At 70.1% G+C, this 55,689-nt stretch carries 56 protein-coding genes and 1 tRNA gene (2 of these 57 cut by a window edge); 26 read left to right on the top strand and 31 right to left on the bottom strand.

Translation table 11 applies throughout. The features are described from left to right. Positions 1-599, bottom strand: the 5' portion of a protein-coding gene (locus tag ACFFR3_RS35480) for a sugar phosphate isomerase/epimerase family protein (RefSeq protein ID WP_364368211.1). 145 nt of this gene lie to the left of the window's left edge; the window shows 599 of its 744 coding nt (coding positions 1-599); the start codon lies at positions 597-599; the stop codon falls past the left edge of the window. Beyond that, complete coding sequence (gene xylA / locus ACFFR3_RS35475; protein WP_355415287.1) at positions 596-1,750, bottom strand: xylose isomerase; 1,155 nt, start codon at positions 1,748-1,750, stop codon at positions 596-598. The genes ACFFR3_RS35480 and xylA overlap by 4 nt, the downstream gene beginning before the upstream one ends. A gap of 89 nt (positions 1,751-1,839) precedes the next feature. Between xylA and ACFFR3_RS35470 the strand changes: the two genes are divergently transcribed. After that, positions 1,840-2,952 carry an ROK family transcriptional regulator gene (locus ACFFR3_RS35470; RefSeq protein ID WP_379484573.1) on the top strand — a complete coding sequence of 371 codons (1,113 nt, stop codon included), beginning with the start codon at positions 1,840-1,842 and terminating at the stop codon, positions 2,950-2,952. Positions 2,953-3,170: 218 nt separating this feature from the next. Here ACFFR3_RS35470 and ACFFR3_RS35465 read toward each other — a convergent pair whose 3' ends face one another. Then, a complete protein-coding gene (locus ACFFR3_RS35465; protein WP_345393886.1) occupies positions 3,171-4,229 on the bottom strand; it encodes an AraC family transcriptional regulator in 1,059 nt (352 codons plus the stop codon). An 86-nt stretch (positions 4,230-4,315) separates the two neighbouring features. Between ACFFR3_RS35465 and ACFFR3_RS35460 the strand changes: the two genes are divergently transcribed. Beyond that, entirely contained in the window at positions 4,316-5,359 is a 1,044-nt protein-coding gene (locus tag ACFFR3_RS35460; protein ID WP_379484572.1) for an acyl-CoA dehydrogenase family protein, read from the top strand. On the opposite strand, the gene ACFFR3_RS35455 is transcribed toward ACFFR3_RS35460, so the two are convergent. Beyond that, a complete protein-coding gene (locus tag ACFFR3_RS35455; RefSeq protein ID WP_379484571.1) occupies positions 5,356-7,272 on the bottom strand; it encodes a WD40 repeat domain-containing serine/threonine protein kinase in 1,917 nt (638 codons plus the stop codon). The genes ACFFR3_RS35460 and ACFFR3_RS35455 overlap by 4 nt on opposite strands. Positions 7,273-7,380: 108 nt before the next feature. After that, entirely contained in the window at positions 7,381-7,755 is a 375-nt protein-coding gene (locus tag ACFFR3_RS35450; protein WP_345393894.1) for a metalloregulator ArsR/SmtB family transcription factor, read from the bottom strand. A gap of 243 nt (positions 7,756-7,998) precedes the next feature. Between ACFFR3_RS35450 and ACFFR3_RS35445 the strand changes: the two genes are divergently transcribed. Together ACFFR3_RS35445 and ACFFR3_RS35440 are read left to right on the top strand one after the other, a co-directional pair. Continuing rightward, entirely contained in the window at positions 7,999-9,237 is a 1,239-nt protein-coding gene (locus ACFFR3_RS35445) for a sensor histidine kinase (RefSeq protein WP_345393897.1), read from the top strand. Between the two features lie 8 nt (positions 9,238-9,245). Then, positions 9,246-9,974, top strand: a complete 729-nt coding sequence (locus ACFFR3_RS35440; RefSeq protein WP_379484656.1) for a response regulator — start codon at positions 9,246-9,248, stop codon at positions 9,972-9,974. Here the strand turns inward: ACFFR3_RS35440 and ACFFR3_RS35435 are convergent. The 8 genes from ACFFR3_RS35435 to lanKC form a co-directional block, all read right to left on the bottom strand. Further along, positions 9,950-11,635, bottom strand: coding sequence for an ABC transporter ATP-binding protein (locus ACFFR3_RS35435; protein WP_345393900.1), 1,686 nt, complete (start codon positions 11,633-11,635; stop codon positions 9,950-9,952). The genes ACFFR3_RS35440 and ACFFR3_RS35435 overlap by 25 nt on opposite strands. Further along, positions 11,628-13,340, bottom strand: coding sequence for an ABC transporter ATP-binding protein (locus ACFFR3_RS35430; protein WP_345393903.1), 1,713 nt, complete (start codon positions 13,338-13,340; stop codon positions 11,628-11,630). Before ACFFR3_RS35430 ends, ACFFR3_RS35435 begins: the two co-directional genes overlap by 8 nt. Positions 13,341-13,415: 75 nt before the next feature. Beyond that, the gene (locus ACFFR3_RS35425; RefSeq protein ID WP_345393906.1) at positions 13,416-13,583 is read right to left on the bottom strand and encodes a hypothetical protein; all 168 of its coding nucleotides are present in this window, start codon (positions 13,581-13,583) and stop codon (positions 13,416-13,418) included. A gap of 36 nt (positions 13,584-13,619) precedes the next feature. Next, positions 13,620-13,751: a hypothetical protein gene (locus ACFFR3_RS35420; RefSeq protein ID WP_345393909.1), complete on the bottom strand. Its 132-nt coding sequence runs from the start codon at positions 13,749-13,751 to the stop codon at positions 13,620-13,622. Positions 13,752-13,788: 37 nt separating this feature from the next. Then, complete coding sequence (locus ACFFR3_RS35415; RefSeq protein ID WP_345393912.1) at positions 13,789-13,926, bottom strand: hypothetical protein; 138 nt, start codon at positions 13,924-13,926, stop codon at positions 13,789-13,791. 31 nt (positions 13,927-13,957) lie between these two features. Then, positions 13,958-14,080: a SapB/AmfS family lanthipeptide gene (locus tag ACFFR3_RS35410; RefSeq protein WP_345393915.1), complete on the bottom strand. Its 123-nt coding sequence runs from the start codon at positions 14,078-14,080 to the stop codon at positions 13,958-13,960. Positions 14,081-14,107: 27 nt separating this feature from the next. Then, positions 14,108-14,239 carry a hypothetical protein gene (locus tag ACFFR3_RS35405; RefSeq protein WP_345393918.1) on the bottom strand — a complete coding sequence of 44 codons (132 nt, stop codon included), beginning with the start codon at positions 14,237-14,239 and terminating at the stop codon, positions 14,108-14,110. An 81-nt stretch (positions 14,240-14,320) separates the two neighbouring features. Then, complete coding sequence (gene lanKC / locus ACFFR3_RS35400; RefSeq protein ID WP_379484570.1) at positions 14,321-16,933, bottom strand: class III lanthionine synthetase LanKC; 2,613 nt, start codon at positions 16,931-16,933, stop codon at positions 14,321-14,323. A gap of 470 nt (positions 16,934-17,403) precedes the next feature. On the opposite strand from lanKC, the gene ACFFR3_RS35395 reads away from it, so the two are divergent. Then, positions 17,404-18,111: an SdpI family protein gene (locus tag ACFFR3_RS35395; protein ID WP_379484569.1), complete on the top strand. Its 708-nt coding sequence runs from the start codon at positions 17,404-17,406 to the stop codon at positions 18,109-18,111. Positions 18,112-18,202: 91 nt separating this feature from the next. Here the strand turns inward: ACFFR3_RS35395 and ACFFR3_RS35390 are convergent, their stop codons facing one another. Continuing rightward, positions 18,203-19,159 carry a hypothetical protein gene (locus tag ACFFR3_RS35390; protein WP_364368176.1) on the bottom strand — a complete coding sequence of 319 codons (957 nt, stop codon included), beginning with the start codon at positions 19,157-19,159 and terminating at the stop codon, positions 18,203-18,205. Between the two features lie 86 nt (positions 19,160-19,245). Here ACFFR3_RS35390 and ACFFR3_RS35385 point away from each other — a divergent pair, with 86 nt between their 5' ends. Next, entirely contained in the window at positions 19,246-21,213 is a 1,968-nt protein-coding gene (locus ACFFR3_RS35385; RefSeq protein WP_364368173.1) for a sensor histidine kinase, read from the top strand. On the opposite strand, the gene ACFFR3_RS35380 is transcribed toward ACFFR3_RS35385, so the two are convergent. Further along, positions 21,210-21,818 carry a response regulator transcription factor gene (locus ACFFR3_RS35380; RefSeq protein WP_364368170.1) on the bottom strand — a complete coding sequence of 203 codons (609 nt, stop codon included), beginning with the start codon at positions 21,816-21,818 and terminating at the stop codon, positions 21,210-21,212. The genes ACFFR3_RS35385 and ACFFR3_RS35380 overlap by 4 nt on opposite strands. Positions 21,819-21,908: 90 nt before the next feature. On the opposite strand from ACFFR3_RS35380, the gene ACFFR3_RS35375 reads away from it, so the two are divergent. Next, a complete protein-coding gene (locus ACFFR3_RS35375) occupies positions 21,909-22,643 on the top strand; it encodes an ABC transporter ATP-binding protein (RefSeq protein ID WP_345393942.1) in 735 nt (244 codons plus the stop codon). Next, complete coding sequence (locus ACFFR3_RS35370; protein ID WP_379484568.1) at positions 22,640-25,030, top strand: FtsX-like permease family protein; 2,391 nt, start codon at positions 22,640-22,642, stop codon at positions 25,028-25,030. The genes ACFFR3_RS35375 and ACFFR3_RS35370 overlap by 4 nt, the downstream gene beginning before the upstream one ends. A gap of 3 nt (positions 25,031-25,033) precedes the next feature. On the opposite strand, the gene ACFFR3_RS35365 is transcribed toward ACFFR3_RS35370, so the two are convergent. The 4 genes from ACFFR3_RS35365 to ACFFR3_RS35350 all read right to left on the bottom strand — a co-directional run bounded on the left by ACFFR3_RS35365 (position 25,034) and on the right by ACFFR3_RS35350 (position 27,494). Then, the gene (locus tag ACFFR3_RS35365) at positions 25,034-25,504 is read right to left on the bottom strand and encodes a lamin tail domain-containing protein (protein WP_379484567.1); all 471 of its coding nucleotides are present in this window, start codon (positions 25,502-25,504) and stop codon (positions 25,034-25,036) included. Between the two features lie 267 nt (positions 25,505-25,771). Beyond that, entirely contained in the window at positions 25,772-26,092 is a 321-nt protein-coding gene (locus ACFFR3_RS35360; RefSeq protein ID WP_379484566.1) for a hypothetical protein, read from the bottom strand. A 368-nt stretch (positions 26,093-26,460) separates the two neighbouring features. Continuing rightward, positions 26,461-26,534: transfer RNA gene (locus ACFFR3_RS35355), tRNA-Pro, on the bottom strand. Positions 26,535-26,600: 66 nt separating this feature from the next. Further along, positions 26,601-27,494, bottom strand: a complete 894-nt coding sequence (locus ACFFR3_RS35350) for a metallophosphoesterase (RefSeq protein ID WP_355415335.1) — start codon at positions 27,492-27,494, stop codon at positions 26,601-26,603. A 79-nt stretch (positions 27,495-27,573) separates the two neighbouring features. On the opposite strand from ACFFR3_RS35350, the gene ACFFR3_RS35345 reads away from it, so the two are divergent. Then, a complete protein-coding gene (locus ACFFR3_RS35345; RefSeq protein ID WP_345393954.1) occupies positions 27,574-28,032 on the top strand; it encodes a GatB/YqeY domain-containing protein in 459 nt (152 codons plus the stop codon). Positions 28,033-28,150: 118 nt separating this feature from the next. Here the strand turns inward: ACFFR3_RS35345 and ACFFR3_RS35340 are convergent, their stop codons facing one another. Next, the gene (locus ACFFR3_RS35340) at positions 28,151-30,433 is read right to left on the bottom strand and encodes a transglycosylase domain-containing protein (RefSeq protein WP_379484565.1); all 2,283 of its coding nucleotides are present in this window, start codon (positions 30,431-30,433) and stop codon (positions 28,151-28,153) included. Between the two features lie 242 nt (positions 30,434-30,675). On the opposite strand from ACFFR3_RS35340, the gene ACFFR3_RS35335 reads away from it, so the two are divergent. Then, a complete protein-coding gene (locus ACFFR3_RS35335; RefSeq protein ID WP_020542548.1) occupies positions 30,676-30,972 on the top strand; it encodes a WhiB family transcriptional regulator in 297 nt (98 codons plus the stop codon). A 48-nt stretch (positions 30,973-31,020) separates the two neighbouring features. Here ACFFR3_RS35335 and bagB read toward each other — a convergent pair whose 3' ends face one another. Together bagB and bagA are read right to left on the bottom strand one after the other, a co-directional pair. Further along, complete coding sequence (bagB, locus tag ACFFR3_RS35330; RefSeq protein WP_345409476.1) at positions 31,021-32,148, bottom strand: ATPase BagB; 1,128 nt, start codon at positions 32,146-32,148, stop codon at positions 31,021-31,023. Beyond that, entirely contained in the window at positions 32,145-33,146 is a 1,002-nt protein-coding gene (bagA, locus tag ACFFR3_RS35325) for an ATPase BagA (RefSeq protein WP_364368152.1), read from the bottom strand. Before bagA ends, bagB begins: the two co-directional genes overlap by 4 nt. A 76-nt stretch (positions 33,147-33,222) precedes the next feature. On the opposite strand from bagA, the gene sp36 reads away from it, so the two are divergent. From sp36 to ACFFR3_RS35305, 4 genes are read left to right on the top strand one after another with little or no spacing between them, the layout of a single operon-like run. Beyond that, complete coding sequence (gene sp36 / locus ACFFR3_RS35320; RefSeq protein ID WP_345393967.1) at positions 33,223-33,378, top strand: Sp36 family protein; 156 nt, start codon at positions 33,223-33,225, stop codon at positions 33,376-33,378. Further along, on the top strand, positions 33,375-33,833 hold the full coding sequence (locus ACFFR3_RS35315) for a RidA family protein (protein WP_345393970.1): 459 nt from the start codon (positions 33,375-33,377) through the stop codon (positions 33,831-33,833). The genes sp36 and ACFFR3_RS35315 overlap by 4 nt, the downstream gene beginning before the upstream one ends. Positions 33,834-33,879: 46 nt before the next feature. Next, positions 33,880-34,683, top strand: coding sequence for an NUDIX hydrolase (locus ACFFR3_RS35310; RefSeq protein ID WP_379484564.1), 804 nt, complete (start codon positions 33,880-33,882; stop codon positions 34,681-34,683). Next, complete coding sequence (locus tag ACFFR3_RS35305) at positions 34,680-35,471, top strand: MBL fold metallo-hydrolase (protein WP_345393973.1); 792 nt, start codon at positions 34,680-34,682, stop codon at positions 35,469-35,471. The genes ACFFR3_RS35310 and ACFFR3_RS35305 overlap by 4 nt, the downstream gene beginning before the upstream one ends. On the opposite strand, the gene ACFFR3_RS35300 is transcribed toward ACFFR3_RS35305, so the two are convergent. Together ACFFR3_RS35300 and ACFFR3_RS35295 are read right to left on the bottom strand one after the other, a co-directional pair. Further along, complete coding sequence (locus ACFFR3_RS35300; RefSeq protein WP_364368145.1) at positions 35,453-36,133, bottom strand: Crp/Fnr family transcriptional regulator; 681 nt, start codon at positions 36,131-36,133, stop codon at positions 35,453-35,455. The genes ACFFR3_RS35305 and ACFFR3_RS35300 overlap by 19 nt on opposite strands. Positions 36,134-36,304: 171 nt before the next feature. After that, positions 36,305-36,748: a hypothetical protein gene (locus tag ACFFR3_RS35295; RefSeq protein ID WP_345393976.1), complete on the bottom strand. Its 444-nt coding sequence runs from the start codon at positions 36,746-36,748 to the stop codon at positions 36,305-36,307. Between the two features lie 87 nt (positions 36,749-36,835). Here ACFFR3_RS35295 and nth point away from each other — a divergent pair, with 87 nt between their 5' ends. Together nth and ACFFR3_RS35285 are read left to right on the top strand one after the other, a co-directional pair. Then, the gene (gene nth / locus ACFFR3_RS35290; RefSeq protein WP_364368140.1) at positions 36,836-37,555 is read left to right on the top strand and encodes an endonuclease III; all 720 of its coding nucleotides are present in this window, start codon (positions 36,836-36,838) and stop codon (positions 37,553-37,555) included. Positions 37,556-37,594: 39 nt separating this feature from the next. Next, entirely contained in the window at positions 37,595-38,242 is a 648-nt protein-coding gene (locus ACFFR3_RS35285) for an NUDIX hydrolase (protein WP_364368137.1), read from the top strand. A 71-nt stretch (positions 38,243-38,313) separates the two neighbouring features. Here the strand turns inward: ACFFR3_RS35285 and ACFFR3_RS35280 are convergent, their stop codons facing one another. Next, on the bottom strand, positions 38,314-38,826 hold the full coding sequence (locus ACFFR3_RS35280; RefSeq protein ID WP_345393982.1) for a HEAT repeat domain-containing protein: 513 nt from the start codon (positions 38,824-38,826) through the stop codon (positions 38,314-38,316). 82 nt (positions 38,827-38,908) lie between these two features. On the opposite strand from ACFFR3_RS35280, the gene ACFFR3_RS35275 reads away from it, so the two are divergent. Beyond that, positions 38,909-40,099: a MarP family serine protease gene (locus tag ACFFR3_RS35275; protein WP_364368134.1), complete on the top strand. Its 1,191-nt coding sequence runs from the start codon at positions 38,909-38,911 to the stop codon at positions 40,097-40,099. On the opposite strand, the gene ACFFR3_RS35270 is transcribed toward ACFFR3_RS35275, so the two are convergent. The 4 genes from ACFFR3_RS35270 to acs form a co-directional block, all read right to left on the bottom strand. Next, positions 40,096-40,539: a DUF309 domain-containing protein gene (locus tag ACFFR3_RS35270; protein WP_379484563.1), complete on the bottom strand. Its 444-nt coding sequence runs from the start codon at positions 40,537-40,539 to the stop codon at positions 40,096-40,098. The genes ACFFR3_RS35275 and ACFFR3_RS35270 overlap by 4 nt on opposite strands. After that, entirely contained in the window at positions 40,536-41,456 is a 921-nt protein-coding gene (locus ACFFR3_RS35265; RefSeq protein ID WP_364368128.1) for an alpha/beta fold hydrolase, read from the bottom strand. Before ACFFR3_RS35265 ends, ACFFR3_RS35270 begins: the two co-directional genes overlap by 4 nt. Continuing rightward, on the bottom strand, positions 41,446-41,889 hold the full coding sequence (locus ACFFR3_RS35260) for a phage holin family protein (protein WP_345393991.1): 444 nt from the start codon (positions 41,887-41,889) through the stop codon (positions 41,446-41,448). Before ACFFR3_RS35260 ends, ACFFR3_RS35265 begins: the two co-directional genes overlap by 11 nt. 247 nt (positions 41,890-42,136) lie before the next feature. Further along, the gene (gene acs, locus ACFFR3_RS35255; RefSeq protein WP_345393994.1) at positions 42,137-44,110 is read right to left on the bottom strand and encodes an acetate--CoA ligase; all 1,974 of its coding nucleotides are present in this window, start codon (positions 44,108-44,110) and stop codon (positions 42,137-42,139) included. 417 nt (positions 44,111-44,527) lie between these two features. Here acs and ACFFR3_RS35250 point away from each other — a divergent pair, with 417 nt between their 5' ends. The 5 genes from ACFFR3_RS35250 (at position 44,528) to ACFFR3_RS35230 (ending at position 49,955) form a co-directional block, all read left to right on the top strand. Beyond that, positions 44,528-45,307 (top strand): Fic family protein, encoded by a 780-nt coding sequence (locus ACFFR3_RS35250; RefSeq protein ID WP_345393997.1) that lies wholly within the window; start codon positions 44,528-44,530, stop codon positions 45,305-45,307. Positions 45,308-46,165: 858 nt separating this feature from the next. Continuing rightward, complete coding sequence (ssd, locus tag ACFFR3_RS35245; protein ID WP_379484562.1) at positions 46,166-47,209, top strand: septum site-determining protein Ssd; 1,044 nt, start codon at positions 46,166-46,168, stop codon at positions 47,207-47,209. After that, the gene (locus ACFFR3_RS35240; RefSeq protein WP_379484561.1) at positions 47,206-48,435 is read left to right on the top strand and encodes a TadA family conjugal transfer-associated ATPase; all 1,230 of its coding nucleotides are present in this window, start codon (positions 47,206-47,208) and stop codon (positions 48,433-48,435) included. Before ssd ends, ACFFR3_RS35240 begins: the two co-directional genes overlap by 4 nt. Beyond that, positions 48,432-49,145 (top strand): type II secretion system F family protein, encoded by a 714-nt coding sequence (locus ACFFR3_RS35235; protein ID WP_379484560.1) that lies wholly within the window; start codon positions 48,432-48,434, stop codon positions 49,143-49,145. The genes ACFFR3_RS35240 and ACFFR3_RS35235 overlap by 4 nt, the downstream gene beginning before the upstream one ends. A gap of 24 nt (positions 49,146-49,169) precedes the next feature. Continuing rightward, positions 49,170-49,955, top strand: a complete 786-nt coding sequence (locus ACFFR3_RS35230; protein WP_379484559.1) for a type II secretion system F family protein — start codon at positions 49,170-49,172, stop codon at positions 49,953-49,955. An 88-nt stretch (positions 49,956-50,043) separates the two neighbouring features. Here ACFFR3_RS35230 and ACFFR3_RS35225 read toward each other — a convergent pair whose 3' ends face one another. Then, positions 50,044-50,781, bottom strand: coding sequence for a tyrosine-protein phosphatase (locus tag ACFFR3_RS35225; RefSeq protein WP_345394009.1), 738 nt, complete (start codon positions 50,779-50,781; stop codon positions 50,044-50,046). A gap of 79 nt (positions 50,782-50,860) precedes the next feature. After that, a complete protein-coding gene (locus tag ACFFR3_RS35220) occupies positions 50,861-51,232 on the bottom strand; it encodes a VOC family protein (RefSeq protein WP_345394012.1) in 372 nt (123 codons plus the stop codon). 731 nt (positions 51,233-51,963) lie between these two features. Here ACFFR3_RS35220 and ACFFR3_RS35215 point away from each other — a divergent pair. From ACFFR3_RS35215 to ACFFR3_RS35200, 4 genes are all read left to right on the top strand, one after another. Further along, positions 51,964-52,500 (top strand): hypothetical protein, encoded by a 537-nt coding sequence (locus ACFFR3_RS35215; RefSeq protein ID WP_345394015.1) that lies wholly within the window; start codon positions 51,964-51,966, stop codon positions 52,498-52,500. Positions 52,501-52,657: 157 nt separating this feature from the next. After that, a complete protein-coding gene (locus ACFFR3_RS35210; RefSeq protein ID WP_345394018.1) occupies positions 52,658-52,948 on the top strand; it encodes a hypothetical protein in 291 nt (96 codons plus the stop codon). Between the two features lie 590 nt (positions 52,949-53,538). Further along, positions 53,539-54,687, top strand: coding sequence for a hypothetical protein (locus ACFFR3_RS35205; RefSeq protein WP_379484558.1), 1,149 nt, complete (start codon positions 53,539-53,541; stop codon positions 54,685-54,687). A 150-nt stretch (positions 54,688-54,837) separates the two neighbouring features. After that, positions 54,838-55,689: the 5' portion of a Shedu anti-phage system protein SduA domain-containing protein gene (locus ACFFR3_RS35200; RefSeq protein ID WP_379484557.1), read on the top strand. Its footprint extends 87 nt past the window's final position; the window shows 852 of its 939 coding nt (coding positions 1-852); the start codon lies at positions 54,838-54,840; the stop codon falls past the right edge of the window.

The following is a 55,689-nucleotide window of genomic DNA, read 5'->3' as shown; positions in this document are numbered from 1 at the left end:
ACCGCCGTGTGCGGCTCGCCCTTGACCACCGGGCCGTCCTTGACGTGCAGCGCGATCACGCGGTCCGCCAGGCGGCCGAGCAGCGCGGGCACGTCGGCGCCGCCCACGGCCGCCCAGTAGGTGTCGATCTCCAGGAACACCTCGGGCGCCAGCAGGTCGGCCAGCACCTCGATGGCGTGCCGGCCGTCCACCTCGGGTTCCAGCTCCCACCAGTGGTTGTGGTAGCCGATCCGCATGCCGTGCCGCGCGGCCTGCACGGCCAGATCGTTGAGCAGGTCGGCGGCCCTGGCGATGCCGTCGCGGGTGGTGAACTCCTCCGGCGCGATGCCGGCCGGCACGATCACCTTGTCCGTGCCGAGGGTGGCGACCGCCTCGAACACCTCGGCGGGCTCACGCTGGAGCACCGCGCCCGCGTGCGTGCCCGACACGCTCAGCCCCAGGTCGTCGGCGACGGCGCGGAAGCCCTTCGGGTCGTTCAGCGGGTCGTACGGCTCGACGGCCCGGTAGCCGGCCTCGGCGACCCGGCGCAGCGTGCCGTCGCGGTCGTCGGCCAGCGCCTGCCTGACCGTGTAGAGCTGGACGCTGATCGGTCCGCTCATCCGCGTACCCCCAGGAGGTGCTCGAGCGCGAGCTGGTTGAGCCGGGTGAAGTGGAAGCCGCGGGCGGCCGCCTCCTCCACGTCGAAGTCGTCCTTGGCGAGGTCCTGCCAGGTCTCGCCCTCGGCGAGCGTGGGCTTGGCCAGCTCGTCCACGCGCGAGGCCCTGATCGCCTCCTGGACCTCGGGGTCGGCGCGGAAGGCGCGCGACTTCTCCTTGAGGATCAGGTACGTGCGCATGTTCGCCGCCGCCGAGTCCCACACGTCCTGCGGGTCCTCGGTGCGCAGCGGCTTGTAGTCGAAGTGGCGGGGGCCGTCGTAGCCGCCGTTCTCCAGCAGGTCGACCAGGAAGAACGCGCTCTTCAGGTCACCGTGGCCGAAGATCAGGTCCTGGTCGTACTTGGGACCGTGCTGGCCGTTGAGGTCGATGTGGAAGAGCTTGCCGTGCCACAGCGCCTGGCTGATGCCGTGCACGAAGTTGAGCCCGGCCATCTGCTCGTGGCCGACCTCCGGGTTGAGGCCCACCATCTCGGGGTGCTCCAGCTCGTTGATCAGCGCCAGGGCGTGGCCGATCGTGGGCAGGAGGATGTCGCCGCGCGGCTCGTTCGGCTTCGGCTCCAGGGCGAAGCGGATGTCGTAGCCCTTGTCGATGACGTACTGGCAGAGGAGGTCCAGGCCCTCCTTGTAGCGGTCCATGGCGGCCTTGACGTCCTTGGCGGCGTCGGACTCGGCGCCCTCGCGCCCGCCCCAGCACACGTACGTCTTCGCGCCCAGCGAGGCGGCGAGGTCGAGGTTGCGCATGACCTTGCGCAGCGCGTAGCGGCGGACGTCGCGGTCGTTGCTGGTGAAGGCGCCGTCCTTGAAGACCGGGTGGGTGAAGAGGTTCGTGGTCGCCATCGGGACCTTCATGCCGGTCTCGTCGATGGCCTTCCTGAACGCGGCGACGGCCTTGTCGCGGTCGGACTCGACGGCGAGCAGGTCGTCGTCGTGGAACGTGACGCCGTACGCGCCGAGCTCGTGGAGGCGGTGGACGCTCTCCACCGGGTCGAGCGCGGGCCGGGAGGCGTCGCCGAACGGGTCGCGGGCCTGCCAGCCCACGGTCCACAGGCCGAAGGTGAAGCGGTCGTCGGGAGTCGGCGTGAAGGATGCGGTCATTTTCGGGCCCCTGTAACTTTTAGTCCATAATCTGTACTTATCCTGAGGAGGTGGATGCCATGTCGTCAAGAGGGGTCAGGCATGATTCCATGCGCGCCCGTAACCTGGCCGTAGTGCTGGCGACCATTCACCGATCAGGACCTCACACCCGGGCATCGCTCGCTGAGCGGACCGGGCTCACGAAGACCACCGTATCCAGCCTGGTCGCCGACCTCCTTGAGGCGGGCGCGGTGACCGAGAGCGGCGCCGTGCGGGCGGGCGAGCGGGGGCGTCCCGGCGTGGCGGTCAGCCTCAGCGGGCACCGGGTGGCCGCGCTCGGGCTGGAGATCAACATCGACTACCTCGCCGCCTGCGTGGTCGACCTCACCCGTACGGTCCGGCTGCGGCGCATCATCCCCGCCGACAACCGCAACTCCGACCCCGCCGCCATCCTGGAGAGCCTGCGCGCCCTGGCCAAGGAGACCACCGCCGAGGCGGCCGCCGCAGGGCTGCGCGTCATCGGCGCCGCGCTCGCCGTCCCCGGCCTGGTCGAGGGCGGCATGCTGCGCAGCGCCCCGCACCTCGGCTGGCGCGACGTCCGCGTGTCGGACCTCGTGGACATGCCGTTCGAGGTCGACAACGAGGCCAACCTGGCGGCGCTCGGCGAGCTGTGGTTCGGGCCCAGGGAGAGCGACTTCCTCTACGTCTCCGGCGAGATCGGCATCGGCGCCGGCCTCGTGGTGCAGGGCGGCGTGTTCAAGGGTACGTACGGGCTGGCCGGCGAACTGGGCCACGTCGTGGTCGTGCCCGACGGGCCCGGCTGCCGCTGCGGCGGGCGGGGCTGCCTGGAGGTGTACGCCGGCCAGGACGCCCTCCTCGGCGACCTCGGCTCGGTGCGCGAGCTGGTGAGCCGCCTGGAGTCGGGCGACCAGGCGGCCCTGGAGGCGTGCCGGCGGGCCGGGCACGCGCTCGGCGTCGCGCTCACCTCGGCCGTGCACCTGCTCGACCCCGGCACGATCGTGCTCGGCGGCATCTTCGCGCCGCTGTTCCCCTGGCTGGCGGCGCCGGTCTCCGGCGGCCTGGGCACGCGGCTCGCGCAGATGCGCGGGGCACCCCCCGACCTCGTGGTCTCGGCCACCGGCTCCGACGCCGCCGTGCTCGGCGCGGCCGGGCTGGTCATCCAGCAGATCATCGCCGAGCCCGCCAAGCTGCTCGGCCTCTAGCGCCCGGCCCGAGACCGTGAACGGGCTGGTAAGGGCCGGAGAGATCTTCCTCCTGGACGCTTAGATCCGCATTACGCGCCGCCTTTTATGGTGACGGCCGAGACCGTACCTCGGGAGCAGCCCATGTCAGAGCGAAAGGCGAAGCGCAGGCGGGCCGCCATGCGACGTGAGGAAACCCTTCTGCGGGAGCAGCGTCGGCGACTCGGACGCCGGATCGGCTACGGCGCCGCCGCCGTGCTGTCGGTGGTGTTCGTGGCGATCGGCGTGCTGGCGTACCTGTCGGTGGGGAACGACCAGCCGCCCTCCGCCGGCACCGCACCTCCTACCGCCACGGCGTCCACAGCGTCCACAGCGTCTACAGCGTCCGCGTCGGCCTCCCCGACGTCGTCCGCCACCAAGTGAGGGGTGCGGCGGAAGTGGCTGGGTGAGATGCCGTACTCGCGGCGGAAGGCCCCGGAGAAGGCGAACTCGGTGGCGTAGCCGACCTGCCTGGCGATCGCCGCCAGCGGCGCGTCCGTCTCGCGCAGCAGCCGCGCGCCCCGGTCGAGCCGCAGGCCGATCAGGTATTTCATCGGCGGCCGTCCCATGACGGCGGCGAAGCGCCGGGCGAAGGCCGTCCGTGACAGGCCCGCCGCCGCGCTGAGGCGATCGACCGTCCACGGACGTTCGGGGTGGTCGTGCATCGCGCGCAGCGCGGCGGCGATGCCCGGGTCCTCGGTGCCTGGCCAGCCGGTGCCGTGCCGTTCGTGCCACTGGCGCAGCACGTGGACCAGGATCAGGTCGAGCAGCGCGGGCAGCGTCGCGCCGGTGCCCATCTGCGCGCCCGACACGTCCGTGCCGAGGAGGTCGACGAGCACTCGCAGCTCGGGGTGCGCGTCGTAGTCGGGCGAGATCGCGATGAGGTCGGGCAGCGCGCGCAGGTAGCGCGGCGCGGCGCCGTGCGCGAGCCGGTAGGAGCTGCACAGGAACTCGAAGTCGAACGGCCCAGGCGCGGGCGGGATCGGGCCCGTCCCGGCGGGCGGCAGGTCGCGCAGCGCGCGTGGCGACCTGCTGAGGCCGTGCTCGGCGCCGGAGGAGGTGAGGACGACGTCGCCCGGCCGCAGCGGGACCGGCTCGGCGTCCTCGGTGATGAGCCAGCAGGCACCGCGCAGCACGATGTGGATGCCGCTGCCGGAGAAGGCGGGGAACCGCATGCCGGGGGAGCCCGACGACCTGATCACGCGGCCGGCCGCGCTGCCGACGCGTACGGTGCGGATCACCTCGCTGAGCAGGTCCATGGTTTCGATGGTATGAGCGGAACACGTATGGGCCGGTACGTCCCGCGTATGGTGCTCAGGCCGGTCAAAGGGGTGTCATCGATGACGTGTCCGATGAAACCACCGAGATCCTGCGGCTGCACGCGGAGAAGACCGAGCAGGGTGACCGACCCGCCAGGGAGAGCATCGACGCGCTGCGCGCGGACGGCGCGTTCGCGCTGCGCACGCCCCGCGCGTACGGCGGCGCCTGGGCGGGCACGGAGGCCATCGCCCTGCGCCTGAGCGAGCTGGGCCGCGCCTGCCCGTCGAGCGCCTGGCTCGCGGGAACCTGCGTCACCTCCAAGAACCTCACCACGCGGTGCCTGCCCGACGAGGCGCTGCGCGCGTGCTTCGCCGACCCGGACGCGCTCTTCTGCGGCTCCGGGGTGCCGCGCGCCCATGGCGAGCGCACGGCCGACGGCGTGCGGATCGACGGCCGCTGGTCGTACGTCTCCGGCTGCGAGGACGCGACCTGGGCCGGGCTCGGCCTCATGATGGACGGCCGGTTCTCCTACGCCGTCGTGCCGACGGCCGACCTCGTCGTGGAGCGGACCTGGCACATGGCGGGCATGCGCGGGACGGGCAGCCACACGCTCGTCGCCTCAGGCGTCGTGGTGCCGGACGCCCACGTGCGGGCGGCGGAGCCGTTCGGGGGCCGTGACCTGCTGCTGTACGGGACGACGGTGCTCGCGCCCGTGGTCGGCGCCACGTGGGGGGCGCTCGACCTGACCGAGGCCATGTTCGCCTCCGACCGCAAGCCGTTCATGACCGGGTACGCCCGGATGGGCGACTCGCCCGGGGCCCGGCACTGGCTGGCGGAGGCGGCCCACCTCGCCCGGCGCGCGCGGCGCACCATGCTCGCCGTGGCCCGCGCGGCGGACGACGAGGACCTGCCCGAGGCCGAGATCCCGCGCCTGCGCATGGAGCTGGCGGACGCCGGCAGGGACTGCAGGGCGGCGGTCGAGCGCGTGATGGACCTGCACGGCACCGGCGGCTTCGCCGCGGCGAACCCGCTGCAGCGGTTCTGGCGTGACGTGTCGGTGGGCAGCCGGCATCCCCACCTGAACCCGTACCTGGGGATCGAGAACTACGGCACGGCCCTGGCCGGCTAGCTCGCGAGCACGTCGTCGAGCCGCCACAGGCGGGTGACGCCGTCCTGGCCGCCGGCCGCGAACGTCGTGCCGTCGGGGGAGAACGCGACCGCGCGCGTTGACTCGCCGGAGACCTCCTTGAGGAGTCTGCCCGAGCGGGGGTTCCACAGGCGGACGGCGTCGGCCGCGGTGACGAGCACCGAGCCGTCAGGGCTGTAGGCGACGTCGTTGACTGTGGTCCCGTGGCCGCGCAGGGCGTGGCGGAGCCGGTTCGTCCTGGCGTCCCAGACGAAGACGTCGCCCGACGCGTCGCCCGACGCGAACGTGCTGCCGTCGGGGGCGAAGGCGAGCGCGTGCAGGGTGGTGTCGCGCTCCGGGACCAGCTCGGCCAGTTGTTCGCCCGTCGTCACGTCCCACCTGCGGATCGTCTCGCCCGCCGCGGTCGCCAGACTCTGCCCGTCGGGGGCGAAGGCCACGGCGCTCACGCCGCCCAGGTGGCCGGTCAGCGTCCTGAGGTGCTCGCCCGTCTCGGCGGCCCACAGGCGGGCGGTGCCGTCGCGGCTCGCGCTCGCCAGCAGCCGGCCGTCGCGGCTGAACGCCAGCTCGCGGAGGGCGTCGGTGTGTCCCGTCATGCCCTTGACGGATCGGCCGGTGCGCGGGTCGAAGAGGCAGGCGTCCCGGTCGCACGAGGTGGCGACGCGGTCGCCGGCGGGGGCGAAGGCGACCGTCCTGGGGTCGGGCCAGGGGTTGTCCAGGGTGCGGAGCTGCCGTCCCGTCCGCGCGTCCCACAGGCGGACGCGGTCGCCCGCCGCGGTGGCGAGCAGGTCGCCGCCGGGGCCGAACGCCACGTCGTCCACGGTGTCCTCCTGCCCGGCGAGGACGAGGGCGGGGGCCGGCGTGGCGGTCAGCGCGATCAACGTGCCGCCGAGCAGGACGGCGACCCCGATGACGGCGGCTGAGACGCCGTAGCGGGCGCGGCCCGGAGGAGAAGGTGGCGGCTCCTCGACGAGGGTCGGCGGGATCGGCGGCCGGTAACCGGTGACCACGGTCTCCGCGTCGGTGCGGGTCCCTGTGTCGGTGCGGGTCTCTGTGTCGGTGCGGGTCTCTGTGTCGGGGCCGGTCATCGCCTCTGGGGCGAGGGACGCGCAGACGGTCATGACGTGGGCGAGCCTCGGACGGTCGGCGGGGTCCTTCGCCAGGCAGGCGCCGATCAGCTCCGGGAGCGGCTCGGGCAGGCCGGACAGGTCGGGCTCGTCGTACACGATGCGGTGCGTGATCGCGTGCGCCGGCCCCTCACCGTACGGGCCGCGTCCGGAAGCGGCGAAGGCCAGCACGCAGCCCAGCGCGAACACGTCGGCGGCCGGCCCCACCGGATGGCCGGTCACCTGCTCGGGCGCCATGAACGCGGCGGTGCCGAGGACGGCGGCGGTCCTGGTGTAGGAGGTGGTGTCGAGGGCACGCGCGATGCCGAAGTCGATCAGGCGCGGCCCGTCGGCGGCCAGGATGACGTTGCCCGGCTTGAGGTCGCGATGCACGATCTGGCAGGCGTGCACCGCGCCGAGCCCCTCCGCCAGCCCCGCGCCGAGCGCGGCCACCTCGGGCAGAGGGAGCGGGCCGTGGTCGCGTACCGCGTCGTGCAGGGAAGGGCCGCGCACGTAGGCGGTGGCCAGCCAGGGCGGGTCGCCGTCGGGGTCGGCGGCCACGACCTCGGCGGTGTGGAAGCCGCCGACGCGGCGCGCCGCGGTGATCTCGGTGGCGAAGCGGCGCCGGAAGTCGGGATCGTCGGCCAGCTCGGGGCGTACGACCTTGACCGCGACCTCCCGCCCGCCCGGCGACCTCCCGAGGAACACCTCTCCCATGCCGCCGCCGCCCAGCCGGGCCACCACCCGGTAAGGACCGATCCGGCGCGGCTGCCGCGTGTTCGCTGCGCGCACGATCCTCCCGCGACTGCTCGTGATCCACGTCTGACGAAACAGTAACCAACCGATCGCGATCGGTCATGTCTCATCGAGTGATCACGTCTGCCTTGGAGACCGGCCTTACTAGGACTTCGACGGTGACGCCGCGTAGATGCGCGACGGTGAGGCCGCGTAGACGGCCGCCGAGGGTGACGCCGCGAAGACGGAGGACAGCTGGCCCTCCTCGATCGGCTGCCGGCTCAGGAGCGACAGAGCCAGCCCTAGCGCCTCCTCCATCACGGTCAGGTTGAGGCGGTACCAGATGGTGGTGCCCTCCCTTTCCCCGATGATGAGGTCGGCTCCTTTCAAGATGTTGAGATGGCCGGACAATGTCGGTCTGGGTATCGCCAGGCGCTCGGCGATCTGGCCGGCCGAAAGGCGATCATGTTTCCGAAGAATGCGTAACACTTCGCGTCGTCGTACGTGGGCCAATGCTTCGAATGTGTGATTTACCGGCACCCTCGACCACCTGTTTCAACGCTGGTCTTCGGCGAGCTCCCCGCTGCCCAAGGCGTACATCGTAGATCTGGGCGGTCAGGGCTCAGTATCCTGCCCGGGGCACATACGGGTCATGGCCGGGAGTCAGATGACCATGACTCGAGTCATGGCCGGGCGGTGGCAAAGCATGACCATCACCACGCTGTGCTGCGGCAAGTGGACGGTTATGCTCGCGGTGTGCCGGGCGCGGGGTCCATTCGAGACATGAGTCGTTGGGTGGGGTTCACCGACGACCGTCCTCCTCTCGTGTTCGGCGTCTTCTTCTGGGGCTCCGCGCTCATCAGCGCTCTGGTGTTCCTGGCCGGGTTGGCGGAGTTAGGCCGGCTCGGCCCGGCCGACTGGCCTCTGACGCAGGTGTTCGTGCTGATCAGTGCCGGTGCGCTGGCGCCGAGCTGCGTGCTCTGGCCGTTCCTGCCGTGGCGGACGCAGCCGCCGCCGCTGCGCAAGGCGGTGACCGTGGCCTTCCTCGCCACGAGCCTGCTGCTCATGCTGGCCGGCGGCATCGCGGCGCTGCTGATCGTCAGCGTGGCGGTGGGCAACGCGCTGGTCGTGTTCGGGCTGCGGGGCAGCATCGCGTACGCGACGACGGCGGGCCTGTTCCACTTCGGGGTCGGCGCCGTCAATCCCGGGCAGGCGACGCTGGCGGCCGTGCTCAACGGGGCGAGCGTGCTGCTCCTGTGCCTGGTCATCATGGTCGTGGTGATCGCCATGATCGAGTCGCAGCGCCGCGCCGAGGTCACCAGGCAGCTCCTGTCCGACCTCGAAGAGGCCCACTCCGAGCTGCGCCGCTACGCCGCCCAGACCCGCGACCTGGCCATCGCCCAGGAGCGCGCCAGGATGGCCAGGGACATGCACGACTCCGTCGGCCACTACCTCACGGTGATCAACGTGGGCCTCGCCAACGCCCAGCGCTACCGCACCGCGCGCCCCGAGGCCGCCTGGGAGGAGGTGCGGCAGGCCAAGGAGCTGACCCTGGAGGCCCTGACCGACACCCGCCGCTGGGTGCGCGCGCTCAAACCGCTGTGCATGGAAGGCCGTACGGGCATCGCCGCCCTGCGCGCGCTCGCGGAGTCGTACGGCTCCGCCGACACCGATGTGACCTTCACCGCCACGGGCGCCTGGCCGGACGTGGACGAGAACGGCGAGCTCGTCTGCTACCGGATCGTCCAGGAAGGTCTGACCAACGCCCTGCGCCACTCCAAGGCCCGCCACATCACGGTCACCGTCGACGCCACCCCCGAGCGGGTGCGGGTGACGGTCTCCGACGACGGCGCGGGCGCCGAGGGGGAGGCGATCGCGAACGGGTTCGGGCTGCGCGGCCTGCGCGAACGTCTGGAGTCGATCGACGGGTCTTTGGACGTGCACAGCGATCCGGGGGAGGGCTTCACCCTTGAGGCCACGGTGCCGGCGCGAGCCACGGATATGGGGAGAACGACGACGTGATCCGGGTCATGCTGGTCGACGACCAGATCTTGATGCGTGAGGGCCTGCGCAAGCTGCTGGAGATCGAGCCGGGCATCGAGATCGCCGGCTCCACCGGCAACGGCGCCGACACCCTCGCCCTGCTGGCGAACACCCCGCCGGGCGAGCATCCCCATGTGGCGCTCGTGGACGCCCGCATGCCCGTGATGGACGGCGTCGAGCTGGTCGAGCGGTTGCGTACGGACTTTCCGCGGATCGCCTCGGTGATCCTGACGACGTTCGACGACGACGACTACATCTTCGGCGGGCTGCGCGCGGGCGCCAAGGGCTACCTGCTGAAGGACATTCCGCCCGACGAGCTGGTGACGGCGATCAGGCGGGTGGCGGGGGGTGAGACCGTGCTCGGCGGCACCGCGACGGAACGCCTGGTGGCGGCCTTCCGCGACGGCGCGCACCAGCCGGACCCCCGGCCCGAGCCCGAGCCGGAGCCGCCGGTCGAGCCGCCCTGCGGGCTGTCCGACCGCGAGTACGAGATCGCCATGCTGGTCGGCTCGGGCGCCTCCAACAGGGAGATCGCGCGCCGCCTCTACATCACCGAGGGCACCACCAAGAACCACATCTCCAACTGCCTGCGCAAGCTGGGGCTGCGCGACCGCACCCAGCTCGCGGTCTGGGTGTCGCAGAACCCGCCCCAGCAGAACCCGCCCCAGCAGAACCCGCCCCAGCAGGCCGGTCAGCCGCCGACCAGCTCGGCGTAGAGGTGTGAGGAGCCCAGCAGCTCCCGGTGGTCGCCGAAGCAGGCGCGGGTGCCGTCGAGCAGCAGGATCCGGTCGGCGCGCAGCGCCGACGACGCCCGGTGCGCGATCACGATGAGCGTGCCCGGCCGGGCGCGGAAGGCCAGCTCGGCGCGGGCCTCGGCGACCGGGTCGAGGTGGCAGCTCGCCTCGTCGAGTATGACCACGCGGGCTCGGCTCACGTAGGCCCTGGCCAGGCCGATCAGCTGCTTCTCCCCTGCCGACAGGCGGGCCGGGTCCACCGCCGCCGCCGGCCCGCCGAGTCCCGTCACCAGGACGTCCGCGCCGACCTCGCGTACGGCGTGATCGAGCTCCTCCTCGCTCGCATCGGGGGCGAGGTAGCGCAGGTTCTCCCCGACGGTCCCGGAGAAGACGTACGACTCCTGCGGCACCAGCACGATGTGCTCCCTGCGCCGGTCGGACGGCAGCCGGTCGGGCGCCGTCCCGCCGACCCTGATCCGGCCGCCGTCCGGCACGGCGAGGCCGGCCAGCAGCATGGCCAGCGTCGACTTGCCGATCCCGCTGGGGCCGACGATGGCCAGGTGGCCGTCCTCTTCGACGGTGAAGGACAGGTCGCGCAGGACCGGCTCGACCTGCGTGCCGTAGGCGAAGGTGAGGTTCTCGACCCTGATGTCCGTGCCGTGCAGCACCGCCGCCGGGTCGCCGGAGAGCTCCCTGCGGGCTGCGCCGGCCTCGGCGAGCCTGCGGACCGTGACCGCCAGCTGCAGACCCGCGCCGCCGATGACCTCGGTGAGCATCCGCATGGCGGGCTCCAGATGCGTGCTCAGGTAGGTCGCCGCGCCGACCAGCACGCCCACGGTCGTCCCGTTGCTCACCAGCCAGGGCGCGGCGAACAGCAGGCACAGCAGCGGCAGCTGCCCGCCGAGCGTGGTGATCACGCTGCGCGTCGCGGTGGCGTGGGCCAGGTGCTGCTGCGCGCTCCGCTCGCCGGCCATCGCGGTGGTGACGGCGCCGACGACGGCGTCCTGGCGGCCGAACGCCGCGATGTCGCGGTGCCCGGCCAGCGCGCCGCCCACCTCGCCTGCGACGCGCTCGTTCGCGGCGATCGCCGCGCGCTGGCGGTTGACGAGCTGCCGCAGCAGCCCGGCGAACAGCAGCGCCGCCACGAGCACCGGCGGCAGGGTCAGCCAGACGATCTCGGGGGCGAGCGCGCTCAGCCCCGCGACGGCCGCGACGATGGTGAACACGAACCGCCGCAACCCGTTGAGCAGCGACGAGACGGCCTTGCGTACGGACTCGACCTGGCTCGTGGCCCGCGAGACCGCCGCGTCGTCCACGCCGTCCCCGCGCACGACACCGGTGACCACGGCCCGCAGCAGGTCGTCGCGGAGCGGCTCGACGATCGCCCCGACGACGGGAGAGGTGAAGCGCGAGGCCACGGCGCCGATCGCGTACGCGAGGAGCATGCCGCTCAGCCACCACAGCCCTGTGGACACCGAGCCCCGCAGGAACCCCTCGTCGATGGCCTTGGCCATCAGCACGCCGGTGGTCATGGCCGGCGCGGCCTCCAGCACCGACCAGCCGGCCAGGACGATCAGCGACCGGCGGCGGCGCAGCAGCGAGCGGTGGATCAGCCGCCAGCTCACGACGTTCTCGTCAGGCACGGCTCAGCTCCCGTTCCTCGCGACGGTGGTCTTCGGGGCCGGGCTGGAACAGCCGGCGGTAGTCGGCGACGCGCCACAGCTCCTCGTGGGGCGCGAGCGCGCGGATCCTCCCCTGGTCGAGCCAGGCCACCAGGTCGGCGCGCGCGGCCACCGAGAGCTTGTGGGTGACGAGGAGCCTGGTGAGGTCAGTACGCGCGGCGACGGCCTGGCAGATGCGCAGCTCGGTGACGCTGTCCACGCTGGACAGGGCGTCGTCCATGATGAGCAGCCGGCCCTGGTGCGCCAGGCCGCGGGCCAGGCCGAGCCGCTGCTGCTCGCCGCCCGACAAGGGGGTGCTCGCGCACGGGGTGAGGTAGCCGTCGGGCAGGCGGCTGATGAACAGGTCCGCCTGCGCGGCCATGGCGGCCTCGCGGGTCCTGTCGGGGTCGGCGCCGAAGCGGATGGCCTCGGCGAACGTACCGGCCAGGTAGGAAGGCCGCTCGAACGCCCAGCCGACGGCGGAGGCGAGCGCGCCGGCGGACAGCTCGCGCAGCGGCACGCCGTCCAGGAGCACGCGGCCCTCGTCCGGGTCGATGAGCCGGCCCGCGACGGACGCGAGCGTGGACTTGCCCGAGCCGGACGCGCCCACCACCGCGACCGTGCCGCCGCCCGGCACCCGCAGGTCGATCCCGTCGAGCACCGGCCCGTCCTGGCCCACGACCGTGACGTTCTCGAAGACGAGCTCGCCTGGCCCGGCGGGCAGCGTACGGTCGCCGTGCCCGGTCACCGGGACGGACAGCACCTCCTGCACCCGGCGGGCGCCCGCCCGCGCCTGGGCCAGCGCCATGAACATGTTGGCCTGGCTCAGCAGGCCGAGCGCCATCCCCGCGTACCCGGCCGCGGCCGTGAGCTGCCCCGGCGTGATGTCGCCGCCCACCAGCGCGTACCCGGCGGTGCCGAGGACCGCGACCTGGATCAGCGGCATGAGCAGGGCGGCGCGCAGGTTGAGCCGGCCCTGGAGGTTCCATGAGTCGCGCCCGGCCTCGTGCAGGCCGGGCAGCTCGGACAGGACGCGGTCGATCTCCTGGCGTTCGGTGCCGGCCGCGCGTACGGTGCGGATGCCGGTCAGCACCTCGACCAGCCGTCCCGAGATCCGGCCCTGGATGGCCAGGTACGTGGTCAGCAGCGGCGAGATGCGGCCGACGAACGCGCGGATCATGATCGTCGCCAGGGGAGCGCCGACGAAGAAGGCGATGGCCAGCCGCAGGTCGATCAGGCACAGCGCGACCAGCGCGCCCCCCGACACCAGCAGCGAGGACGCCCACACGGTGAACAGCGGCACGACGGACGCCGCCTCCGTGACGTTCGTCAGCAACCGGCTGGTCAGGTCACCGCCGGCGAACCTGCCGCGGTCCCTGACCCCGAGCCGCAGCACGTGCTGGAGGAACCGGCGGCGGAGGTCGAGGACGAGCGAGTTCACGCACCAGGTGGCGATGAGCTGGTTCGCCACCTCTGTCAGGAGCAGCAGGCCCACCAGGGCCGTCAGCCGCAGGAGCGCGGTGTCACCTGAGCCGGTGAGCCGTTCGTCGATGGCCGCGGCGACCAGGGCGGGCAGGGCGATGGCTCCGGCGGAGCGGCAGAGATTCAGGGTGAGGAGCGCGGCGTTCCAGGCCCAGCCGGACCGCACCGTACGCGCGAGCAGGCGGTCCGCGTCTGTCCAGGTCATGCGTGGTGCCTCCGTGGTCACGGAAAGGGGACGGCCGGGGCGCGGTGCGGGCACCCCGGCCGGGTCATGCGGACGTCACATGCAGATGGCCGCGCTGAAGGTGCTCAGGGTGGCGCAGATCGAGTAGCTCAGCGTGCTGCCGGCGCACGCGACGGTGGCGCTGGCGGTGCTGAGGATCGAGTCCGGCCCTTCGCCCGCGGCGGCGGCTCCGCTGCGGCCCTGGAGGTTGAGGACGTAGCCCATGGTCGTTTCCTTTCGATCGTTCTTCGGGGAGGGGGACTAGCAGAGGACGACGCTGGTGGTGCTGAAGCAGGTGACGGGGCTGAAGAAGCTGAGGCTCTGCGGCTCGGGGCCGTCCGCGGCCCTGCCCTCGCTGACGCTCTTCACCTGGAGGTCGAGAACGAAGCTCATGATGGTTTTCTCCGCTTCTGTGAGTGGTCTGCCGGGATCAGGTGGTGATGCAGAAGATCTGGCTGGCGCTGCTCTGGCAGGCGAACCAGCTGTTGGTGCTGATCGAGAGCGCGGCCTCGTCGTCGGCGGGGGCGCCGTTCCGCGTCATCTCCTGGAGGTTGAGCACGTAACCCATGGCGATGTCTCCTTAGGTGATCGGCCCGGGCTCAGCAGAAGGCCCAGCTGGCGTTGCTGAAGCAGAGGGACAGGCTCGCCGAGCTCGGCTGGGCCATGCCGCGCTCGGCGTTCTGCTCGGCGCGGATGCCCTGGAGGTTCAGGATGTACGACATGTCGGCTTTCTCCTTTCGGGGTGAGGTTCAGCAGCCGACGAGGGTCCAGCCGCTGACGCACAGCGACGGGCTCAGGGAGCTGGGACCCAGCGGCTCGTAGTCGCCGTTGGCCCGGTCGGCCGCGACGGTGCGGCTCTGCAGGTCGAGGATGAACGACATGGTGGGTTTCCTTTCTGGTGATATGCGGGGCGGATCAGAAGGCCGCACGGCCTTCCGCCGGTTGGGGCCGGTCTTCGTCTCTCAGCCGGTCTCGCGGCTGGAGAAGGGGTGGAGGAAGGGAAGCAGGGGCAGGCCCGGGTCGCGCAGGGTGGCCAGGGCGTGCAGGACGCCGGCGCCTCCGGTGGCGAAGTCCATGGACAGCCGCATGAGCTGGTCGCCGGGGAAGGCGATCTCGCCCTTGAGCCCCACCATGTGCAGGCGCAGGCGGTCGCGCTTGGCCGCGATCAGCTCGTCGATGCGGTCGGTGTCCTGGTAGAGCCGGCGGATGTGGTGGAGGAAGCCCATCTGACCGGCCGTGCCGTAGAACATCATCGGGCAGATGTGGAACTCCGCGTGCGCGGCGCGGCGCAGCCGGTCCATGGCCGTCGACAGCTCGTCGGTACGCCGGTGCCGCAGCAGCTCGCTCAGCGCCAGCCCGATGCCGGTCGAGCCCACGCCGATGTAGGGCATGGTCCGCCAGCCCTCGTTGACGTACAGCACGTCGTTGTCCTCGAAGAGCGTGCAGCAGTCCAGCTCGTAGCCGATGGCGCGCTCGGCGAGGTCGAGGAAGGCCGAGTCGCCGGTGTCCTCGAAGAGCCGGACGAACAGCAGGGCCTGGCCCGAGGCGCCGTGCATCAGTCCCGCCCTGCGGTGCCTGCCGTCCTCGCCCTGGGTCATGGGCGGCTGGTTCGTCAGCCGGTCCGCGATCTCCTGAGCGTTCTTCAGCGCCGCGTCCCGCAGGCCCTGATCGTCCAGCTTGGTGGCGAAGTAGAGTTGGTTGAGCGCCACCCCGCTGAGCCCGCTGAGCAGCTCGTCGGCGAGCGTCACCCGGCCGGCCTTGTCGATCAGGTCGAGGACCTCCAGCGCGGCGTCCCTGCGGCCGATCTCCTCGAACGCGTACGCGATGCCGTGCAGGCCGTCGTAGAAGCCCAGGCGGTGCAGGCCCTTGTGGTTGCGCACCCGGTCGAGCAGCCATTGCTCGTGCTCCTCGTTCCGGCCGTGGCCGGACTTCGCCATCGCGTACAGGACGCCTGCGGCGCCGTAGGCGAAGCCGTAGCCGTCGAGCTTGAACTGCTCGACGTCGCCGGGGAAGAGCCGGTCCTCGCGGTCGGGGGTGGCGCTGGCCCACAGGGCACGGGCGATCGACGCCTCGATGGCCGGCCAATCGTGCTCCGCGCCGTCGTGCCCGCCGATGAGGGCGCTGCTGCGCGCCATCTGCTCCTCGGTCCCGGCCCAGTCGGACGGGCCGAGGTCGAGCAGTTCGAGCACGCGCTCGCCCCAGCCGGCCGGCATGGGGAACCGGCTCTCGACGAACTCGACCAGCGCGGCGGCCCGGGTGGTGTCGAGGGTGAACAGGACGGTTAGCGGGACGAAGGGCGCGATCTTGAGGCAGCCGAGCGCGTACCGGTCCGCCGCGAGTGCCTCGCGTGTGTCCGGCGGCACGAAGCCCGGCGCGCCCATGCCGATCCGCTGCTCCTGATCCACGTAGGTGGCCAGCTCGAAGTCGACCAGCCGCACCCGGCCGTCCTCGGTGATCATGATGTTGTTCGGGTGCAGGTCGCCGAAGGCGATGCCGCGCTCGTGCAGCGTCGCTATCACCGCTTCGAGCTGGTCAGCCATGTCCACGGCCCACTCGGTGAACTCGCGCATGTCCTCGTCGGTGACGTTCGCCTTGATCAGCGGGGTCCGCGCCACCATGCGCTTGTTGAGCGTGACGCCGTCGACCAGCTCCTGCACCAGGAAGTGGTGCTCCCAGAGCTCGAAGTAGTCGTAGCAGTCGACGACCGCCTCCACGTCGGCGAGCTGCTTGAGGAATTCGTACTCCCGCTTGAGCCGGCTCACCGCGTCGCGGCCCACCTGGTCGAGGCCGGCGCCGGGGCGGGCCTCTTTGAGCACCACCTGCCTGCCGGTGGCCTTCTCGACCGCGACGTAGATTCCGCCGCCGTTCGAGAAATGCAGGGCGGACTCGATCTCGTACGGGAAGTCGGACGGCGGCTCGCCATTCTTGCGGTCCTCGAGGAACGAGTGCAGGAATGGCGGGGGCTCCACCCAGTCGGGCACGTAGAAGACCGGGTCGCGCTTGTCGACCACCAGCTCGCCGTCCGGCGTCTCGATGGCCATGGCGGGCTCGCCGAGGTCGTTACGGGTGAACCGCTCGACGAACCCTCCGTAGCGCAGGTAGAGCGGCCCGTCCTTCCAGCGCAGGTCACTCAGGATGTACGGCCCGCCGAGCCCCTGCAGCTTCGGGTCCAGGTCGTCCAGAATCTTCTCCAGCTGGACGTCGTCGGCCGGGTAGATGGTGATGAACTTCCCGCTGCCGCCGCGGTCGGCGTACTTCAGGTTGCGGCCGATGAACGCCGCCTGGCTGGTCAGAAACTTGAACGAGATCTTCTGCTCGATACAGTAATCGGCGGTGATGTCGAGCACCTGCTGCGCAGTTTCGCGATTTGCCGAAATATGAATTTTCCAGCCCTGCGCGGGAAACTTCGACGATTCGCACATGTAGTTGTACCAGGGGCCTTTGCGGGCGGTGATCCAGCCGTCGGGGGCCGGGCTCTCCGCCTGCCGGTAACCTGCCTGCGCGGTCTCCCACTTGGCCGGCTCCTCATAGAAGAGCCGGTCGGCGAAACAGTATTCGAAGTACTGCAGTTTCATCCCAGCGCCTCCCGCACCGATGTTCCGGGGTACAGGTCAAAACGATAAGCAAGCCGGAAGGCTTGTCCAATTACCCAGTGTGATGGCGGGCGGTCGTACGGGCCTGCCGGGCGCTTGTCGGCTGGGCTGGAGCGCGACGCGGTGAGAATATGACAAGTCACGCTCCGTGAAAGTTCTCTGGCATTTTCGACTGGCATCTGGCCATACGCCTCGGCGGACGTTATGGTCGATGGTTTAAACGGGCATGAACACGGAGCGTGTCAGCGGCCCGAAGAAAAAGCCGAGAAAAAAGGCTATTTTGATGTGTCGCGAAAGAATGAAAAAGTAATAACGGCGACAAATGGCCGCCCATGACTTCGGTCATGGCCGCCCGGCCGGTCAACATGACCTCTCCGTGCCGCACGACGGATACCGCGGCCGGGTGCAGTGGATCTACGTTCTGAAATGTCACGTCGATCGGAGGAGGCCGCATGGACCGGACCCGCGTCCAGAACCAAGAGCCCGCGGATCCCACCGCGGCACGCCTGCCGTGGGCGGGCATCGTGGCCTCCGCCGTGGGCTTCATCGTCATGGTCGCCATCGCCTGGACGCTGTGGGACTCCCTCCCGGAGACCATCGTCACCCGCGAGGCCACCGAGACCCGCTCCGGCGTCGCCGTGCCGCGCGTCGTCATGGCCTTCGCCCTGCCCGGCGTGCTGATCGTGGTCGGCGCGATCATGACCGTCTCGACGGTCATCGGCGGCCGCATGCGCCACTACGTCGACCCCCGGCTCGTCGCCTCGCCGCGCTCCCAGACGCGATCGATGAACGTGCTCTTCGTCGTCCTGCCCCTGCTGCTGGTGACCCTCCAGGCCGGCCTGCTGTCCAGGGCGGCCGGCCACGAGTTCCCGCTGGAGCGCGCGGTGGGGGTGGCGGTCGGGATCATGCTGATCGGCATGGGCAACGTCCTGCCGAAGATCAGCCCGTCCCGCATGCCGGACGGCCCCAACGGCGCCCTGGCCCTGGCCTGGCAGCGCTCACAGCGCGCGGGCGGCCTGGCCCTGATGATCCTGGGCGCGATCTGCGCCGTGGGCTCCTTCTTCTTCCCGCCGTTCCTGCTGGTGATGAGCGCGGCCCTGCTCGTGGTGGCCGCCTACGTCCTGATGATCCTCCTCACGGTCTTCCGGACGCGCCGGTAGTGACCGGCAGATCATCGACCTTCGCGTCCGGATACGTCACCGGCCCATCCGGCGCTTCCACCGCCGATGATCGCGACTTCTTCGCCGTCCTTCACCCTTCCACGACCAGTGCCGGCGGCTTCTCGGCGCGGCGGGTGGCGTAGGTGAGGACGGCTGTGGTGGCGAGGGCGGCGAGGAGGGCGAGGATCGCGGCGGCTGTCCAGGTGCGGGCGTCCGGGTGGATGAGGGGCTGGCCGCGCTCCGCCTGCCAGAGCAGCAGGGCGGTCAGGGCCGCGTAGGCTGCGGCGGCGACGATCACGAGGCCGGTCCTGGCTCCGTCGAGCGCCCGCCACGGCAGGCGGCGCAGCGCGAGCGCGAGCAGCGGAAGCACCTGCAGGGCGTGGATGCCGACGAAGTGGGCCACGCGCAGGTCGCCTGCGCCGGTCTCCCAGCCGGTGAGCGGCAGGCCGGCGCCGGTGTCGGGGGCGCCGACGCTGTGCGCGCCGATCGTCGTCAGGTCGAGCCCGGCGATGAGGCTCTGCTCCTGGCCGGGGGTGGGGGCGGTCATCAGGTAGCCGACGGACATGCCGGCCAGGGAGACGAGGAAGCCGAGCGCGATCGCCCAGGACATGGCGCGGTCGACGCGGCGCTGGAGCACCAGGAAGACGCCGAGTGCGGCGGTCAGCAGCCAGCCCAGGTACGCGGCGCCGCCCATGACCATGAACACGGTCTCGTCCAGGCCGGGGGTGAGGTTGAAGTGGCTGCGCACCCCGCGGGCGGCCTGGAAGGTGATGGCGGAGATCTCGGGTACGAGGAAGCCGGCGACGATCACCGTGCCGAGCCACCAGAGCGTCCTGCGCCAGCGGTCCACCTGGCCGATCAGCCAGGCGAGGGTGAGTGCGTACAGGGCGAAGGAGACGGCGAACTTCAACGGCTTGAGCCAGACGGCCTCGCCGAGCACGGTCCGCTCGTCCACGACGAGCCCGACGGCGCTAACGAGCGCGAGCACCGCCATCGCGCCCGTGCAGTAAAGGAGCGGCCGGTGTGCGAACTTTCCTGCGGTCGTCATGGGCACAAGCCTGCTGACGTGCGGATTCACCGGCCAGAGAGGAGATCACCAGTCGAACGTGATCAGCTCATGAATAGGATAAACGGGTGCAAAAGCGGGCGGATTTAATCGTCGCCGTGGTCTTCGCCGGCTTCGCCAGCGTCTACCTGGTGGCGGGCTCACCTCTGGCCCTGGCGGTCTTCGGCATCCAGACCGTGCTCATCCGGCGGCGGGTGTGGTGGCTGGCGGCGCTGCAGGTCGTCACCGCGTACGCCGCCGTCCTGCTGTTCGGCACCAGCGTCGGCATCCTCGGCTTCGCGGCCGGAGCCCTGCTGCTGACCGGGCCGCGGCTGCTCGCCCTGCCGGTGGTGGCCGGCGCCGTCCTGCTCGGCCCCCTCGATCCGGCGATCAGCGCGGTGCTGATCGCGATGGTCACCTACGGCCTCACCACGATGATCGACAGGTTCGAGGACGTCCGGGCGGCCCGGCTGTCCGTGGCCATGCGGGTGGTGGCCGAGGAGCGGCTGGCTATCGCGGCGGAGCTGAACGACAAGCTCGGCCGCGCGCTGCGGACGATCGGCGAGAGCGCCAGGGCGGGCGTCCCCGACGTCGACACCACCCGCGCCTCGCTGGCCGAAGCCAGGAACGCCGCGGCGAGCTTCCGCGCCGTCTCCCTCACCCCCGAGATCACCACGGCCAAGGCGATGCTGACGGCGCAGGGCGTCCACGCCGAGGTGCGGATCGGCCACGACGAGCCGCTCGGTCCCGCGGGCGCGCTGCTCGCCGCCGTGCTGCGCGCGTCCGTCGTGGAGATCGTCCGCCGGCGTACGGCGGAGACCTGCCTGATCGAGACCTTCGCCGAGGAGGGCACGGTACGGCTCCGCGTCACCGACGCGAGCGCCCGGGTGGCGGGGGACGAGTGGCTCGGCGACCTGCCCCGCCAGGTCGAGGCGGCGGGCGGCGCGCTCACGGTCGGGCTCGACGGAGACGCGCGGCTGACCGTCGAGGCCGTCCTGCCCGCCCAGCGGCCCGCCGCCCGCCCGGCCTCCGACCACGGCCTGTCGACCACGCTGCTGGCGGCCGTGGCGATCGGGTTCTCGATCAAGCTGCTGCTGCTGGCGGGCACGTGGTGGCCGGCCGTCCCGCTCGCCGTGATCATCGTCATGCAGCTCCGTTCCCTGCACGGCCGGCACATGGTCGCCCTGTCGGTGATGGCGGTGCTGACCTTCGCGCCGATCCCGATCTTCGGGCAGGACTGGCTCGGCGTCTCGGGGTTCCTGATCGGGCCGCTGCTGCTGGCGTTCCCCTGGGCCGTCGCCCTGCCGCTGGCCGGCGCCGTCGTGGCCGTGACCGCGATCTGCGGGTGGCTGCTCGGCCTGCCGGTCGCGCTGGCCGTGAACAACCCGATCAGCGTCGTCGTGACGGGTCTGGTCATCTACGGCCTGGGCCGGCTGGCGCAGCTCACCGCCGAACTCCGCGACTCCGCGGCCGCCCTCGCCAGGACGGCCCTCGTCGAGGAACGCCTGCGCGCCGCCCGCGACCTGCACGACCTGCTCGGCCACTCGCTGGCCGCGATCCTGCTCAAGTGCGAGCTGGCCCGCCGCCTCGACGCCGAGCGGGCGCGGCAGGAGCTCGACGACGTCCTGGTCATGACCGAAAGGGCCATGGCCGACCTGCGCAGCGTCTCCGGCGACGGCAGCGGCCTCTCGCTGGCCGCCGAGGCCGAGTCGGCGCGCTCGGTGCTGAAGGCGGCGGGCGTCGAGGTCGAGCTGGACCTCGGCCACCCCCCGCTCGGCGAGGCGGCGGAGACCACGCTCGGCGTCGTGCTCCGCGAGGCGGTCACCAACGTCCTGCGGCACAGCTCCGCGCGGCACGTCGCGATCGTGACCCGCGAGCGCGACGGCGAGGTGTGGCTGAGCGTGAGCAACGACGAGGCCAGGGCCGGCCGTGGACGACGCGGCTCGGCCGGCATCGGCAACCTGACGATGCGCCTGGCCGCGCTGGAAGGACGATTGGAGACGTCGTTGGAGGACGGCTGGTTCGAGCTGACCGCCCGGCTGCCCGCGCCTGGCTAGATCCAGCCCGCCTCGGTGGCGATGCGCACCGCGTCCGTACGGTTACGCGCGTTGAGCTTGCTCACGATCGTCGTGAGGTAGTTGCGCACCGTCCCGGCGGTCAGGAACAGCTGCCCCGCGATCTCGGGCGGTTCCGCCCCGCCCGCCACCAGCCGCAGCACGTCCGCCTCCCGCTCGGTGAGCGGGTTCTCGGCCAGGTGCCACGCCGTGACCGCCAGCGAGGGGTCCAGCACGCGCTCGCCCCGCGTCACCTTCCTGATCGCCGCGGTCAGCTCCTCCGGCGGCGCCGTCTTGAGCACGAACCCGTCCACCTGCGCGGCCAGCGCCCGGCGCAGATGCCCAGGCTTGCCGTACGCCGTGAGCATCAGCGTCCTGACCCCCGGCAGCTCGGCGCGCAGCCGGCCGGCGGCGTCGATCCCGTCGAGCTCACCGGGCATGTCGATGTCCATGACGGCCACGTCGGGCCCGTGGACCAGGGCGGCGGCCACCGCGGCCGCCCCTGAGCCGACCGCGTCGACGACCTCGATGTCCGGCTCGAGGGCGAGCAGGGTCTGCAGGGCGCTCCTGACGACGTGTTGGTCCTCGGCCAGCAAGATGCGGATCACTCGCCCAGTATGTCCGATTCATGAGGACGTCATCCCTGACCGGTGACCGGCTCTCTGGCCGCGGCAGCGGCCGGACAGCAGGCTCGAACCATGACGGACGTAGTGCGATTGGACGCGGTGAGCAAGGTGTACGGCAAGGGGCGCGCCGCCGTGGCGGCGCTGCGCGAGGTGACGGTGGGCGTCCCCCGCGGCACCTTCACCGCGGTGATGGGGCCGTCCGGCTCGGGGAAGAGCACGTTCCTCCATTGCGCGGCGGGGCTGGACGTCCCGACCTCCGGCTCCGTACGGCTGAGCGGCACGGAGCTGTCGGGCATGAACGAGACCAGGCTGACCGAGCTGCGGCGGGAGCGGATCGGCTTCGTGTTCCAGATGTTCAACCTGGTTCCCGCGCTGACCGTCACCGAGAACATCAGCCTCCCGCTCGAACTGGCGGGCGCCAGGACCGACCGGGCCTGGCTGGCCGAGATCATCCGCAGGGTCGGCCTCGAAGGGCGGGCACGACACCTGCCCGCCCAGCTGTCGGGCGGCCAGCAGCAGCGCGTGGCGCTCGCCAGAGCGCTGGTGACCAGGCCGGACGTGGTGTTCGGCGACGAGCCGACCGGCGCGCTCGACACCATGACCGCCCGCGACGTGCTCGGCCTGCTGCGCGAGGTGGTCTCCGAGCTCGGCCAGACCGTCGTGATGGTCACCCACGACCCGATCGCCGCCTCGTACGCCGACAAGGTGCTGTTCCTGGCCGACGGCCGGATCGTCGACTCGGTGACCTCCCCCACGGCCGACGGGATCGCCCGCCGGATGACGGGCCTGGGAGCGTGGACGCGATGACGAACCTCGTCATGAAGATGCTGACGCACCGCAAGGCCGGGTTCGCCGGCGCGTTCGTGGCGCTGCTGTGCGCCGCCGCCCTGGTGACCGCCTGCGGGATGCTGCTGGACACCGGCCTGCGCGGCGCCGTGGCGCCCGAACGGTACGCGGGCGCGCCGGTGATCGTCGCCGGCGACCAGTACGCGAGGCTGACCAAGGAGAGCGGCAAGGAGAAGGCCAAGGCGCTGACCGAGCGCCGCTGGATCCCCGCGTCCCTGGCCGGCGAGATCGCCCGTACGCCGGGGGTCGAGAAGGTCGTCACGGAGGTCACCTTCCCGTACGCCGGATTCACCGCGCACGGCTGGGAGTCGGCCGGGCTCACCCCGTTCACGCTCGCGCGTGGCCGCGCCCCCGAGGCCCCGGGCGAGGTCGTCGTGGACGCCCGCCACTCCGGCGCCACCATCCCCGGCCACCGGGTGGTCGGCGTCACCGCCCAGGCGCTGCCCAGCCAGGACACCCTCTTCTTCAGCACCGAGGAGGCACGCCGGCTGGCCGGCCGCCCGGGACAGCTGACCGCCATCGGCGTCTTCCCGCAGGTGGACCTCACCGTGCGGGACGCGCAGGTCTACACCGGCGCGGCACGCGGCGCCGTCGAGTTCCTCGACGCGGAGAACGCCAGGATCCGGCTGATCAGCCTGGGCGGCGCACTCGGCGGCACCGCGCTGATCGTCGCGATGCTCGTCGTGGTCGGCACCTTCGCCCTGTCCATCCAGCAGCGGCAGCGCGAGATAGCCCTGCTGCGCGCGGTCGCCGCCACGCCCCGGCAGGTCAGGCGGCTCATCTCCGGCGAGGCGCTGGCCATCGGCGTGGCCGCGGGGCCTCTCGGCGCGGGCGCCGGAATCCTGCTCGGGATATGGCTGCACCGGGAGTTCGTCGGGCTCGGCGCGGTGCCCGCCAACCTGCCGCTGGTCGTCGGCCCCTTCCCGCCGATCGCCGCGTTCCTGTGCACCGTACTGGCCGGGCTCGCCGCCGCCCGGCTCGCCGCCCGCCGCGTCGTGTCGATCCGGCCGGTGGAGGCGCTCGGCGAGGCGGGGCTGCCCGCACGGAGGCTCCCCTGGAGCAGGATCGCCGCGGGGCTCCTGGTGACGGCCGGCGCGGTCGTCCTGACCGTCGTGCTCGCCTCGCTCACCACCGAGGCCGCGTCCAGCCCGGTCACCATGCTCACCGCGCTGACGTGGACGATCGCGGTCGCGCTGCTCGGGCCCGTGCTCGCCGTGCCGTTCCGCGTTCCCGGCGTCACCGGCCACCTTGCCCGGCGCAACCTGCGCGCCGGCAGGAAGCGCATGGCCTCCGTGGTCACCCCGCTCACCCTGCTGATCGCGGTGACCTGCACGAGCCTGTTCGTCCAGACGACCATGGAGGCCGCCACGCAACGCGAACTGGACGCCGGCGTGCGCGCCGACCACGTCATCCGCGGCGGCACGGCGGCCGACGCCCGGCGCGTGCCCGGTGTCGAGGCCGCCACCGCCGTCCTGCGCACCTCCGTACGCGTCGGCCTGGACAAGTACACCGCGCAGGCCGTCACCCCCGACGGGCTCGGCGCGACCATGGACCTCGGCGTGGTCGCCGGCTCGCTCGCCCGCTTCGGCGACCGGTCGGCGGCGGTCAGCAGCACCGCGGCCGACCGGCTGGACGTCGCGGTGGGCGACCGGCTCTCGCTCCTGCTCGGCGACGGCACGCCCGCGCAGGTCGAGGTGGCCGCCGTCTACGCGCGCGGCCTCGGCTTCGGCGACCTGACGCTCCCGTACGCGCTGGTCTCGGGCCACGTGGACGACCCGCGCGGCACCGTCCTGGTCGCGGGCGGCGACCGCACGGCCCTGGAACGAGCCCTGCCCGGCGCCACGGTGCTCGACCACGTCGTCGCGATCGCCCCCGCCGCCTCGAACGCCCCCGCCACCTCGAACGCCCCTGCTACGGCGATCGCACCCGCTACTGCGATCGCCCCCGCCACCTCGAACGCCGCCGTCAACTACGTCGCCATGGGCCTGATCATCGCCTTCTGCGCCATAGCCGTGGTCAACACACTGGCGATGTCCACCTCGGCCCGCTCACGCGAGCTGGCCCTGCTCCGGCTCGTCGGCACCACCCGCCGGCAGGTGCTGCGCATGCTCCGCACCGAAACGGCGACCGCCCTCGCCCTCTCCACGGCCCTCGGCACCGGCATCGCCCTCGTGACGCTGGCCGCCTTCAGCACGGGGATGACCGGCTCGGCCCTGCCGTACGTGCCGCCCCTCACCTACCTCGCCGTGATCACGGCGGCGGCCGTCCTGGCCCTGACCGCCACCGCAATCCCGGCCCGCTTCATCCTCCGCACACCCCCGGCCGAGGCACTCGGCACCCGGGAGTAGCCGTCAGCAGACCTTGTAGTCGTCCCGCGAGGAGTTGTACGAGCAGGAGTCGATCAGCTTCCCCGCCGCGTTCCGCAGGTAGGCGGTGTCCTTGCTCTGATTCCAGATGTACGCCAGCGTCCCCCCGCTCCTGCCCCAGTAGCGGGTGGTGCTGGTGTTCTTGCCCTTCCCGGTGCGCAGAGTGACCGTCTTGCCGGGCTTCAGGGTGAACGTCCCGAACGTGTAGATGTGATCCTGCCGCCGCGTCGCATCGCGCATGGTCCAGCCACGCAGGTTGACGGCCTTCTTCGTCATGTTCCTGACCTGCACGTACTCGCCGTTGAGGCTGCTGTTCCCGCCGTTGTCCGGCGACCCGGGCGAGTCATAGTAGATCTTGGTGATCTGTACGGCGGGCGCGGCGGCGTACGCGGGCTGCGCGACGGCGACGACGGACGCGGCTAACAGGGCAGCGGTCAGCAGAGATCGGCTACGCACGGGGACGCCTCCTGGGTAGTGAGACTTATCGCGAAAGATCCTATGGAGGATCATGAGCCGATCTTGGACCGTTCCGTATCGGTTTGGTGTCCCACGCGCAGCCTGACGCGGAGTCAACGACCACGGGGACCGTACTCACCCGGAGAACGAGAAAGGCCGCTTCCGATCATCGGAAGCGGCTATCCAGCTGAGTCGGGGTGGCGGGCCGCTGGAGTGCCTGACGGCGGCGCGGAACCGTCACCACTCCTGGTCAGCGCCTCAGGCGGCTCAGCAGTACTTCATGCTCTCGAATTCGGCCCACGCCACGGGCCTGTCATGCTTCCATATCTGCCCCGGCCTGAACGTCAGGCAGATGCTGTCCGGCCCGTTGTTCCAGACGAACTTCGCGTACAGCTTCTCGGACGCCGTCCCCGAGCAGCGGTTCACCGCCTGAGCGGCCCTGCCCGCGTTGTAGGGCCAGCCGACGACCTCGCACTTTCCGCTGGAGGCCGTGGCGGAACTCGCGGTCGCAAGGCTCAGCCCGGCGCTTGTCAGCAGGAGCGCGGCCGTCAGCGCCCCGGCCTTCGCACGCCATGTACGAACATTCATGTCTTCCCCTTTGATTGCGTTTCAGGCCCCAACGCGAAGGTACGGGGAAGCCCGCGGGCGCACTGTCAGGTGAATACCGGACTTTCGGCGCTCAAGAGCGGCATCGTGTAATGGGTCATCCTCGATGAGCGGGAGCGACGGCGTAAGCACGCGGGCCGCTGGTACTGGGGCCGCCCCAAGGACGGCTCCGTACGCGGGCCGGACCTGCCCCTGCGGCTCTGGCAGACGGCGCGTCAGGCAAAGGCGCGGCGCTGCTCATGCCCGAAGCTTCCCAACCAAAGGGGAAACCCCTGAGGGCACAGTCACTCAGCAAACAGAAAAGGCCGCTCCCGATCTTCGGAAGCGACCTTTTACCTGCGGCAATACTGTCGGGGTGGCGGGATTTGAACCCACGACCTCTTCGTCCCGAACGAAGCGCGCTGCCAAGCTGCGCTACACCCCGGTCGCACGCCCGTCGTGCGCGTGCTTCTGCAAGTCTAGCGGACTTCCAAGGTGCTTGTGACCGCCTTTATCTCCGGGGCACCAGCGTCAGCAGGGTCGCCTCGGGGAAGCAGGCGAAGCGGGCCGGGGCGTACGGCGAGGTGCCGAGGCCGGCCGAGACGTGGAGCCAGGCCGAGTCGTGGCGGCTGAGGCCCTTGACGCGGGCGCGGTCGATGCCGCAGTTGGTGACCAAAGCGCCGTAGAACGGGACGCAGAGCTGGCCGCCGTGCGTGTGGCCGGCCAGCAGGAGCTGGTAGCCGTCGGCGGCGAAGCGGGTCATGTTGCGCGGCTCGGGCGAGTGCATGACGCCGAGGCGGAGGTCGGCGTCGGCGGGGGCGGGGCCGGCGACGACGTCGTAGCGGTCGCGGTTGATGTGGCTGTCGTGGATGCCGGCCACGGCCACGTCGAGGTCGCCCACCTTGATGCGGGCGGTGGTGTTGTTCATGTCGAGCCAGCCCTCGGCCGCCATGCCGGCCCCGAGCTCCTCCCAGGGCAGGTTGGGGGTGTGCTGGCGGCGGTCGTTCTTGGAGGTGCGCCAGAGGTAGCGGGCCGGGTTCTTCGGCTGGGGGGCGTAGAGGTCGTTGGAGCCGTACACGAACAGTCCGGGACGCGACAGCAGCGGCTCGAGCGCGTGCAGGAGCGCGGGGACGGCCTCGGGGTGGGCGATGGAGTCGCCGGTGTTGACCACGAGGTCGGGCTCCAGGGCCCCCAGCGAGCGCACCCAGTTGATGAGCATGGTGCGGCGCGGCGTCAGGTGCAGGTCGGACAGGTGGAGCACGCGTACGGGACGCCGCCCCCGCTCCAGCACCGGCACGTCGAAGCGGCGCAGCCGGAACCAGTTGCGCTCGACGACGGACGCGTAGCCCAGCCCGGCAAGGCCGAGACCGAGCAGGGACAGGGGCACTGCGGCGGCTTTCCTCACCTCTTCATGATGCCCGAGATCCGGCGCGGGAAGTCCGGATGGCGCCGGGGTGGTCCGCGCAGGCGGCAAGATAAAGCGCATGAGCGCTTTGAAGGACAAGCTGAAGGCCGATCTGACGGCCTCGCTGAAGAGCAAGGACGAGGTACGTCTCCGTACGGTCCGCATGGCCCTGGCCGCGATCAACGTCGAGGAGGTCGCGGGCAAGGAGGCCAGAGAGCTGACCGACGACGAGGTCGTCAAGGTCCTGACCCGGGAGGCGAAGAAGCGGCGCGAGGCCGCCGAGGCGTTCGGCAACGCCGGGCGCAAGGAGCAGGCCGAGGCCGAGCTGGCCGAGCAGGCGGTGCTGGAGGAATACCTTCCTGCGCAGCTGTCCGACGAGGAGCTCGGCGCGCTGGTCGACGAGGCCATCGCCGAGACGGGCGCTTCGGGGCCGCAGGCCATGGGGCAGGTGATGAAGGCGGTCAACCCGAAGGTGGCCGGCCGCGCCGAGGGCGGCAGGGTGGCCGCGCAGGTACGCGCTCGCCTCGCCGCCAAGTAGACGCCGAGCAACCCCGCGTACCCGGCCCCCAGCGACTCTCTGCGACGCGGCGGGCCGCCAGGTGGCATCCTGGGGCAGCTGAGGCCTCCTCCCTCCCGGGTGGAGGCCTCAGGGCGTCTCAGCGGCCGGGGGTGATGAGGGGGCCGGTGTCGCCGCCGCGGCCGAAGGGGCCGCCCCGCCGGTCGTCACCGCCGCCGCGCCCGCGATCGGGCCCGTCACCGAGCCGGTCGCCGAAGCGGTCGCCGCCGTCGCGGTCGAAGATGTCGAACGGGTTCCCCCCGTCGCCCTTCTTCTTTTTCTTCGGCTTGGGCGCGCAGTTGTCGGTGCACCCGCCGAACCGCGACCGGTCGACCGACTTGAACTTGGTCGGCTCGACCCCCTTGAGCGCCTCCAGCATGGAGTCCTTCCAGATGCGCCCGGAGATCGACGAGCCGTACACGTAGGGGTAGTAGCGCCCGCCGATGGTGATGCCGATCAGTTTGTGCGCCGAGGTGCCGCGCGGGTCGCCCAGGCTGACGGCGGAGGCGAGGTTGGGGGTGTAGCCGGAGAACCAGGCCGACATGTAGTTGTCGGTGGTGCCGGTCTTGCCCGCCGCGTCGCGCCCGATGCCGCCGACGTCGGTCATCGTGCCCTTGGTGAACACCCCGGACAGGATGCCGCTGACCGCGTCGGCGACCTCCTCCTCGATGACCTGGGAGCACTTCGGCTTGTACTGCTTGGCCTTGCCGTTCCTGTCCGTGATCTCGGTGATGGCGAGCGGCTTGCAGTATTTGCCGCGGGCGGCGAAGACGGCGTAGGAGTTGGCGATGGTGACGGGGTCGACCTCGTTGACGCCGAGCGTGAACGTCTCGACCTCCGACAGCTTCTGCCCGTCGGCCCGCGCGACGCCGAGCTTCTTCGCCATCTTGACGACGTCGCAGAGCCCGACCTCCTCCTGCAGCTTGATGAAGAACGTGTTGACCGAGCCCCAGGTGCCGGACTCGAGCGTCTTGAAACCGCCGCCGCCCTCGCTGGAGTTGCGCACGGTGTGGGACGGGTCGCCGACGTTCTGGCCCTTGCAGTTCTTGAACGAGCTGTAGCCGCTCGCCTTGTAGCCGGCCGGCGAGGGGAAGCCGTCGCCGTACTTGAGCCCTTCCTCCAGGGCGGTGGCCAGCGTGTAGACCTTGGCCGTCGAGCCCTGCTGGAACCCGCGGCCGCCGCCGTGTGCGGCGTCGGCCACGATGTTGTAGCTCATCTCGTTCTTCTTCTTGCTGCGGCCGAACTTGCGCGAGGCGGCCATGGCCTTGATCTCGCCGGTGCCGGGGACGACCATCGCCTGCGAGGCGACGGGCTTGTCCTTGGAGCTGACGTACCTCTTGATCGCCTTCTCGGCGGCCGCCTGCATCTTGGTGTCGAGCGTGGTCTTGATCCGCAGACCGCCGCGCTGGAGCAGCTTCCTGCGCTCCTCCTGGTTCTTGCCGAAGTCCTCGTTGTTGAGGATCTCGTACTGGACGTAGAGGCAGAAGTACGGATATCTGCTGGCCTCGCAGCCGCCGGGTGCCTTGATGTCCTTGAAGCCCAGCTTCTTCGCCTTGGCCGCCGCCGCCTCCTGCGGGGTGATCTTCTTGAGCTGGGCCATGCGGTCGAGCACGGTGTTGCGCCGCTCCAGCAGGCGCTGCCGCGACTCGGGGCCGACGTTGGGGTCGGTGCGCGCGGGGTTCTGGACGGCGCCGGCGAGCGTGGCGGCCTCGACCAGGTTGAGCTTGGAGGCCGGCTTGTCGAAGAAGCGCTTGGCGGCGGCCTGGACGCCGTGGGCGCCGGCGCCGAAGTAGGCGATGTTGAGGTATTTCTCCAGGATCTGGTCCTTGGAGTACTTCTCCTCGATCGCCATGGCGTAGCGCAGCTCCGACAGCTTGCGCGAGATCGTGGGCGCGATGGCCGCCTGCTGCTCTTCAGGCGTCTCGGCCTTGTTGACCAGCACCTGCTTGACGTACTGCTGGGTGATGGACGAACCACCCTGCGTGACGCCGCCGCTGGTCACATTCTTCAGCAGCGCTCTTGCCGTTCCTTCCACATCGATCGGCCCGTGCTGGTAGAAACGGAAGTCCTCGATCGCGATCAGAGCGGTCCGCATGATCGGGGCGACCTCGTCGAGGCTGACGGACTGCCGGTTCTCGAAGTAGAACTGCGCGATCTTCTTGCCGTCCCCGTCGAAGAGTTCGGTGCGTTCAGGCAAGGGAGGCTCGTCGAGGTCCTCGGGCTTGAGGTTGAGCCCCTCGACGGCGGTCTTGGTCGACATGCCCGCTCCGCCCACCGCCGGCAAAGCCACGGCGGCGGCGAGCACCCCGGCGGCCGAGCCCGCGATGAGGAGTCGCAGGACACTGAGGATGGGGTTGGAACGACGTTTGCCCTGGGCTTGCACGCCTACAAGAGTACGTCGAAAGACAGACCGAATCGGTAGCACGACACCATTTCGCCTTGACTGACGGGGGTGACTAGTCATTCCCGGTCAAGATGGCCGCGAGAAATTGGTCCTCTGGGGTCTGTCGGCCCGAACGTCTGGTTGCGTACGTTCTCCCTGCGGCAACTGAATACGGAGGCTCGGCGCCCGCGCCCGTCGGCCCCAAATGACGACTGACCACCTAAGGGGAGTGGGGTCGAAAAATGTGGATCACGGATTGGACCTCCCGTGCCGCCTGTAAGGGTGCGGATCCGGATGCCCTGTTCGTGCAGGGCGCCGCGCAGAACAGGGCGAAGCTGATCTGCCGGGGTTGCCCGGTCCGCACCGAGTGCCTCGCCGATGCGCTGGACAACCGCATCGAGTTCGGGGTCTGGGGCGGTATGACCGAACGGGAACGTCGCGCGCTGCTTCGACGGCGGCCCGACGTGGACTCGTGGCGAGAGCTGCTCGAGTCCGCCAAGGAAGAGTACGAACGCACCAATGAGCTGATCGCCGGCTGACCCCAGCCAGGCGACCGCGTACGGCCGGCGCCGCCGCCGGCCGTACTTCTATGCGGTGGCCAGCAGGGTCCCGATCTGACGCAGACCCGTCAGGTCGTGGACGTCCTCGGACATGGCGCGTACCTGCACCACGGGCACCGTGGGGTGGGCCGAGACGAAATGCTCCTGCTCGCGGTTCTCGCGGGCGGCGAGCTGCATTCGCCCGGCGTGCAGCCGCAGCACGGCCGCGGTGAGCTCGTGCTCGCCCCTCGACTCCAAGTCCTCCGCGGCGGCGGCGCTGCGGGCGGCGGAGAGCCCCGAAGCGGGCGCGACATGCACCCGGTTGACCACCAGGCCGGCCAGGGGCATGCGCTCCTCGGCGAGGCGCTCCACGAAGTAGGAGGCCTCGCGCATCGCGTCCCGCTCGGGCGCGGCCACCACGAGGAAGGCCGTGCCGGGCGCCTGTAGCAGCTGGTACGTCATCTCGGCCCGCTGCCTGAACCCGCCGAAGACGGCGTCGAGCGCGGACACGAACGTCTGCAGGTCCTTGATCACCTGCGCGCCCAGGAGCTTGGTCATCGCTCCTGCCATCAGCCCGAACCCGGCGTTGAGCAGCCGGAACGCGCTGCGCCCTCCGGCCTTGGCGGGCGCGGTCAGCAGCCGGATGAACCGGCCGTCGAGGAAGCGGCCGAGCCGTTCCGGCGCGTCGAGGAAGTCGAGCGCCGAGCGGGACGGCGGCGTGTCGACGATGATCAGATCCCACTCGTCGGAGCGGCGCAGCTGCCCGAGCTTCTCCATCGCCATGTACTCCTGCGTGCCGGAGAAGCTGGAGGACAGCGACTGGTAGAAGGGGTTCGACAGGATCTGGCGGGCCCGCTCCGGATCGGCGTGCGCCTCGATGATCTCGTCGAACGTACGCTTCATGTCGAGCATCATCGCGTAGAGCTGGCCGCCGCCCTCGGGCGAGCTGACCAGGCGCGGGGTGTTGTCCAGCTCGGTCAAGCCCATCGACTGCGCGAGCCGCCTGGCCGGGTCGACGGTCAGCACGACCACGCACCGGCCGCGCTCGGCGGCCCGCAGGCCGAGCGCCGCCGCGGTCGTGGTCTTGCCCACGCCGCCGGCGCCGCAGCAGACGATGATCCTGGTGCCCCGGTCGTCGAGGATCGCGTCGACGTCGAGTGCCGGCGGCTTCTTCACGCTGCTCCCTGGGTGCGCATGCTCTCTGCCAGCTCGTACAGGCCGGCCAGATCGACGCCGTCGGCGAGCAGCGGCAGCTCGTAGCCGGTCAGCCCGGCGCCGGCCAGCGTCTCGCGTTCTGCGCGCTCCAGCTCGGTGCGGTGGGCGTGCTCGACGACCTCGTCGCCGAGCGCCTTGGCCAGCTCGGCGGCCTGGGCGCCGTCGGCGACCCCCGCGGCCTTGAGGCCGAGCGCCAGCTCATCGGGGTCGAAGCGGCCCTTGACAGCCGCGTCAAGAGCGGCCTGGGGCAGCTGGGACTCGCGCACCATGTTGACGAAGACGCCGCCCGCGGGCAGCCCGGCGGCGCGCAGCTCGGAGATGCCGTCGAGGGTCTCCTGGACCGGCATCTCCTCCAGCAGCGTGACGAAGTGCACGGCCGTCTCGGGGGACTTCACGACGCCGCTGACGAGGTCGGAGTGGTTCTTGATGGGGCCGACCTTGGCCAGGCCGGCGACCTCCTGGGTGACGTTCAGGAAGCGCGTGATGCGGCCCGTGGGCGGCGCGTCCATGACGACGGCGTCGTAGATGCGGCGGCCGTTCCTGCCGCGCCTGCGTACGGCCTCGCTGGTCTTGCCGGTGACGAGCACGTCGCGGAAGCCGGGGGCCACGGTGGTGGCGAAGTCGACGATGCCCATCTTGGTCAGCGCCCGGCCGGCCCTGCGCATGCCGTAGAACATCTCCATGTACTCGAGCATGGCCTCTTCCGGGTCGATGGCCAGCGCGTAGACGTCGCCGCCCGAGGGGGCGACGGCGATCTTGCGCTCCTCGTACGGCAGCGGCGGCAGGTCGAAGACCTGCGCGATGCCCTGCCTGCCCTCGACCTCCACGAGCAGCACCTTGCGGCCGCCGGCGGCCAGCGCGAGCGCGAGGGCGGCGGCGACGGTCGTCTTGCCGGTGCCGCCCTTGCCGGTGACGACATGGAGACGTACGTCGGCCCAATCCGTGTCCGGAGAGTCCACGATTCGAGGCTACCGAACGGTCACTTGTCGAAAGCCGACGACCACCGTTTGAGATTGCTCACAATAAGCTGCCGTCATGAAGAAGTGGGAGTACCTGACAGCACCCGTGCTGATCCACAACACCAAGATGATTCTCGACAACTTCGGCGCCGACGGCTGGGAGCTCGTCCAGATCGTGCAGGGCCAGACGCCCGAGCAGCTCGTCGCCTACTTCAAGCGGGAGAAGCAGTGACGCCCGAGCAGAAGATCGAGGAGCTCGGCTACACGCTGCCGGCGCCCGCCACGCCGGCCGGCTCCTACATCCCCACCACGCGCACCGGCGACCTGGTCTACACCTCGGGTCAGGTGCCGATGCTGGAGGGCAAGCTGCACCAGACCGGCAAGCTCGGCGTGGACCTCGGCGTGGACGAGGGCAAGGCGCAGGCCCGCGTCTGCGTGCTCAACGCGCTGGCCGCGCTCAAGGCCGAGCTGGGCGAGCTGTCGCGGGTGCGGCGGATCGTGAAGGTCGTGGTGTTCGTGGCGAGCGCGCCCGACTTCGTGCAGCAGCCGCAGGTGGCCAACGGCGCCAGCGACCTGCTCGCGGAGGTGTTCGGCGAGGCAGGCAAGCACGCTCGCAGCGCGGTGGGCGTGGCGGCGCTGCCGCTGGACGCGCCGGTGGAGGTGGAGCTGATCGCCGAAGTCGGCTGAATGGGCATATGTCACCATGACCGAGTGAAGTTCTAGAGGAGGTCATGTGACCGGACTGCTGCTTCCAGCCGAACTCGCCGCCCGGGCACGGGACGTCCTGGCCGGGCGGGTCAAGCCGGTCCAGGCGCGGGACGCCGCCACGGTGGTGCTCCTGCGCCCGGGGCCCGAGGTCTACCTGCTGCGGCGCAAGGCCACCATGGCCTTCGCCGCCGGCGCGTACGTCTTCCCCGGCGGTTCCGTCGACGTCCGCGACACCGACCACGACGTCGCCTGGGCCGGGCCTTCGCCCGCCGAGTGGGCCGCGGTCCTGCACGCCGACGAGGCGGTGGCGCGCGGGCTGGTGTGCGCGGCGGTACGCGAGACGTTCGAGGAGTCGGGCGTGCTGCTGGCCGGTCCAGGACCTCACGACGTGGTGGCCGACACGACGGGCGACGACTGGGAGGCCGACCGGCTCGCGCTGATCGACCACGCGCTCGGGTTCGCCGAGTTCCTCGCCAGGCGGGGGCTGGTGCTGCGGACCGACCTGCTCAAGGCATGGGCGCACTGGATCACGCCCGAGGTCGAGACCAGGCGGTTCGACACGCGCTTCTTCGTCGCGGTGCTGCCCGAGGGCCAGCGCACCCGCGACGTGGGCGGCGAGGCCGACCAGGTCGTCTGGCAGCAGCCGGCCGACGCGCTCGACCTCGCGCACCGGGGGGAGATCTTCCTGATGCCGCCGACGTACCGGACGCTGAGCGAGCTGGCCGGCTGCGCGGACGTCGCGGAGGTGCTGGCCGCGCCGCGCGACATCGTGACCGTCATGCCGAAGGCGGTCGAGATCGACGGCGAGATGCGGCTGGTGGTGTCGTGAGCGGCCTGCACATCCCGCTCGGCACGCCCGACGGCTCCCGCACCGAGCACGCCGAGAACCTGCTCGCGCCCAACCCGTCGGCGATGACGCTCGACGGCACCAACACGTGGGTGATCGGCGCGGGTGATGACGTGGTCGTGGTCGATCCAGGGCCGGACGACGAGGGGCATCTGAGCCGCGTACGCGACCATCTGGGCGAGCGGCGGGTCACCGCGATCCTGCTCTCGCACGGCCACTTCGATCACAGCGGCGGCGCGAAGAGGTTCGCCGGGATGGTGAACGCGCCCGTCCGCGCCCTCGACCCCCGCCACCGTCTCGGCGACGAGGGGCTCGCCGACGGCGACGTGGTGACCGCCGGGGACCTGGAGATCCGCGTCTACGGCACCCCGGGCCACTCGTTCGACTCGCTGTGCTTCTGGCTGCCCGCCGACCGCGCGATGCTGACCGGCGACACCGTGCTCGGCAGGGGCACCACGATCATCGCCCGCGACGGCGGGCTGGCCGACTATCTCCGCAGCCTCGACAAGCTGCGGGCCGCCGCCGAGAGCATGGAGGCGCGGGCGCTGCTGCCGGGCCACGGCCCCGTGCTGCCCGACCCGATCGCCGCGCTCGACGGCTACATCGCCCACCGCAGACAGCGCCTCGACCAGATCAGGGCGGCCCGCGAGCAGGGCGCGCGCACGCCGCGCCAGATCGTCAAGATCGTGTACGCCGACGTCGACCGTTCGCTCTGGCCGGCCGCCGAGATGTCGGTGGCCGCCCAGCTCGACTACCTCGACCGGTTGTAGAGGCGGTCCATGTCGAGGATGACCACGGCCTTGGCCTCGATGCGCAGCCAGCCGCGCCCGGCGAAGTCGGCCAGCGCCTTGTTGACCGTCTCGCGGGAGGCGCCGACGAGCTGCGCCAGCTCCTCCTGGGTGAGGTCGTGGTGCACCCGCAGGCCGTCGTCGGTCTTGGTGCCGAACCGCTCGGCGAGGTCGAGCAACTGCTTGGCCACCCGCCCAGGCACGTCGGTGAACACCAGGTCGGCCAGCACGTCGTTGGTGCGGCGCAGCCGCTGCGCGAGCGCGCGCAGCAGGTGGAGCGCCACCTCGGGGCGGCCGGTCAGCCAGGGCCGCAGGTCGTCGTGGCCGAGCCCGGCCAGGCGGACCTCGGTCAGCGCCGTGGCCGTGGCCGTGCGGGGCCGCGGGTCGAACAGCGACAGCTCGCCGAACATCTCGCTCGGCCCGAGCACGCTGAGCAGGTTTTCCCGCCCGTCGGGCGAGGTGCGGGAGAGCTTGATCTTGCCTTCCAGCACGACGTAGAGCCGGTCGCCGGTCTCGTTCTCGTGGAAGAGCGTCTGTCCCTTGGACAGCTGGACTTCGGTGATGCTCGTGCGAAGCGCCGCGGCGCTCTCGCGGTCGAGCGCGGCGAACAGGGGGGCCTTGCCCAGCACATCTTCGGTGTTCACTCTGCCTCCTCTGCTGCCATTGTGACTCACCCCACTCCAGGCGTGCGTACACAGGTTAGGGGAACGCCGGAGTGGTCCGGTCCTGCCCGGACATGTCGAGTCCGGTGGGGACCAGGAGGGAAAGGTACATGACGTCCGTTCCCGTATCGTGACCGGCACCACCTTTGAAGCTCAACCCGCCTTGTGCAAGAGGTCGTCCACCGACGCCACCGCCGCCGCGACGGACCTGCTGAGCAGCACCCTGAGCACGTCTCCCGAGGTGGGACGGCTCGCGGGGTCGGGTCTGCGGCACTGCGCGACCGCGATCCGCAGGGCGGGCGGGAGCACGGTCGTGTCGCCGTCCTCCGAGCCGGTTGCGGCGAAGACGACCAGGTCGGCCCACGCGCGGACGTCGTCGGCGTGGGCGGGCGGCCCGGACGTACGCCAGCCGATGAGCACCTGGCCGCCGGGGCCGAGCGCCACGCTCTCCTTGCCGAGCCGCAGCCCGGTCGCGCCCCGCGCGTGCAGCTTCGCCACGGCGGCCACCGTGCCGACCGCGAACCGGTGCAGCGCCTGCCCGCGCAGCGGCCCGCCCTGCCCGACGAACTCCGCCAGCCTCGCTCCCTGCTCCCTCATCCCAGAACCCCCTTCTCGCGCCTGCTGGTTGTACGCGGAAAACCGGTCATGGGTTCAACCGTTCGCGGGAGCTTCTACAGTTGCGGCATGGCGACGAAAGCGGGGCGCAAACCGGAGACCCAGCTTGCCCTGGTCCGGCGGGCGCGCAAGATGAACCGCATCCTCGCGGAGACCTACCCCGACGCCCACTGCGAGCTCGACTTCACCAACCCCCTGGAGTTGCTGGTCGCGACCATCCTGTCCGCGCAGTGCACGGACAAGCGGGTCAACATGGTGACCCCCACCCTCTTCGCGAAATATCCGACGGTGGAGGACTACGCCGCCGCGGACCCGTCGGAGATGGAGGAGATCATCCGCTCCACGGGCTTCTTCCGCGCCAAGACCAACAGCATCATCGGCATGGCGCAGGCCGTCAGCGAGCGTTACGGCGGAGAGGTGCCCGGCAAGCTGAAAGACCTGGTCACGCTGCCCGGCGTGGGCCGCAAGACGGCCAACGTGGTGCTCGGCAACGCCTTCGACGTGCCCGGCCTGACCGTCGACACCCACTTCCAGCGCCTCGTACGCCGCTTCGGCTGGACCGAGGAGACCGACCCGGTCAAGATCGAGCACATCGTGGGCGAGCTGCTGCCCAGGCGCGAGTGGACGATCTTCTCCCACCGGGTGATCTGGCACGGCCGCCGCATCTGCCACGCCCGCCGGCCGGCCTGCGGGGTGTGCCCGCTCGCCGCGCTCTGCCCCTCCTACGGCACCGGCCCCACCGACCCGGCCCAGGCGGACAAGCTCGTCAGGCCCGGCCCCTTCTCCTGAGAAGGGAAGTGAACGACGCCACCGCGTGTTGGAGGATGCGTGACCCGAGTGCCCGAATGGCTGGAGAAACTGGCGACACAAGCGCAGCTGATCAGCGTCCCCCTTCCCCTCCGGCCGGTCGACGGGCGCGGGCGGGCCGCCGCGGTGCTCATGCTGTTCGGCGAGGGGCCCAACGGTCCTGACGTGCTGCTCATCCAGCGCAGCACCCGCGGGCGCAGGCACGCGGGCCAGCCCGCCTTCCCGGGCGGCGGCGTCGATCCCGACGACGCGGGGCCGATCGAGGCCGCGCTGCGCGAGGCCGAGGAGGAAACCGGCGCCGACCCGCGCGGGGTGCACGTCATCTGCACGATGCCCGAGCTCTACCTGCCCTACAGCGACAACCGCGTCACGCCGGTCATCGCCTGGTGGCGCGAGCCGTCGGCGGTCCACGCGGCCTCGCCCGACGAGGTCGACTCGGTCGAGCGGGTGCCGATCGCCGAGCTGGTCGATCCGGCCAACCGCGTCATGCTCCGCCATCCCCGTGGCGACACGGCGGGGCCCGCGTTCCGGGTGCGGGGGATGCTGGTGTGGGGGTTCACCGCGATGGTGCTCGACACCGTGCTGCGCGAGGGCGGGCTGGAGCTTCCGTGGGACGCGACGCGGGTGGAGGAGCTGCCGCCCGAAGTGGTCAGGCTCAGCGCCCGCTAGGCGCCTGACCTGAGCGGGTCGGGCTCAGCGCGCGTCAGGCGTCCGACCTGAGCGGGTCGGGCTCAGTCGCGTCAGGCGCCCGATCTCAGCGCCACGCCGAGCGCGGCCCAGCCGGCCACGTCGGCGTCGTCGTCGGCCGCGAGCGCGCGCAGCGTCTCCAGTCCCGCCCGGTCCGGCGGGTCGCCGAGCACGTGCTGCAACGCGTACGCGGCGCCGTACCGCACCCTGGGGTCGGCGTGCGCGGCCAGGTCGATCACCGACGGGAGCGAGCGCGGGTCAGCCAGGTGGCCGAAGGCGATGAGCACCGAGTAGAGCACCATCGCGTCGTCCTCGCTGGCCGCGAGATAGCGCAGCACCGGCAGCGTACGGTCGACGAAGGGCCGCAACATGCCCATGATGTCCACGCCCAGCAGCCGCTCGCTCACGCTGTCGGCGGCGCACAGCCGGCGTGCCTCGATGAACGACTCCAGGTCGCCCCGCTCACGCAGCAACGAGATCACGTGCCAGCGCAGGGCCCCGTCGGGATCGCTGTCGCGCAGAGCTGCCTGGATGAGGTCGCGCACTGCTGTCTCGTCCGGCGGCATGAAGCTCAAGATAGTCAGCAGGGTGACGCCGTCCTGATCGAAGACGTGCACACTTGACCCTATCGCTGGTTACCTTTGAAGCGTGCGCGGTGATCTGCTTGACCTCATTCTGATCGGCCTCGTGATCGCCTTCGGCGTCTCGGGTTACCGGCAGGGTTTCATCATCGGTGCGATGAGTTTCGTGGGGTTCGTGGGCGGCGCCGTGCTGGGGGTGTTCATCGCCCCGCCCATCTCGAAGGCCCTCGTCGACGGTGACACGCCGCAGGCGCTGCTGGCGATCGTGATCGTGTTCCTGGCCGCGACGATCGGGCAGTTCGCCTCCTCGACATTGGGCGCGGTCGTCCGCAGCCACGTCACGTGGGAGCCCGCCAAGGTGGCCGACGCGGTCGGCGGCACGTTCGCCAGCGCGCTGTCGGTGCTGGTGATCGCCTGGCTGATCGGCTCGCTGATCGTCTCCACGTCCTTCGCCCCGCTCGTCGACCAGGTCAAGAACTCCGCGCTGCTGACCACCGTCGACGAAGCCATCCCGCAGGCCGCGCGCAACTGGCAGCAGCCGTTCAAGAAGTTCATCGACCGCTCGGAGTTCCCGCCGGTCTTCGACGCGATCGGCGCCGGGCAGCTCATCGACGTGCAGCCGCCCGACCAGAGCGTGCTGCAGGGCGCCGAGCTGCGGCGGGCCCGCCGCGCGATCGTCAAGGTGCAGGGCAACGCCGAAAGCTGCAACAAGCACATCGAGGGCACCGGCTTCGTCTACGCGCCCGGCCGCATCATGACCAACGCCCACGTCGTGGCCGGTGTCACGCGCGGCCTGGAGGTCATCGACGCCGCCGACAACCGCCACGCCGCCACCGTGGTCCGCTACAACCCGCGCCGCGACATCGCCATCCTCCACGTGCCCGGGCTCGACCTGCCGCAGCTCGCCTTCGACGGCGACGGCTCGCGCGGCGACAGCGCCATCGTCGCCGGCTTCCCCAAGGGCAAGGGCTTCACCGCCGAGCCCGCCCGCATCGGCGGCCAGCTGGAGGCCGAGGGCCCCGACATCTACCGCGACACCACGGTCAGGCGGAAGGTCTACGTCATCCGCGGCCAGGTGCTGCCCGGCAACTCGGGCGGCCCGCTGCTCACCCCCGACGGCAAGGTCTACGGCGTGATCTTCGCCGCCGCGATCAACGAGGAGCAGACCGGCTACGTGCTGACGGCCGAGGAGGTCGCCCCCGACGCGGCGGCCGGCCGCAACGACACCGCGCCCGCCAGCACCCGCAAGTGCGACTAGCGGGGCAGGCTCGCCAGGATCAGCGCGATGGCCTCGGCGGGGTCGCTGTCCTGGGTCAGACCTGAGGCGGCCTTGCCGACCGCGTCGTACGCGCCGCCGTACGACTGCGCCTTGGCCGCGCCCCTGCTGAACAACGTCACCGCGCCGCGCCCGTTGCCCCGCTGCAGGTGCGTCAGCCCGACGCAGATCTGCGCCAGGCCCTGCCACAGCTCGCGCTCGTCGTCGGGCGCGCACTTCCACCGGCCCTCGAACACCTCGTGCGCGTTGAACGGCAGGCCCTCGTCGAGGAAGCGGCGGCCGTCGGCGAGCGCCTGCTCGGTGGTGGGGGCGTAGTCGTCGGGGACGCGCGGCATGCCGGACGAGCCGTAGGGGAGCGGCCGGCCGTACGCGTCGCGCGGCCTGGCGTTGCGCGGCCTGCCTTCGGGATCGCGGTCTCTCATCGGTCGGGCTCCGGGTCGTTGAGCCAGCCGAGCACCTCGGTGTCGAACACGTCGGGGATCTCCTCGTGGGGGAAGTGGCCGGCGCCCTCCAGCAGCCGCCACCGGTAGGGGGCCGCCACGTAGCGGCTCGAACCCTGCGCCGTGCGCGGCAGCACGCTCGGGTCGAGCGCGCCGTGCAACTGCAGCGTGGGGGCCTCGATCTCGGTGCGCATCGTGCGCGCGTAGCGCCGCCCGTCGGGACGCAGCTGCGAGCGGCCGAACCAGCGGTGGTATTCCAGCGCGCAGTGCGCCACGGCGGGGATACGGAACGCCTCGCGGTACGTACGCGACTCCGCGGGCTCCGGCCATCCCGGCCGCGACCACGCGTCGAGCAGCCGCCCCACCAGCGCCGCGTCGTGCCGGGTGAGCCGGCGCTCCGGCAGCAGCGGAAGCTGGAAGCCGATGCGCCGCCCGCTGGCCTTGAGCTGCCCGAACGGGTCGGTGACCAGCGCGCTGCGCAGCCGCAGCGGATGGGGGGCCGAGACGACGACGAGGCGGCGTACGCACTTGGCGTCGAGCACGGCCATCGTCCAGGCCAGCAGCCCGCCCCAGTCGTGGCCCACCACGATCGCGCCGGTCTCGCCGAGCGCCCTTATCAGCCCCGTCGCGTCGGCCGCCAGCGTCGGCAGGTCGTAGCCGCGCGGCGGCTTGTCGCTGCCGCCATAGCCCCGCAGGTCGACCGCCACCGCGCGGTAGCCGGCGTCGGCCAGCGACACGAGCTGGTGCCGCCACGTCCACCAGAACTGCGGGAACCCGTGCAGCAGCAGCACCAGCGGGCCCTCGCCGGCCTCGACGACGTGGAAACGCGTGCCGCCCGCGTGCACCGCCCGGTGGGTCCACGGGCCCTCGATGTGGACGGCCGTCTCGTCAGGTGCCATCGCGGGTCACCGGCTCGCGATCGGGGGCGGGCGTCGGCAGCCGCTCCTGCTCGTCGGGCGTGGCGATCTCCTTCAGCCCTTTGATCGACCGTGCGGTCCGCTTCATCCCGGCCAGCCCCTTCAGCCTGCGCACCCCGAACAGCACCGCGAGGCCCGCCACCAGCAGGTAGAACACCGTCACGATGAGGAACGCCAGCCAGTTGGGCAGCACCTGGGCCAGCGCGTACGCGATCGTGAACGAGGCGAGGATCAGGCACAGGTGCGCCATGAACGCCGCGGCGGCGAACATCCCCACCGCCGTGCCCACCCGTTTGGCGTCGAACCTGAACTCGGCCTTGGCCAGCTCGATCTCCGAGCGGATCAAGGCCGAGATGTGACTGCTCGCCTGGGCGACCAGCGAGCCCAGGGATTCTTCCTCGGGAGTCTGCGGCATGAACGTCTCCTATCGAGGCCGGGTGGCCGTGTCAAACATCATCCAGCGCGACGCCGTACGGACCGCCAGGCGCCGCCGAACACGCCGGGGAACTTACCGAGCACGAGTCCACTCCCAGAACTACCTGATCGGACAAGATAGCGCTTCCGGTTATCGGCCCTCGGCCGCGCCCCCTTGAGTCTTTCGGGGAAAAGCGGACGGCCGCCCCCTGAGCTGGGAGCGGCCGTCTGCCGTGGACCTACGAGGCTCAGTCCTCCGACTTGGCGGACGGGAGCTTCTCCGAGATGAGGTTCATCACCGTGCTGTCGGCCAGCGTGGTGACGTCGCCGATGCTGCGGTTCTCGGCCACGTCGCGCAGCAGACGCCGCATGATCTTGCCGGACCTGGTCTTGGGTAGCTCGGGCACCACCAGGATCTGGCGCGGCTTGGCGATCGGGCCGAGCGTCTTGGCGACGTGGTTGCGCAGCTCGGCCGCGATGTCGTCGCCCTCCTCCGCCGTGCCGCGCAGGATCACGAACGACACGATGGCCTGGCCGGTCACCGGGTCGGTCGCGCCGACCACCGCCGCCTCGGCCACCTTCGGGTGGCTGACCAGCGCGCTCTCCACCTCGGTGGTGGAGATGTTGTGGCCGGAGACGAGCATGACGTCGTCGACGCGGCCGAGCAGCCACAGGTCGCCGTCGTCGTCCTTCTTGGCGCCGTCGCCGGGGAAGTACATGCCGTCGAAGCGGCTCCAGTACGTGTCGATGTAGCGCTGGTCGTCGCCCCAGATCGTGCGGAGCATCGACGGCCACGGGTCGCGCACCACGAGGAAGCCGCCGCCGCCGTTGGGCACGCTGTTGCCCTGGTCGTCCACCACGTCGGCGGTGATGCCCGGCAGCGGGCGCATGGCGGCGCCGGGCTTGGCGGCCGTGACGCCGGGGAGCGGGCTGATCATGATGGCGCCGGTCTCGGTCTGCCACCAGGTGTCCACGACGGGGCAGCGGTCCTGGCCGATGTGCTGCCGGTACCAGACGTACGCCTCGGGGTTGATCGGCTCGCCCACCGAGCCCAGGATGCGCAGGCTGGACATGTCGTACTTGGCGGGGATGTCGTCGCCCCACTTCATGAACGTCCTGATCGCCGTCGGCGCCGTGTAGAGGATCGTGATCTTGTACTTCTGCACGATCTCCCAGAACCGGCCCCGGTGCGGGGTGTCGGGCGTGCCCTCGTAGATGACGCTGGTGGCGCCGTTGGCGAGCGGGCCGTACACGATGTAGCTGTGGCCGGTCACCCAGCCGATGTCGGCCGTGCACCAGTAGATGTCGGTCTCCGGCTTGAGGTCGAAGACCGCGTGGTGGGTGTAGGCCGTCTGCGTGAGGTAGCCGCCGGTCGTGTGCAGGATGCCCTTGGGGCGGCCCGTGGTGCCGCTGGTGTAGAGGATGTAGAGCGGGTCCTCGGCGTCGAGCGGCCGCGCCTCGTGCTGGTCGCTCTGGCGGTCGACCAGGTCGTGCCACCAGATGTCCTTCTCACCGGTGGCGACCTCCTGGCCGGTCCGGCGTACGACGACGACGTGCTCCACCTGCGGGCACTCCGCGACGGCCTCGTCCACCGTCGGCTTCAGCGCCGACGGCTTGCCCCTGCGGTAGCCGCCGTCGGCCGTGATGACCACCTTGGCGTCGGCGTCGTCGATGCGGCTCTTGAGCGCCGTGGCGGAGAACCCGCCGAACACCACCGAGTGGATCGCCCCGATGCGGGCGCAGGCCAGCATCGCGATCGGCAGCTCGGGGATCATCGGCATGTAGATGGCCACCCGGTCGCCCTTGCCGACGCCCAGCTCCTGCAGCGCGTTCGCGGCCTTGCTGACCTCGTTCTTCAGGTCGCTGTAGGTCAGCGTGCGGGTGTCGCCCTCGGGCTCGCCCTCCCAGTGGTAGGCGACCTTGTCGCCGCGGCCCTCCTCGACATGGCGGTCCACGCAGTTGTACGCGACGTTCAGCTCACCGCCCACGAACCACTTCGCGAACGGGGGGTTCCACTCAAGCGTCTTGTCCCACCTCTTGGCCCAGGTGAGCCGATCGGCCGCGCTCTCCCAGAACGCGAGGCGATCCGCCGCGGCCTCGCCGTACGCGGCTTCGGTCACGTTCGCGGCCGCCGCCAGGTCAGCCGGCGGTTCGAACCGGCGGTTCTCCTGCAGCAGGTTGGACAGCGCCTGGGTCTCGTTACCAGCGGTCTCCGGGGCCACCTCGTGCTCCTTCTATGGCCAGAATGGATAGGTTCGTGTCCCACTTCACCAGCTCACGGCCTCCGTACACAAGAGGTCTAGACAGGTCTGTACCGACGTGCGCGGCGGGTGCCTGGGTTATCTGGGCGGATGACAACAGCAATTGAAACGTTGTCATCCTGAAATCTTCAGAATGTGCGCGCGGGGGAATGGGCATGCTTTATGGGCCCCCCTCGCGGGGGTTTTTGGGGTGGCGGACAACGGCGTGGGCGCGGGTCCTGGAATGGGGGGAGCGCCGCTCGTGAGCGCCGTCGCGCGGCGCCGGCGGGCCTTTCCGCGGGCCGTCCGACCTTCCCATGGCCCTACCGTACGCAACCGAATCGCGCCGCGAACCACCGGGTGCCGTGCCGGTCCTTACTCGCGGGTAAGGTCGAGTGCGTGAGTGACCCCTTGGCCGTCATCGCGCAATTTCCCGGCGTTCCCGAGGCGGTGGACGAGGCCCGGCAGGCCGTGGACCGGCTCTACCGGCATCGCGTCCTGCGCCGCGCCAGCCCGGCGGTGTCCGCGGAGTCGTCCCTGCGCGGCGCCCGTGCGTCGGCCGCCATCGAGGGCACCGACGTGACCCTCGACGCGCTGCGCCGCGAGGAGGTGCACGACCCGCTGGTCCAGGGCGCGCTGCGGGCGTCGGCCGAGATGGGACGGCTCGGGCCGACGTGGCGCAAGGCGCCCAGGCAGGTGCTCGCGCGCCTGCACACCGTCGCCGCGGCCGGTCTGACCGAGCAGGCGAGCCTCGGACGTCCCCGGTCCTCTGACGAGGCTCCCGACCCGCTCTCGCTGGGTCCCGCGCCGGGCGCGGCCGACACCGCGACCCGCATGGAGAGCCTGCTCACCCTGCTCGAACGCCCCACGAAGGCGCCCGCGATCGTCCTCGCCGCCGTGGTGCACGGGGAGCTGGCGGTGCTGCGCCCCTTCGGCTCGGCCGACGGGGTCGTCGCGCGGGCGGCCGGGCGGCTGACCCTGGTCGAGTACGGGCTGGACCCCAAGTCACTGGTGGCGGTCGAAGTGGGGCATCTGGAGCCGGACTACGCCGAGGCGCTCAGGGCGTATCTGACCGGTACTCCGGAGGGCGTGGCGACCTGGGTACAACACTGTGCCTCTGCGGTAACCCTGGGCGTCAGAGAGACGACTGCAATCTGTGAGGCCCTGCAGCGGGGCTGAGGGAGGCTCGCACATAGCTGACGGCGTCCCTGTCACGAGACGCCGTCTGCCTGTGCATCGCACCGGGTTACCAAGCGTGCACCTCAATCCGTCGGAGCGGGTCAAGCCCGTCACGACGCGCCTCCCGCGGCTGGTCGCACGTGGGTGCCCGGTTGATGCACCCGGACAAGGTGGTCCGTAACTCCGTTCTATGTCGAATCCGCGCTGATGGGAACCCCTGCGGGCAAGACCTTTACCCGATCATGGGCCTGCCCCCTCGTCTCGTCACTCTCCGTGATCGTCTTTATGTGATCGTTATGGTCGGAGGAAAAAACTTGGCGGAAATGCGAGATTGCTCCTCGACGAAACTCGAGTCGATCGGGCAGCATACGGAGGTATCGCCCGAAACTGGAGCGCTCTTGCTCGGGATGGCTTTGCTAGTCCCTTGCCAGGTTCTGGTCTGGTGATGAAAGCTTTCTTCTGAAACGGGACCGGCTCTACCCCCCCGGAGCCGGACCGATCAGGCGACCCCCGCTCTCCCCCCCGGCGGGGGTCGCCCCTTTTCCCCACCTCCCGCGCCAAGCCGTCGCGCCCGCTAGCGCCGTCCGCGCTTGAGGCTGGGAGCCTTTGATGGCGCCGGTTGTCGCTCGCATCACGCCCTCGTATCCGCTCCCTGCGCTCGCCTGACCACCGCCGCTCCCGAACCACGAGGGCTGCCACGGCGAGAGCCGCTCAGCGCCCGACGTGAGTTGCCCGGGTTGTCCACAGGTATCGGGCCTCGCCGGCCACTCATCCCCAGAACCGCGTTCGGCCCCTCGCCGCCCAGCCCCACTCGGCCAAGCTCGGACCTCCCACTCGCCAGCCGCTGGGAGGCCCACCATGCACCGCCCCTTGGTCATCACCGAAGACCACGCTCTGCTCGACGACCTCGTCCGCATAGCGGCCGCCGCCGGCGCCCAGCTCGACGTGGCCCACGCCCCCGCCCCGGCCCGCCCGTTCTGGAACCTGGCCCCGCTCATCGCCATCGGCGCCGACCAGGCGGAGGCCGTGGCCGCCACCTCACCCCCGTCCCGCGACCAGGTTCTCCTGGTCACCAGAGACCCAGACGACCCGGACACGTGGCGTAAATGCGTGGCGGTGGGCGCCCAGACCGTCCTCACGCTGCCCACCGACGAGCGCAGGCTGGTCGACCGCCTGGCCGACGCGATGGAGCCCGACCCGAGATCGGGTTCGACCATCTGCGTGATCGGCGGCAGAGGTGGCGCGGGAGCCAGCGTCCTGGCCGCCTGCCTGGCCCTGAGAGCTTCGGCCGACCACCTCCGCACCCTCCTCGTGGACGCCGACCCACTGGGCGGAGGCATAGACGCCCTCCTGGGCCATGAAGAGGCGAAGGGTTCACGCTGGGGCGACCTGGTGGCGAGGGAGGGGCGCATCAGCTCCAGCGCCCTGCAAGCAGCGCTTCCCGCGTTCGGCGACCTGGCCGTGCTCTCCTTCCACAGAGGAGACGTCGCCCCGATCCCCGCGCAGGCCATGCGCTCAGTCCTCGAAGCGGGCCGCCGCGGCTTCGACCTGGTGGTCGTCGACCTGCCGAGACACCTCGACCCGGCCGCGACAGAGGCCCTCAGCAGGGCGAAGACGACTTTGGCGGTGGCGCCGGCCGATGTGCGCGGCATCCTGTCCACCGTCCAGGTGCTCACCGAGGTGCGCAAGCACACCCTCGACGTCCGGGCGATCCTCCGTCCTGGAGTGCTGGACGACGACCTGGCCATGTCCTCCCTGGGCATCCCGTCCGCAGGCAACCTCCCCGACCAGCCCAGACTCACCGCCACCCTCAACCGCGGCGAACTCCCCAGGCTGGGCCCCCGCACCGTGCTCGGCGCCCTGTGCACGTCCCTCCTCCGTGACCTGCTCCCGGCGACATGACCGCCACCCCTGTCACGGCGGCCGTCTCACCCGAGCTGGTGGAGGCCGTCCGCGTACGCCTGGCCAGAACCGGCGTAGAACCGACCGCAGCCCAGGTGGCGGTGGCGCTGAGGGCGGAGAAGGCGGTCTACGGAGACGCCGAGATCCTCGCCGTGGCCCGAGCCCTGTGCGCGGATCTGATCGGCGCGGGCCCCCTGGAGCCGCTGCTGGCCCGCCCCGACGTGACGGACGTCCTGGTCAACGGCCCTAGGGAGGTCTGGGTGGACGACGGCACGGGCCTGCGCCGCACGTCGGTGACGTTCGCCGACGACGGAGCCGTACGCCGCCTGGCCCAGCGCCTCGCCACCGCGGCCGGCAGACGCCTCGACGACGCCTCCCCGTACGTCGACGCCCGCCTGCCAGGAGGAGTCCGCCTCCATGCCGTACTCCCGCCGGTGGCCCCAGGAGGCACCTGCATCTCCCTCCGCCTCCCGCCCCGCCGCACCTTCACCCTGACCGATCTCGTCCGAGCCGGCACCATCACCCCACCCGCCCTCCCGGTCCTGACCGCCATGGTCACTGCGAGACTCGCCTTCCTCATCTCAGGCGGCACAGGCACAGGAAAGACAACGTTGCTGTCCGCCTTGCTCTCCCTGGCCGACCAGCGCGAACGCCTCCTCCTGGTGGAGGACTCCGCTGAGCTCCGCCCTCTCCACCCCCACGTCGTACGCCTCGAAACCCGCCCACCCAACCTGGAAGGCGCCGGCGAGGTGAACCTTCGCGACCTCGTCAGGCAGGCACTGCGCATGCGCCCCGATCGCCTGGTCGTAGGTGAGGTGAGAGGCGCGGAAGTGGTGGACCTGCTGGCCGCGCTCAACACCGGCCACGAGGGCGGCTGCGGCACGCTGCACGCCAACACCGCGGCCGACGTTCCCCCACGCCTGGAGGCGTTGGGTTGCGCAGCGGGCCTGACCAGGGAAGCCGTCCACAGCCAGCTGTCCGCCGCCCTGGACGCCGTCATCCACCTGACCCGAGACCGAAAAACCGGCAGAAGACGCATAGCCCAGGTCTGCCTCCTGACCAGAGCCTCAACCGGCCTGGTAGAGGCCGTCCCAGCCCTGACCTTCACCCCTCAGGGCACCACCCATCCCGGCCCCGCCTACGAGGCCCTCGCCCACCGCACCACCCACAGCCCACCGCTCGATCTCTCGCTACCGAGCGCAGCCGACTTGGACAGCCGCCCATGACCAGCGCCCTGATAGCCGCGTTGTCCACAGCCTGCGCCCTATGGCTGTGGACAGCCCCTTCCACCCCCACAACCCGCCTCACAAACCTGCTGCGGACCAGGAACACGTCACCCCACCCCCGCCCCTCACCGTCGAGACTCCTCGCCCGCCCCAGCCCCACCCGCCAAGCCGAAGCCTGGCGAAAGGCATCGATCGAGCTCTGCCAATCCCTGTCAGCGGAACTCTCCGCCGGCCGGACCGCAGCCGAATCGATGGCCCGAGCCCTGACCGCAGTGGACTTCCCCGACCAGGCCCTCCTCCGCCCCGTCCTGGCAGCCGCACGAGACGGCGGCGACGTCTCCACAGCCCTGAGGACGGCCGCTCCACCCCAGGGCGGCGAGGGCCTGCACCAGTTGGCGGCCTGCTGGGAGGTGGGCACCACGGTGGGCGCGGGCATGGCCGCCCTGATCGACAGGGTCGCGCAAACGCTGAGAGCCGCCCAAGCCCACCGCCAGGACGTCGCAGCCCAGCTGGCAGGCCCCCGCACCACGGCCAGGATGCTCGCCGTCCTCCCAGCTCTAGGCCTCCTCATGGCCGCCGCCCTCAACATGCATCCCCTGGGCTTCTTGTTCGGCAGCATCCCCGGCCTCATGTGCCTGACAGCCGGCGTGGCCCTCGACGTCTGCGGCCTGTGGTGGACCAACCGCATGGCCACCCGAGCCCAATCCTGACCCGACCCCCGATCGGACCCTGCGATGCTCCACGTGCTGTCCGCCCTGTCCGCCCTGTCCGCCCTGTCCGCCCTGTGCGCCGGCATGGCCGCCTGGCTCTGGCTCTCTCCGAGAACCCCGGCAGAACGCCTCACCCGCCTACGCCCACCGAAAGAACCACCCGAAGAACGTCACCCAGCCCCACGCCGGCTGGAGCCGGCCACCCACCGACTCACGAAGCGAACGATCCTCACCGCAGCATGCACAGGCCTGCTCGCCGTACTCCTCATAGGCGGCACCTCAGGCCTGATCACCGGCGTCCTCCTGACCCCCGCGACAGCGTTCTACCTCCACCGCCGAAGCCCACCCGAATCCCAGGACGACCAGCGCAGAATCGCCGCCGACCTCCCCTTCGCCGCCGACCTCATGACCGCGTGCCTCCGGGCAGGACGCCCGGTGAGCACCGCCACCGAGACGGCTGCTACGGCCATAGGCGGCCCACTCGGCGAGCGCCTGACCTGGGCGAGCACCCAGCTACGCCTGGGCGCCGACCCAGAACCGACCTGGGCCTACCTGGCCAAGGACCCGTCCATGGGCCACCTGTCGAGAGCCATGAGCCGAGCGGCGCAAACCGGCGCTCCCGTGGCCGACGTACTGACCCGCCTGGCCGACGACGCCAGAGAAGCATCGAGAGCAGCCGCAGTCGCCGCCGCGAGAAGCGTCGGCGTGAAAGCAGTGGCCCCGCTGGGCCTGTGCTTCCTACCGGCGTTCGTATTGCTGGGAATCATCCCGGTAGTGGCGGGTCTGGCGTCGACCATCATCATCCCGTAGCCACTCACTACATAAGCCGAGCCATGGGCTCTGCCCATGCATCATCAGCGCTATGTACCAGGGAGCCGAAGGGCAAAAAGCCAGCTCATCAATCCTGTGTAGTGGGCACCTGAACCAGCCGGGCACGAAGCTCGGCTACATCTACATCCGTCAACCCGGCCGCCCGCAATTGCTTCTCCACCTCCAACCCGTCCAACGCCCCAAGAAGGGCCTCCCGAGCAGTGGTGCCCTTACGGGCGAGAATGCGGCGAATGTCATCAGTCTGATCCGCAACCCCCAGGGCTTGGAACAAGGGAGGCAACCGGCCCGCGCTCAACGCATAGTCGTCGGCGATGTCATCGGGCGAGACCCCGGCCAGTGCCAACGCCAACATGACGATGAGCCCGGTCCGATCCCGCCCAAGCCCGCAGTGCACCAGCACCCCACCAGGCCGAGCCCGCGCCACGGCCGCGAGGGCCTCCGCACAGAACCGGGCCTTCTGCTCGATGAAGACCCGGTAGTAGAGCGGAGAACCATCGAGCTCGTTCTCCCAGATCTGGTTCCAGAACACGGTGTCGGCGGAGTCGTCCAACGGCACGTGGACGGTCGTCACCTCTTCAGGCCGAGGACTTGAATCACCGCGGCGCTCATCGTCGTTCCGCAGATCGACCACGGTCCGAACCCCGTGCTCGACGAGCGCCCGCCATCCCGCCGCCGTAAGCCGCTCGGGATTATCCGACCGAACCAGGGCTCCCGCACGTACGGACCCGCCCCCGCTCACGGCGATCCCGCCGAGGTCCCGTACGTTGAAGCACCCTTCCCAATCGAGGTCCCGCCGCTCGACCACAGAACCTCCAGGGGCATCGCGAACATTTGCAGCGAAACGGCCTTATCCGTCACCGCCACTCATTGAGACAGCGCCAGCCCTACGTTGGTTCGCCATTTCCGGGACGCTGATCTTCCGCCATGCCGCCGAAGGCGATCTCGTTCCCTTCCGGGTCCTCGTAGATGACCTTGGTCACGCCGTTCTCGTACGTCTCCCGCTTGACGGGCTCGATGCCGCGTCGAGTGATCGCCGCGACCCGTTCCCGCAGGTCCTCGACGAACGACACCACCAGCGCGTTCCCGGCGCGTTCCGGCTCTTGGACGATGTAGACGTACCGATGCTCGGCAAGCTCCCACACGGCCTCGACGTCGTTCGGGATGAACGACGGCTTCTCCCCGAACAACTGCTCGTACCACCGCAACGCCGCCTGGTAGTCGCGGACGGGGATGCCGGCGAACAGATCAAGGGTCATGTCGTCCTCCACATGCAGTCGCGTGCCGCCGCCGTAGTAGACCCCCGCCCCGCCGAAAACTCATCGCCATCGAGCCGAGCGCAGGGACTGGACGAGCCGAGACCCGGGATGAGGTGGCCGACACCCCACGGCCAGAACCTGCTCATCCACAGACCATCACCCCTCCAGCAGGCTCATCCACAGAACCGCGTTCGGGCCACCGCCCGCCACCCCGCCTCCGCCACCCTTTGAACCCCCGCCGGACAACCTCCGGCCCTCAACACCTGGAGGCACGATGCCAAGTCCCGCTACCACGCCAGACGACATCAAAGCCACCCCAGAACGCTTCGATCGCACAAGCGAAGCACGACCCCAGCAACCACCCACAACCCCACACCAAGCCGCTGAGCCCTCCTCGATCCGCCGGGCGAAAGGACCCTGGCCGCGCGTGAACAAGTGGCTCCATTACGCGGCCGTCAACCGCGAGCGCGGCATGTCCACGCACCTTGTCGCGGCAAACGGCGTGTCTCGTTTGGTTCGTGTCCTGATTAGCCGGGGTGCCCAGTCCGATGGCGGCTGCATGATACGGATGGCCTCGTGTCCCGTTTCTTGATCCGTGAACCTATAGGATCCCTAGCGGATGTGACCTAAATCACAGCAGAAGTGGAGTTGTGCTAACAGCCGCAGGTGCGCTGTATCGTGAACTCTCACTAAGAGTAACTGCATGACTCCGCTATAGGGAGGGCCGCGACATGCCGTTATCTGAAGGGTGGCGCGACCAGTACAACCGTATGCTGCGTAGCCGGGCCCGCCTGGCCGAGGCTGCCGGACCGTCATCGATCGGGTCCGACGAGGCGCGCGACAGGCTCTACCATTTCTTCCAAGATGCGTTTCACCTGCGGGATTGGTTGCGTTACTCCGACGATCCGACCATCACAGCGAAGGCGGCTGCTCTGTGGGGCGCAGGCAGCCACATCAAGGCCACGCCCGTGCTGGCGCTTTGCCACGACATCTGCATCGGCGTAAAGCATTTCCGCGTAGATCGGCCTGCGACCGGTGACGCCGCGACAACAATCTCCAGCCAAAGCGTGACTCTGAACGTCGCGGTGCTATCGGCCCAGGCCTACATCGACAGTGGCAAGGCGGAGCGCGGCGCACCTGCAGAGTTGACGACCGCTATCCATGTGTGGGAGATCAGCTCTGATGGACAGGTGTACGACGCGGTTCAGCTTGCCGACGATGTGATCGCGGCGTGGAACGGCTGGTTGCGGGCGAATGGCATGCTGTAGCGGCACCTGCACCCTCGTCCGCTGGACCGTAATGAACGTCACCGAGTAGAATCCTAACTCGGCAGAAGTAGCGTGTTGAGCGGGGAATTTTTGAGTTAGGACACCCCGTCGTGGATAGAAGTCACAACCGTGGCAAACGTCTCACGAAGGGATTCGAATGGATCCGCAGCACGTCCTTTCCGCTCTTGTCGGCGCTCTCAGGAGCGCCGGTTTCGCTGTTCACGACAACGACGACCGTCTCACGCCGTCGCCCTTCCCCGGTGATGCCATCGCCTACATGCACCACGACCAGGTGGAGTTGTACCTCGTCGATGGCACCCTCCGTGAAGGGGGCGGCGAGATGGCTGCTGACCGTGCCGCTGCGGCGATCGCTGAGGCTGGCTTGCAGGCAGGGCCGGACGCGGCCAGTGCGCTGCTGAACGGCAGAGTCGTCGTGATGACCGTCTGATTTCGGTCCGCGAGGGAACCTTTCGCCCGCCCTCACCGGGTAGTGGGGAAAGCTTCAGCGTGGAATTCAGAAGTTGAACAGGCCGTCTTGAGCTTAAGGGCCCGTGTTTTTCCACGGGCCCTTGTGCGCCCAGGCAAATCAGGCCGGCGGCCGCCAGTCGACGTTCACCCCCATCCTGCCCAGCCGTGGTGGTGGCACCGGACGTGCACAGCCGCCTCTGAGACGCCTTTGCTGTAGATGGCTTCCTACTGCGTTTCGCTGATCGGGAGGTCGAGGTCGTCGCGTTCGTCGCAAAGTTTGTGGCCAGCGAAAGAGTGGCCCCACATGGCAAGAGATCGGGGCGACCTTCGGTTGAACCCGCCCCCAAGGCCAACGCGGCCATCCACCACCTGGGTAAGCGAGGTTGCTGTCTTCCCCGAGCTCAAGCAGCCCTTGCGCCTCGGGCCGCGTAGCAATCCAGCGCCGCCGGCGGCGGTGTGACGAGCTGTTTCCGCACGGCCCAGGCCCGGTGAACGAGGGCCACGTCCGGAATGAACTGATCGATAATCTTCTGCCTGGCTAGGCCGCAAGGGGCGCGATAAGATTGATCCGTGCAACCAGGCGATTTCTTGGTCAGCGAAGAAAACCCGGAATGGGATCTTATAGGGCTTGACTCTGAAAATCGCATGCGCCGAGTGCTTGATGTGGCCCTAGTGGACCAACTCAGGCAAGGTTGCCTTGAAGGTACCTCTGACCTTGATGCTGCCTACGGTCTTGCTGCTCTCGCCCATGATGAGCTCGTTGCATTCGGCACCGACAGCTCTCAGATTCTGGATGATGATGACATCGCCCTGGTTCTGCGTGCGCTCCGCTCGGTCCTGCGTCGTCTGGGCCTCAAGTTCGAACTTCCCTTCAGGGACTTTAAAGGATTTCACGGATACTGGTCCGGGCATGGGATGTCAGGGCCAGGTGGGTGGGGTGCACGTCGAGGCTATCTTCAAGAGGCATTCGAACCAGTCTTCCGGGAACTCAATGAACGCGAAGATCGGGAGGAAGCCGGTTTCATCCGAGGTGTGGATGGCCAACTCAAGAACATCATCTTTGCGTCTAACGGTCCTAAGCCGGAAATCATTCTACGGGGCGCTATCAATAATGTGGTCGAAATCTCCAAAAATACCGATTATTGCTTGTTCTATGACCGACCTCTCGGCGACTCCGGTCTGACTTGGACGGAACTCGTGGCTTGGTGGCGAGAGCAGCACCAGTTCGGTGATTCGTCTGACCGCGAGGTTGGTCATCACCTCTACGAGCGTTTGATCGCATCATGCGATACAAGCATGAGTGAGTCGTCAGATTTCTGGCCGGAGAAGACAATCTTCCGGACCTACTGCAAACGCTATGGGCGGGAAGATGGAGGTAAGCAGCCTGCGCTACTCCCGCAAGTATACCTGCATTACGATCCCCATACCCGAAGACAACGGCTTGGAAAGCCTGGCATATTGTTACGTGAGCGAATGGACTTCCTTCTACTGCTGCCTCGCGGTGTGAGGATTGTTATCGAGTTTGACGGTCAGCAGCACTATGCCGAGGGTGATACCGCTTCGCCGCGTCTATACGCGCAAATGACAGCCGAAGATCGCAAGCTCCGGTTGAAGGGCCATGAGGTTTACCGCTTCGGCGGCTTCGAGCTGAAGCAGCCAGGGGCGGGGGACATGCTCACACAGTTCTTCGATGAGTTACTCAGCCGCCATGGCCTCTAGCCTTCAAGCCTGACGCCAAGACCTAGCGCACTTGAGGTGCTCTGTAACGACAAGTTTGGATTCGAAGCGAGGAGCTGGGCTGGTGATCGCCAAGGTCTGTCGAAGCAGAAGTTCCGTGCGCCGGCAAGCGGAGAGACGTACGCTGCCCCTGTGACCGAAACTACGTCTCATGCTGCCGATTTTCGCCAGCCCTTCGTCGGATATCTGCCGGGCTATTTGGCCGCGAGCAAGGCAACGGCGCCAGGGCGTCCCCTGCAAGGGGTCTACGATGCTGCGCTGATGGAGCAGTGGCAGGGGCTGCTCAACAGCTCGGCGTCGCAGGATGAGCGCCTTGTCCATACATTCCTAGAACGTCATCCGTCGCTGTTGCCTGGGGCTCATAGCGTTGATGGGGATTCGGGCCATTCGGCTTTTCCGATGGCTGTGATCTCTAAGCCGAAGTTGCCCGGGTTGAGCGACCGGGAGCCCGACTTCATGTGGCTCGCCACCGACAGTGAGTCCCTGTATCCGATCTTGATCGAGATCGAAACTCCTCATAAGAAGTGGTTCCACGGAGACCGTGCTGAGATTCACAGTCACTTTACGCACGCCCAAGGGCAGCTCGCCGAATGGCGGGCATGGTTCAACCGCGGGCACAATCGTTCGGCGTTCTTGGAGTACTACGAGATACCGCCCGAACTGGCCAGAAGACGCCTCACGCCCAGGTTCGTACTGATTTACGGACGCCGGGACAACTATGTGAACTCCCAGCGTCGTCAGGAGAAGCGTGCCGAGCTGGCCCGTGCGGATGAGCGGCTCATGTCCTTTGACCGGCTCACGCCGGCTAAGGACGGCGTGCTGTTCTCCTGCGTGCGCAAGGAACAGGATGGCTACCGGCTAGTGGCGGTTCCGCCCTGCTTGACCATTTTCAACGACGGCGAAGACTACCAACACGTGTTCGGGTGGGAAGCAGCGCTGGATGCCTGCCTCGACATGGCGCCTTCTCGGCGAGAGTACCTCAAG

The organism is Nonomuraea salmonea (assembly GCF_042428605.1).
Lineage (GTDB): Bacteria > Actinomycetota > Actinomycetes > Streptosporangiales > Streptosporangiaceae > Nonomuraea > Nonomuraea salmonea.
Note: the sequence above shows the minus strand (reverse complement) of the source record. Positions and strands in the feature narration are given on the sequence as shown.

Bases quoted from the DNA above. Each gene is read 5' to 3' on its own strand.
- xylA (WP_355415287.1), bottom strand. From the start codon at position 1,750: ATGACCGCATCCTTCACGCCGACTCCCGACGACCGCTTCACCTTCGGC.
- ACFFR3_RS35470 (WP_379484573.1), top strand. From the start codon at position 1,840: ATGCGCGCCCGTAACCTGGCCGTAGTGCTGGCGACCATTCACCGATCA.
- ACFFR3_RS35465 (WP_345393886.1), bottom strand. From the start codon at position 4,229: ATGGACCTGCTCAGCGAGGTGATCCGCACCGTACGCGTCGGCAGCGCG.
- ACFFR3_RS35445 (WP_345393897.1), top strand. From the start codon at position 7,999: ATGAGTCGTTGGGTGGGGTTCACCGACGACCGTCCTCCTCTCGTGTTC.
- ACFFR3_RS35440 (WP_379484656.1), top strand. From the start codon at position 9,246: ATGCTGGTCGACGACCAGATCTTGATGCGTGAGGGCCTGCGCAAGCTG.
- ACFFR3_RS35430 (WP_345393903.1), bottom strand. From the start codon at position 13,340: ATGACCTGGACAGACGCGGACCGCCTGCTCGCGCGTACGGTGCGGTCC.
- ACFFR3_RS35425 (WP_345393906.1), bottom strand. From the start codon at position 13,583: ATGGGCTACGTCCTCAACCTCCAGGGCCGCAGCGGAGCCGCCGCCGCG.
- ACFFR3_RS35420 (WP_345393909.1), bottom strand. From the start codon at position 13,751: ATGAGCTTCGTTCTCGACCTCCAGGTGAAGAGCGTCAGCGAGGGCAGG.
- ACFFR3_RS35415 (WP_345393912.1), bottom strand. From the start codon at position 13,926: ATGGGTTACGTGCTCAACCTCCAGGAGATGACGCGGAACGGCGCCCCC.
- ACFFR3_RS35410 (WP_345393915.1), bottom strand. From the start codon at position 14,080: ATGTCGTACATCCTGAACCTCCAGGGCATCCGCGCCGAGCAGAACGCC.
- ACFFR3_RS35405 (WP_345393918.1), bottom strand. From the start codon at position 14,239: ATGTCGTTCATCCTCGACCTGCAGAGCCGCACCGTCGCGGCCGACCGG.
- lanKC (WP_379484570.1), bottom strand. From the start codon at position 16,933: ATGAAACTGCAGTACTTCGAATACTGTTTCGCCGACCGGCTCTTCTAT.
- ACFFR3_RS35395 (WP_379484569.1), top strand. From the start codon at position 17,404: ATGGACCGGACCCGCGTCCAGAACCAAGAGCCCGCGGATCCCACCGCG.
- ACFFR3_RS35390 (WP_364368176.1), bottom strand. From the start codon at position 19,159: ATGACGACCGCAGGAAAGTTCGCACACCGGCCGCTCCTTTACTGCACG.
- ACFFR3_RS35375 (WP_345393942.1), top strand. From the start codon at position 21,909: ATGACGGACGTAGTGCGATTGGACGCGGTGAGCAAGGTGTACGGCAAG.
- ACFFR3_RS35370 (WP_379484568.1), top strand. From the start codon at position 22,640: ATGACGAACCTCGTCATGAAGATGCTGACGCACCGCAAGGCCGGGTTC.
- ACFFR3_RS35360 (WP_379484566.1), bottom strand. From the start codon at position 26,092: ATGAATGTTCGTACATGGCGTGCGAAGGCCGGGGCGCTGACGGCCGCG.
- ACFFR3_RS35345 (WP_345393954.1), top strand. From the start codon at position 27,574: ATGAGCGCTTTGAAGGACAAGCTGAAGGCCGATCTGACGGCCTCGCTG.
- ACFFR3_RS35335 (WP_020542548.1), top strand. From the start codon at position 30,676: ATGTGGATCACGGATTGGACCTCCCGTGCCGCCTGTAAGGGTGCGGAT.
- sp36 (WP_345393967.1), top strand. From the start codon at position 33,223: ATGAAGAAGTGGGAGTACCTGACAGCACCCGTGCTGATCCACAACACC.
- ACFFR3_RS35295 (WP_345393976.1), bottom strand. From the start codon at position 36,748: ATGAGGGAGCAGGGAGCGAGGCTGGCGGAGTTCGTCGGGCAGGGCGGG.
- nth (WP_364368140.1), top strand. From the start codon at position 36,836: ATGGCGACGAAAGCGGGGCGCAAACCGGAGACCCAGCTTGCCCTGGTC.
- ACFFR3_RS35280 (WP_345393982.1), bottom strand. From the start codon at position 38,826: ATGCCGCCGGACGAGACAGCAGTGCGCGACCTCATCCAGGCAGCTCTG.
- ACFFR3_RS35270 (WP_379484563.1), bottom strand. From the start codon at position 40,539: ATGAGAGACCGCGATCCCGAAGGCAGGCCGCGCAACGCCAGGCCGCGC.
- ACFFR3_RS35265 (WP_364368128.1), bottom strand. From the start codon at position 41,456: ATGGCACCTGACGAGACGGCCGTCCACATCGAGGGCCCGTGGACCCAC.
- ACFFR3_RS35260 (WP_345393991.1), bottom strand. From the start codon at position 41,889: ATGCCGCAGACTCCCGAGGAAGAATCCCTGGGCTCGCTGGTCGCCCAG.
- ssd (WP_379484562.1), top strand. From the start codon at position 46,166: ATGCACCGCCCCTTGGTCATCACCGAAGACCACGCTCTGCTCGACGAC.
- ACFFR3_RS35240 (WP_379484561.1), top strand. From the start codon at position 47,206: ATGACCGCCACCCCTGTCACGGCGGCCGTCTCACCCGAGCTGGTGGAG.
- ACFFR3_RS35235 (WP_379484560.1), top strand. From the start codon at position 48,432: ATGACCAGCGCCCTGATAGCCGCGTTGTCCACAGCCTGCGCCCTATGG.
- ACFFR3_RS35230 (WP_379484559.1), top strand. From the start codon at position 49,170: ATGCTCCACGTGCTGTCCGCCCTGTCCGCCCTGTCCGCCCTGTCCGCC.
- ACFFR3_RS35220 (WP_345394012.1), bottom strand. From the start codon at position 51,232: ATGACCCTTGATCTGTTCGCCGGCATCCCCGTCCGCGACTACCAGGCG.
- ACFFR3_RS35215 (WP_345394015.1), top strand. From the start codon at position 51,964: ATGCCGTTATCTGAAGGGTGGCGCGACCAGTACAACCGTATGCTGCGT.
- ACFFR3_RS35210 (WP_345394018.1), top strand. From the start codon at position 52,658: ATGGATCCGCAGCACGTCCTTTCCGCTCTTGTCGGCGCTCTCAGGAGC.